Source organism: Pseudomonas entomophila (assembly GCF_013523125.1).
Lineage (GTDB): Bacteria > Pseudomonadota > Gammaproteobacteria > Pseudomonadales > Pseudomonadaceae > Aquipseudomonas > Aquipseudomonas entomophila_B.
Genome location: NZ_JAAMQJ010000015.1, coordinates 1 through 57,671, shown reverse-complemented (window position 1 = coordinate 57,671; position 57,671 = coordinate 1). Strand labels below are relative to the sequence as shown.

Sequence of the window (57,671 nt, the reverse complement as noted above, 5' to 3'; positions counted from 1 at the left end):
CTGGCTGCGTGCTTCGCCCAGGTCGAAGGCCACGCGCACGTTGGAGAAGTACACCTGGTTCATCGCCAGTTCATTGGAGTCCACCAGGGTCAGGTCGATCTGCCCTTCGTCCACCATGCGCAGCAGGTCGACGACCTCGACCGCATCGGATTCTTCGTACTCGAGCGCTGGGTACTGTTTCTTCAGGGCGGCCAGCTGCTCGGCGTGGCTGCTGCCCTTGAGCACCATGATCTTCTTGCCGACCAGCCCCTGGGGATCGGTCGGTCGCGACCGGCCGTTGCGGTAGATGACCTGGGGCGAGACCTCGAGGTAGGGGTGCGAAAAGCGCACCTGGGCGCTGCGCTGTTCACTGCTGACCAGCCCGGCCGCCGCCAGGACCGGCCCCGAGGGCGCACTCAGCTGGGCAAAGATGTCGTCGAGGTTGTCGGCGGTCTGGATCTCCAGTTTGACCCCGAGCTCGTCGGCGAAGCGCTTGACCAGCTCGTACTCGAAGCCGGTTTCGCCATTGCGGTCCTGGAAATAGGTCGCCGGACTGTTGCGGGTGACCACGCGCAGCACGCCGTCCTCCTTGATGCGCTCGAGGGTGCTGGGTTTTTCAACGCAGGCACCGAGCATGAGGAAGAGGGCGGTTGCGAGGAGCCATCTGGCGCAACGCTGGCGCAAAGCAATGGTGGCGGACATAGGGTGCAGTATACGCAAAGCATTGGCTGCGCCATATCTCGACAATCGACTAGGGCTCTGGTAGCGGCTGCGAGCTACAAGCTACAAGCGGGCGGCAGGGCGGACGGTCAGGTGTTCATGCAGCACTCAGGCAGCGCGGTATGCTTTTACTTGCAGCTTGCAGCTTGCAGCTTGCAGCTTGCAGCTCGACCCCACCGCCGACCGCTCGTTCCAACCGGGTGCCGATTCCCCGTGTTTTACGCTAGAATGCCCGGCCTCCAAGCACACCCCTTCTTGAGGCTGTCCCGACGATGTTGATCCTGCGCGGCGCTCCTGCCCTTTCTGCCTTTCGCCACGGTAAATTACTCGAGCAATTGAGCCAGAAAGTCCCTGCTGTTTCTGGTTTGTATGCCGAATTCGCCCACTTCGCCGAAGTCGATGGCGAGCTGACCGCCGAGCAGCAACAGGTGCTGGGTCGCCTGCTCGAGTACGGCCCGAGCGTACCGGTGCAGGAGCCTGCCGGTCGACTGTTCCTGGTCGTGCCGCGTCTGGGTACCATCTCGCCTTGGGCGAGCAAGGCCACCGACATCGCCCACAACTGTGGCCTGGACAACGTGCGCCGCCTCGAGCGCGGCATCGCCTATTCCGTCGCCGGCGACCTGTCCGACGCCGAGGTTGCACTAGTCGCCGCGCACTTGCACGACCGCATGACCCAGCGCGTGCTGAGCCAGCTGGAGCAGGCCGCCGACCTGTTCAGTCACGCCCAGCCACGCCCGATGACCTCCGTGGACATCCTCGGCGGCGGCCGCGCCGCCCTGGCCCAGGCCAACGTCGACCTGGGCCTGGCCCTGGCCGAGGACGAGATCGACTACCTGGTCCAGGCGTTCCAGGGGCTGGCGCGCAACCCGAACGACATCGAGCTGATGATGTTCGCCCAGGCCAACTCCGAGCACTGCCGCCACAAGATCTTCAACGCCAGTTGGGACATCGACGGCCAGGCCCAGGACAAGAGCCTGTTCGGGATGATCAAGAACACCTACCAGATGCACAGTGAAGGCGTGCTCTCGGCCTACAAGGACAACGCCTCGGTGATCGTCGGCCACGTCGCCGGTCGTTTCTACCCCAACCCCGAGACGCGCCAGTACGGTGCGGTGCGCGAGCCCGTGCACATCCTGATGAAGGTCGAGACCCACAACCACCCGACCGCCATCTCGCCGTTCTCCGGCGCCTCCACCGGCTCCGGTGGCGAGATCCGTGACGAAGGCGCCACCGGTCGCGGCGCCAAGCCCAAGGCAGGCCTGACCGGTTTCACCGTGTCGAACCTGCGCATCCCCGGCTTCGAGCAACCCTGGGAGCAGGCCTACGGCAAGCCCGAGCGCATCGTCGACGCCCTCGACATCATGATCGACGGCCCGCTCGGCGGCGCGGCGTTCAACAACGAGTTCGGGCGTCCGGCGCTGACCGGCTATTTCCGCACCTTCGAGCAGTCGATCCAGACCCCCCATGGCGAAGAAGTGCGCGGCTATCACAAGCCGATCATGCTCGCGGGCGGCCTGGGCAACATCCGCGAAGACCATGTGCAGAAGGGCGAGATCACCGTCGGCGCCAAGCTGATCGTGCTCGGCGGCCCGGCCATGCTGATCGGCCTGGGCGGCGGCGCGGCCTCGTCGGTCGACACCGGCGCCAGCTCCGCGGACCTGGACTTCGCCTCGGTCCAGCGCGAGAACCCGGAGATGGAGCGCCGTTGCCAGGAGGTCATCGACCGCTGCTGGCAGCTGGGCGAGCAGAACCCCATCGCCTTCATCCACGACGTGGGCGCCGGTGGCATCTCCAACGCCTTCCCCGAGCTGGTCAACGATGGTGGCCGCGGTGGTCGTTTCGAGCTGCGCAACGTGCCCAACGACGAGCCGGGCATGGCCCCGCACGAGATCTGGAGCAACGAATCCCAGGAGCGCTACGTGCTGGCCGTTGGCGCTGACGACTTCGAACGCTTCAAGGCCATCTGCGAGCGCGAGCGCTGCCCGTTCGCAGTGGTCGGCGAAGCCACCGAAGAGCCGCACCTGACCGTCACCGACAGCCACTTCGACAACACCCCGGTGGACATGCCGCTGGACGTGCTGCTGGGCAAGCCGCCGCGCATGCACCGCTCGGTCGCCCGCGAAGCCGAGCTGGGCGATGACTTCGACCCGAGCGCGCTGGACCTGGACGAAGCCGTGGAGCGCGTATTGCGTCACCCGGCCGTGGCCAGCAAAAGCTTCCTGATCACCATCGGCGACCGTTCCATCACCGGTCTGGTCGCCCGCGACCAGATGGTCGGCCCGTGGCAGGTCCCGGTCGCCGACTGCGCCGTCACCGCCACCAGCTTCGACGTCTACACCGGCGAAGCCATGGCCATGGGCGAGCGCACACCGCTGGCCCTGCTGGATGCACCGGCCTCCGGGCGCATGGCGATCGGCGAGGTGCTGACCAACCTGGCCGGCGCGCGCATCGGGAAGCTGTCCGACATCAAGCTGTCGGCCAACTGGATGTCGGCCGCTGGCCACCCCGGCGAAGACGCGCGCCTGTACGACACGGTCAAGGCCGTCGGTATGGAGCTGTGTCCTGAGCTGGGCCTGACCATTCCGGTGGGCAAGGACTCCATGTCGATGAAGACCCGCTGGAGCGAGGAGGGCGCCGAGAAGAGCGTCACCGCGCCGATGTCGCTGATCGTCAGCGGCTTCGCCCCGGTGGTGGACATCCGTGGCACCCTGACCCCGCGCCTGCGCATGGACAAGGGCGAGACCGACCTGATCCTGATCGACCTGGGCCGTGGCAAGGACCGCATGGGCGCGTCCATTCTCGCCCAGACCTACGGCAAGCTCGGTGCTCAGGCGCCGGACGTCGACGATGCCGAAGACCTCAAGGCCTTCTTCGCCGTGATCCAAGGCCTCAACGCCGACGGCCACCTGTTGGCCTACCACGACCGTTCCGACGGCGGCCTGGTGACCACCGTGCTGGAAATGGCCTTCGCCGGCCATTGCGGCCTGGACCTGCATCTCGACCCGTTGACCGACAGCCGCAGCGAAGTGCCGGGCATTCTGTTCAACGAAGAGCTGGGCGCCGTCATCCAGGTGCGCCAGGACGCCACCCCTGACGTGTTGACCCAGTTCAGCGTCGCGGGCCTGGGCGACTGCGTCGCGGTGATCGGCAAACCGATCAACAACGGCGAAGTGTCCATCAGCCTCAACGGTGAGGTGCTGTTCGACGATCAGCGCCGTCTGTTGCAGCGCCAGTGGGCCGAGACCAGCTACCAGATCCAGCGCCTGCGTGACAACGCCGACTGCGCCGACCAGGAGTACGAGGCGCTGCTCGAAGAGAACAACCCCGGCCTGGACGCCAAGCTGGGCTTCGACGTCAACGAAGACATCGCCGCCCCGTACATCAAGACCGGCGTTCGACCTCAGGTAGCGATCCTGCGCGAGCAAGGCGTCAACGGTCAGGTCGAGATGGCCGCGGCCTTCGACCGAGCGGGCTTCGCTGCGATCGACGTGCACATGAGCGATATCCTCGCTGGCCGTGTCGACTTCGCCGACTTCAAGGGCCTGGTCGCCTGCGGCGGCTTCTCCTACGGCGACGTGCTCGGTGCCGGTGAGGGCTGGGCCAAGTCGGCGCTGTTCAACCGTCGGGCCCGGGATGCCTTCCAAGGCTTCTTCGAGCGCAGCGACAGCTTTGCTCTGGGCGTGTGCAACGGTTGCCAGATGATGTCCAACCTGCACGAGCTGATCCCGGGCACCGAGCATTGGCCGCACTTCGTGCGTAACCGCTCGGAGCAGTTCGAGGCGCGCGTGGCCATGGTCGAGGTGCAGAAATCCAACTCGATCTTCCTCGAGGGCATGGCCGGTTCACGCATGCCGATCGCCATCGCCCACGGCGAGGGCCATGCCGAGTTCGCCAGCGAACAGGCGCTGATCGACGCCGATGCATCGGGTTGCGTGGCGCTGCGCTACGTCGACAACCATGGTCGCGTGACCGAAGCCTACCCGGCCAATCCGAACGGTTCGCCGCGCGGGATCACCGGCCTGACCAACCGTGACGGCCGTGTCACCATCATGATGCCGCACCCGGAACGTGTGTTCCGTGCCGTGCAGAACTCCTGGTGCCCGGACGACTGGCAGGAAGACGGTGCGCTGATGCGCATGTTCCGCAATGCGCGGGTTTGGGTGGACTGAGCGTGTACAAGCTCGCCTTCTTCGTCCCGTCCAGCCACCTGGACGTGGTCAAGGCCGCTGTGTTCGCCGCCGGTGGCGGACGCATCGGCGACTACGACCAGTGTGCCTGGCAGACGCTCGGCCAAGGGCAGTTTCGCCCGCTGGACGGCAGTCGGCCGTTCACCGGGCGGGTTGGCGAGGTCGAGCGTCTGGCGGAATGGAAAGTCGAGCTGGTCGTGGCCGACGAGCTGATCGCTCAGGTCGTCGGCGCGCTCAAGCAGAGCCATCCCTATGAAACGCCAGCGTATGAAGCCTGGCCGCTGGCCGATCTCTGACGCATGTCCTTCTGACCTCCGGCACGGCACGTGCCAGCGGGATCAGAAGGGTATGGAGATGGCCTCCGGTGCCAAGGTGACCTGGATCCAGCTGACCCCGGTCAGCTCTTCGACTTCCTGAATGTATTCGTTGTTCTTCTGGAGCATGTTCACGATACGCTCGCTCAAGGCATCCAGCTCACGGGCGTGCAAGACCCGTAACGTCTCGATGGACGTGCCTTGCTTGACCTTCTCCGGGTTTTCCTTCGCCCATTGAACGACCGTCTCCTCCCACCAGAGGTCGCTCCAGGGGTGCGCCATGAAACCTTTGGCAATGTCGACGGGGTCGTCCGCCCCCTCGACCTTGCCTGACCAGTGATCCCGCATCGCCTGGCCGACCCGCTGCACCGCGATCATGGCCAGCTGTATGGCCAGCGTATGGAACGGATGGGTGTCGTGGTCCTTGGACAGCTGCGAGTGCGTCAAAGGCGCGCTCGCCTCCTGGTTGGGGTCTTCGTGCTGAAGGACCTGCAAGGTGGCGACATGATCACCCGCCCATTTCATCAGGGGCTTCATGATGAAATTGCCGGCATAGTTCAGCGGCTTGAAATGGTGTTGCAAGGTGCTGACGGTCGCGTTATAGATTTTGTAGTAATAATTGTTGGCCAGCTCTCGGCGAGCCTTGACGTACAGCCCGTACAGCTGGATCAGCCAGGGCATGTTCTCTTCCTCCAAGATCGTCAGCACGATCTGGTCGAAGACCTCTTGTTCTTCCTGACTTTGCGACTCGTCGAGGTCGGTGGGGAAGAAATGGCTAGCCAAGGGGTCGATCAGGCTGCCGATCATGTCGAGCTGGCCGAACATGCCCGTCACGACGGGAAAGGCGTGTCCCTTCGGGTGCTTCTTCTCGACCGCTGTCGTCCAGACCAGTACGTCGTCGTGACCCACATGCTTGAGACACAGCTCGACGAAGTTCGAGTGGGCGAAATAGTCCTCCAGGACATGCAACGCCTCGCCCAGGTAACGCATACCGGTCAGTGTCGCACCTTCTCGCTGGGCAGCCCTCAGTTTGGCCTGTACATAGGCGATGGACCGGCGAATGTAGCGCTTGATCGAGCGCTTGGGCAGAAGGCCGAGTCGTACGTCGCCTGGAGAGGCCGGGGGTACGAAGTCAGGGTCGATCTGCCGAGGATCGGACGCGTTCGGATCGAGTTCCAGTGGGTTGTCGATGTGTTCGTGGTGCAAGTACACCCCCAGCATGGCAGGGGTCACTTTGTAGGCTTTACGGCCTTCAGGTGTGTTCTGCAGACTGGCGAACGCCCTCAGGGCCAGCAGGTCGACGATCGTTGCGAGGCGTTCGCGGGAAAATCGGACGTAGGCCGTCCCGACCTGCTTGAGCACATCAGGGTCGACGGTGGATTCATCGACCGGACGGACGAGTTTGGGGTCCACCAGTTGCGAATGGTCGCGCAGCCAGTTGCCGAAGTAGATGGCTTGGCACTGTTCGTCGCTGAAGCCTACCTCGCGCAAGGACTGTGTTATGGAGCCATGGCCGAACGACCCAGGTACATGGGCCTCGCCATAGCCTGCCGCGAAACGCTTGGTGCGGCGACGTGAGGTTCGAGACGGCTCGAGTGTGCCCAGTACGATGCTGACGGGAGGGGCATCGGCCTCGCGCTGGTAAGTCGCGAAGGCGGCGCCAGGCTGGATCGGCTCGGCATAGAACAAGAGCGTCTTGGTGAGGGCGACCGGTGTCTCAGGGGACATGGGGCCGATGGGAGAGGGCGCGTCGTCTTGCGCGAGTGCGTCCGCCCGTGGCAACACTTCACTGGCGACATAGAACGCAAAGGATTCGAGCAGGCTGGTCATCAGGCTGAAGCTCGCTTCCGGCGTCTGCAGCGCGTCGTCGATGATCGCCTGGCTGACATCGATGCTCTGGGTGGCGGCGTTATAGGCCGTTGCGCCTGACAGGCTGGGCACGAGGGTGTAGACCGGCGCGGCGAGCGTGTCCTGAAGAAGGGCACGCCTGAACGCCAGGAAGTCCTTCAACAGGCAATTGCGCCCTATCAAGGGCCTGAGCAACAGCACGAAAGATTGTTCGTCGACGCGCTCGGCCATCTGCTTGAGCAGGTCGAGCGGCAGGCGGCTGGTGAAAGAGGGAGTGGAGGATGAAGAGGTCATGGCGCCTTCTCTGCAATGATCGGGCGTCCAGCATGCCGATTGAACGGGTAGGGTTTAATCCGGGAGCATTACCTGCTGCTGCCATGTAACGGCGCGTTCGAGAGCGGCCATGCGGCAGTCGGTGGCGACAGAGGTCACCACCGACAGACGGCGCATCGCCTTCAGGCCACGCCGATCGGGCCACCGTCGTGGCGCTGGATCACCACGGTCGCCGAGCGAGGCCGTACACGCCGGGAGGCCGGCACGGCCTGGGTCGCATCATCGGTGAAAGGCCAATTGTCCGGATGCTGGATGTTGAGGAACAGTGTGGTGTGGTCCGGCGTGAACGCCAGGCCCGTGACTTCGCAGCCGTTGGGGCCGACGAAGAACCGGCGCAGATCGACCTGGTTGCGTGCATCGACCGGCACTTGCTTGCCACTGGCATCCACCAGTTGCGTGGGAATGACCGCCAGCAACTGATCGTTGGTGTACTCGGTCACCGAGGTCTCGCCATTGTCCGTCTCGAACCAGAGGATCCCGCGGCCATCGAAGCGCATCCCGTCCGGGCTGGCGAACTGGTTGAGTTCGGTGAGGCCCGAGCGATTGAGGTCCGGGCCGCCGCTGGCATTGGCCCCGAACACGAAGATGTCCCAGGTGAAGCGCGCCGGATCGTCACCATCGTGCCAGCGGATGATGTGGCCATGGCGGTTGGGACCGCGCGGGTTGGCCGCGTCGACGTTGGCAGGGGTGCGCACGCTGTTGTTGGTCAAGGTCAGGTAGACGTCGCCATTGAGCGGGTTGACCGCCGTCCATTCCGGCCGGTCCATCGGCGTGGCGCCCAGCGCGTCGGCCGCGCCCCGGGTGTGCAGCAGGATCCCGGCCAGGTCGCCGTACAGGGTACCCAGGGTCGCGCCGGACGGGATGACCGTCTCCGTGGCCAGTGGCAACCAGACGCCGCTGCCGTCGGCATCGAAGCGCGCGACGTAGAGCGTGCCGTTGTCCAGGTATTTGGCGCCGGTGGCCAGGCGATCGGCGGGTGAGGCGTCAGCAGGGTCCCAGGCGGCCGCGGACACGAATTTGTACAGGTACTCGTTGTTGGAATCGTCGCCCATGTACCAGACCAGCGGCTTGCCGGCGATCGGCAGGCCCGGGCAGCAGCCTTCGTGGCGGAAGCGGCCCAGCGCCGTGCGCTTGGTGGCGGGCGCCTGGGCATCGAACGGGTCGATCTCGACGATGTAGCCATAGGTGCTGGCTTCGTTGCGGTAGTCGTCGGTGGGGCTGTCGCCGCGCGGTGTCACGTCGAACCGGCCGAACTCGTCGTCCACTTCGCTGGGGTCGCCCGCAGCGGTTTCCCATCGGTGCTGGCCGCTGGCGGTGCCGATGCCCAGGCGCCGCTGGTCATCCGGCAAGGGAGCCTTGTTGACGAAGATGCCTGGCCAGTTCTCTTCGCAGGTGAGGTACGTTCCCCAGGGGGTGTAGCCATTGCCGCAATTGTTGTTGGTGCCGCGGGCCTGGGTGCCGTCGGGCGAGAAGCGTGTCCGGACGTGCGCCGAACCGCGCAGGGGGCCGGCGATGACCATCGGCGTGGCCGTGGTGAAGCGTCGATTCAGCGGATCGTTCTCGACCACCTGCCAGCGCCCGTTGATCTTGTCCAGGCGTACCACACCGGCGCCATGAGCGTTGATCTCCTTGCGCACTTCCTCGGCCGGGCGCCTGCCTTGGGCATCCTGGGTCGGGCCCGCCGGGTGCAGGGCCTGGGCGTCGATGTATTCGAAGTTGATCGCCAGCAGCCCGGCATCGGAGCGACCGTCGAGCGGGAAGAAATGCATGCCGTCATGGTGCATGCCCATGGCATTGGCCTGATCGGCGGCGCTGTTGCTGCCGTCGGCTTGCCAAGGGCGGGCCCGGTCGTTGAGCGGCGTGCCCCAGGGCGCAAGCACGTAGGCGCTGTAGCCGGCCGCGACGGTACAGGCATCGGTGCGCGAGCCGGGGATCGACTGGAACCCCAAGGCGAGCGGCAAGGACGCGGGCTCACCTGGCGGCGTGAGCGAGGTGGCCTGCGCGTCGTCCAGCCAACTGGCCAGGCCGGTGCCGAGCATCAGGGTGACGGCAGCCCCCAGGCCTCCTCGAAGCACCGTACGACGACTGAGGTAGACGTCCATCACGTGGGCCATCGACGCATGATCGCTCGGGTTGCGGTTCAGGTTGTCGCCAGAAGCTCGACTCATCGGGAAGTCCTTGCGGGTCGTAAGGGAAACGAACGGCGACTGTAGTGCGTCAGTGTGACGGTTGTTTTGCAGAAAGATGAACGCGCCTGCACGGGGCCAGGCTGCGCTTGAGCGAAACCTGCCCTGTGTACCAGGGCAGGCGTATCGGACCAGGCAGGCCGCGAGTGCCCGGCCGGTCTGGGTTCAGGTGTGCGTGTCAGCGATCGCCCTTGCCCTGGACCGTGGAGGTCCACTGCACTGGGGTGCTGTGCCCGCTGGTACGCAACAGCCCAAGGTCGAGGGCATTCTCGCCCGCGGCCGCCCCTACGCCCTGGCTGGCCTGAACGATGGCCGTGCCCAGGTCCACGGGGGCGTTCGAGGCATCCAGGCCAACGTCCCGACGATAGTCGTGCCCGCTGAGGCCCTCTTTGGACAGCGAAGCGGTACGCAGGTCGACGGCGCCATTGACCGATTGCAGGCGCGCGCCGATCAAGGTGGTGTCACCCCCCACGTTCAGGTCGATGCCGTTCTGACCGTTGAGCGAGGTCTGTCGAGCGACCGTGTCACGCTGCTGGTGCGACACCTCGACCTTGAGCGTGGGCGAGAAGCCGGGTTCGACCTTGCTCAAGGCCGGGCCGACCTTGTCCATGACCTTGTCGCTGGCAGGCCCTGTCACGGCGGCGACCGCATTGTTGTAGCCCTGCGGGTTCTTCTCGTGGCTCAGGCGTGCATCGGCCTTGATCGACAGGGTGTCGACGCTGTCCTTGCGGCTGGCCACGTGCAAGTCGCCGCCGACCTCACCTGCAATCTGCCCGGCCTGTACCTGTACGCCCTCCAGGCGGGTATCGCCCTGGCTGAGCAGGGTGAGGCGATCGGCACGCAGCTGGCTGTCGACCTGGACCTGGTTGTCACGCTTGTCCAGTTCGACCTGGACGCGACCGTGCAGCCCGCGGGTCTCGGCGTCCGGTGTCGCGGCCTTGCTCATGGCCAGGCCGGCGCCGCCGGTGACCTCGAGGTTGTCGCGGTGCTCGCGGCTGTCACCGGCTTCTACCCAAAGGCCGCCATTGGGCGCCTGAAGGGCGATCTCACCGGCCGTCATGTGTACGCCACGCAGATGGACCGCCTGATCGTCGCGGGCCTGGCCAGTGACGGCGGCCTTGCCGCGCGCGTGGACCTCGGCCACGACCGCGGTGGCATCGCGTTCGTCGACGCGGCCAGTGCTCAGGTGCCCACCTAGGCCACCGCCTGTGGTCGCACCCTGCTTGTAGGCCATTTCGCCGCCACCGCCCAGCATCGAACCGCTGGCCTCATGGGTATCGACCGCCGCGCCGATCGTGGCCACGCCGCCACTGCTCAGCTCGACGCTCGCCACCGGTCGTTCGCGCGTACCGATACGGAGGCCTTCCAGGCGCAGGTCGCCAGCGCTGGTGAAGCTCACGTCGCCGTCCGCCTGGGCCTGGGCGACCCGGGCTTGGGCGTCGGCGCGCTGCTGCTGCACCCGGTCGAGGTAGCCGCGTGCTTCCGCGCCCATGTGGGTCGGACGATTACCCCCCTTGGCCCAGGCATTGCCGCTGAGCTGATCGATCCGTTCGCTCTGGGTATCGTTGGCCTGCACCACCTCGAGCGTCCCTTCGCTACGTACCGTCACGCCGCCCTGGCCGCCCTCGAAGCCACTGGCTTCGTAGCGGCCGTTGCTGCCCAGCTGAATCTGCACGCCCTTGTGGCCCTGGAACGTGGCGGGGTGCGCCGTGCTTTGTTCGGTACGCTGCTCCAGCGAACCGCCCTTGCCGGCCAGACGCAGGTTGATGTCCTCGCCGGTGCTGCTGTCCACGCGTCCATCGCCTTCGACGGTCAGTTCGCTCACCTGGCGGCTGGCAGTATCCTGCGCTGCACGTGCCAGGTGATGCTGGGCCGCCAGGTCGAGCTGCCCATCCCCGGCCTTGTAGGCCGTGCCCTCGTCCAGCAGCGTGTCGGCCTCGACCGTGACCGTACCGCCCGTGTAACGGGCCACCTGCGCCTGGGTACTGTGCTCGCGGACGTCGCGGCCCAGGTGACCGGCCGTGACGTCGGCGCCCACGCTGGGCGGCGCCATGGCATCTTCCGGACCAGCCTGCTGGAAGCGCGCTGCTTCTTCACCGGTGACCAGGCGCTCGATCGGACGGGTCAGGTCGCGGTATTCCAGGCTGGCGCCCAACGTGCCCTGCCAGTCGTTCTGGCGCTGGGTATGTTCGTGGGTGTCGCTGACCGCCTGGTTGTCGACGGTCGTGGCCACGGCTCGCACCTGCTTGCCTGCGCTCAGGTCTGCCGCCTGGTTGATCAGGTGCGGCGTCTCGATCGTCAGGTCACCGGCCGAGGCGATCGTGGTGCGTGCCACCGTGGTATCGCGCACCTGATCGACCTGCTGCCGGCGGTGCCCTTCGAAGGCACTGTTGACCCGGTCGATGCCGGCGCCCACGGTCAGGCCGCCGCCGGTACGCGTGACCGTGGTTTCGGTGCTGCGCTCATCGTGGCTGGCCGCCAGCGTCACCTTCTGGCCCTTGAGCGTGACAGCCCCGCTGTCGGTGGTGAGCGTGGCGTTGTCGAGACGTACGTCGCGCGCGCTGTCGAGGACGATCTCGGCGCCTTTGAGTGCGCTACCCGTGTGGGTGATCGCTCGCGTCAGGGTGGTGGTGTCGTCGACGTCATAGCCGACGTTGGCCGCGTATTGCTTCGAGCCTGGCTTGCCGTCCTGCGCCCCGCGCGTCTGCCCCGCGCTGGCCGTGAAGCCCCGGTGTTGCGTGTCGTCCTGCTGTTCGTGCCTCTGGCGTTCGGGCGTGATGTCCAGGTCCCCTTTGGCGCTCAGCTCGAGACGCTGCCGGGCGTCGAGGCGGGCACCGCGGACCTGAAGGTCGGCGGCGCTGGCTAGGCGCAGGTTGGTGTCCGAAGAGACGTCGCTGACCAGTACGTCCTGGCGTTCTTCGCGGTTCTGGGTGCGGGTGCCGAGCAGCCCGAAGACCTGGCTGTCCTTCTGTTGCCGTTGCTGGCGCTGCGTATCGACGGCGGCTTCGACCGACAACGCGCCTTGGCGACTGTACAGCAGCGCGTCGCCTCGGCTGCGTACGCGGCTGCCCTGGATCCGGACCTGGTCAGCGGTGACCTCGAGCGTGCCATCGGCCTGGATCGTGCTGCCGAGCGTGCGTTCGCCTTGCGCATCCTCGCTGCCGCGCCCGCCGAAGAAGGTGCCCGACACCAGGTCGCCACGATAGGCGTGCCCGGTGTCGCTCTGGCGTACCTTCTGCCCGTCGACGGTGACCTGCCGGGCAGCGATGTGCATGTCGCCGCGGCTCGTCACCTGGCTGCCGGTCACGCTCAACGCGTCCTGAGCGGTGAGGCTCACGCGTTGGCCGACCAGTGTGGTCGGGTTGCCGGACTCCTGATAGCGATCGGTCTCGGTGTCGCCACGCCACAGGTGCTTGCGGTGCTGGATGCGTTGCTCGAGGCGTTGGCTGTCGAGGGTCGAGCCGAGGGTCAGGTTGCCAGCGCTGTCGGCGCTCACCTCGCCGCCTGCCTCGACGCGCGCGCTGCGCAGAGCGAGATCGCCCCCGGACTTCAACCGCACATTGCCCTGCGCCAGCAGCTCGGTACCCCTGTGCGTGCGTTCGGTGGTGGTCGTGTTGCTGTCGTAGGTTTCGTACGTGACGAACCAGGCCTTGTTCTTCCAGTGTTCCCGTTGCCGCTCGATGTCCTGCCGCATCTTGGCATCCAAGGTCAACGTTCCGCCGGCACTGAGGTCGATGTGCTCGGCGCGCGCCTTGACGTCGCGCAGGTACAGGTCACGGGTCGCCTCCAGCACCAGGTCGCCCCGTTCCGTGAGCAGTTGACCCTGTTCCTTCTGGCGGCCTTCGATCTGCAAGCCGCCGGCGGAACGCACGCTGATCCCATCCTGGGCCTGGATGTCGGTCCTGGCCATGCGTACCCCCGCACCTTCGGTGGTGCTGACGATGCGCACACGCCCGGCGCGCATGGCACCGAACAGCGTGGCGTCCAGTTCGGTGGAGGGCGCGCTGGCGTGTGGTGCGAGGCTGCCATCGACCCCGTCGACCCGGTTGCGACCGGCGATCACGTCCAAGTCAGCCTGGGCCTGCAGGCCGCCGAGGGCTTCGATGCGGGGCGCGATCAGGGCCAGGGCGCCCTCGCGGTTGGCGGCACCTTCCTTGAGCACGGTCAGGCTGCCTTCGGCGCCCAGGGTGTCGAGGTAACGGATCCGCCCGTCCTCGAGGATCGGCGTGCCGACCAGGAAGCCTGCCCGGGTGGTGTTGATGAACTGGCCACCATTGACGGTGATGCCATTGGGGTTGGCCAGCACGTAGTCGGCCGGGCGACCGAAGATCTCCTGCCGGCCTTCGATGAGCGAGGCATTGCGGCTGACCACCTCGTTGAGGATGGTCGACGCTGCCTGGCCCTGGAACTGCGGGTTGGCAGCCAGCGCGCCGGCCAGTTGCGAAGACCCGGCCTCCAGGGCGTTGTTCAGCACCAGGCCGGACGTGCCGACGTTGTACTCGAGAAACTGGTTGTGCGACAGGCCGTTGGCCGTGGGCGCCACGATGTCGATGACGGGCACGCCATGCGCATCGTTGATCAGCGGCGTACCCCCAGGGCCGGGTGTCGCTTGCAGAGGGGCGGCAGCCAGCGCAGGGCCGCTGCCCAGGACGGCCAGGAAGATGGCCCAGCGCAAGGTGTCGGGGCGCCGTGGGGACGTGTGAGCGTGCTGTTTCATGGGGTCTCTCTTCTTGTTGGATGAATCACAGGTCGATGCTCAGCTCGGCGACCCAGAACCCAGGTTCCAGGCGGCCCCGGCGCGGCCCTCGGGCGGACAGCGCACGCTGATGGTCCAGGCGCAGCCGCGCGTGCGGCAGGTCGAGGTGCAGGCCGAGGGCGCCGCCGACCAGGCGTTGCGACGGCTCGCCCTGGGCGTAGCGGCTCCAGCCGACGTCCAGCCCGGCCGAGGCACGCAGCTGCACGCCGTTGAGCGCGGGTTGCCAGAGGGGGTGGCTGAGCGTGTTGCGCCACAGGGCACCCGTGGCGCCGGCGACGTAGTGCTGGCGGAAGCCGCGCACGGCCAGGTCGTCGCTCAGCGCCAACTGTTCGAGGGCAGGCAGGTGATCGGCGCTGTACTGCAGGTTCACGAGGCTCTGCCAGCGCCAGTCAATGGGGTGTTGTCCCTGACGCAGGTGCAGCAGGCTGGCCCGGTACTTGCGAAAGTCCGGGCGTGGTGCCTGGCGTGAGAGCGTCGGGGCGTCGGCACCCAGGGAAGACAGACCTTGGGACATCCCCAGCGACACATTCCACAGGCCATCCTGGAGCCAGAGCATGTCCAGGCCGACGTCGAGCGTGGTCAGGCGCGTGCTCTGCAGCAGGGTCTTGCGTGCATAGAGACGATTGAGGGTGTGCTTCTGGTCGAGCCTCATCGACGCACCGAGCAGACCTTGCTGGTTGCGCCACAGCATCCGGTTCACGCTCAGCCCCTGGAAACGGCTTTCGCCCTCCGGACGCCCAGGTGTCCGTGGCGTGGCGTGATAGGTGATGCGGCTGGCCATGGCGCCGAGCGTCCAAGGTCCGTAAGGCACGCTGTAGTGCAGCGCCACGGCCTGGCTCTGGGCCCCGGTGCCCGGCAACGCGGTCGACAGCGCGACGCTGAGCGCGTCATTCAGGTGAGCGGGCGAATCCAGGCCGAACCGCAGGCCCAGACGGTGGCGCCCCACGGTTTCACTGGCCCGGTTGTCGAGCGTGCCCGACAGGTGCCAGCGCTTGCCGACCTGTTGCGGTTGCAACACCAGCCGTGTGCCTCCCGGTAGATCACCTGGCAGCAGGTCGGCCGACAGGGTGAAGGCCTGGAGACGGTTGAGCTGGTCGAGCCCCTGTTCGAGATCGGGCAGGCGCAGTGGCTCGCCGAGCATGTCCGGAAACGCGCCGCGCAACGACAAGGGCAGGCTGGGGTCGGCCAGGGCGATCGACTCGACGAAGCCTTCGACGATGACGACCTGCAGCGGCTCGCCCTGGCGTGGCGTACTGGCCAGATAGGGGCGCGCGGCAGGGTAGCCGGCCTCGACGTAGCGTTGGGTGATGCTGGCCAGCAGCCGGTTGATGTCGGCCACGCCCATGCAGGGGCGCAGGACCGGCTGGACCGCTCCCTCCAGCTCGGCGTTCGACAGGACCTGGTTGCCGCTCAGGCTCAGGCCAGGAAAGGGCCAGCATGCACGGGTCGCGTCGGCCGGCACCGTGGCTTCAGGCGCCGGCACCTTCTGCTCGCGCCGTTGCCAGCGTTGCAGGCGCTGCTGCTGTTCGAGGGTGCGGAAGTCCGATTGCTGTTCGCGCAACAGTTGGCTGGCCGGGTCGATGCCCAACGCCACCGAAGGCAGGGCCAGGCCGCTGACCAGGCACAGCCGCCGCAGGGCCGTGATAGGAGGGGACGGTGTGAGCAGGAACATGTCGCAGATACCCATCGTGGTGGATCTGCGACGACTGTAAAAAGCAGGGCGCGTGGGCGATGCCGTCCCTGGCCGAGAAGCGTGTCGGCCAGGGGCGAGGGATCAGGTAGGGGGGATCTGGGGACTTTTCCTACATCCTAGGACGTCAGGGGCGAATCTCGATCAGCGTCCCGTCCTTGACCAGGCTCCAGACCTCGCGCATGTCGTCGTTGCGCATGGCGATGCAGCCTTCGGTCCAGTCCAGGGTATGGAAGTACCATTCCGGGTAATGTTCGTCGATCGGCGTGCCGTGGATCATGATCATGCCGCCAGCCGGAACACCTTCGCGCGTGGCCCGGGCCGCGTCGCTGATGTTCGGGTAGGAAATGTGCATGGCCAGGTTGTAGCGGTCGCTGACCTTGCGCCAGTCGATCCAGTACAGCCCCTCGGGCGTGCGTTTGTCGCCTTCTTGCAGCTTGGGCCCGTTGGGCTGCTTGCCCAGCGAGATGCGGTAGGTCTTGAGCGGCTCGCCCCGGCTGATCAGTTGCAGGCGCCGCTCGGACTTGATCACCAGTACCTTGTCCACCACGCGCGGGGCGACCTGCGGGGGCGTGACGGCCGGTGCCGATCCTGGGGCCGACAGGGGTTTGCGGATGATGGTCTCGGTGTAGGCGGCCTGGGACAGGCTGGCGAAACCGAGGCAGAGCAGGGCGAGCAACCAGCGCATGGAGCGATCCTGTGGAACTAGCTATGGGGTGGGGCGAGCTGCATCGGCGGCAGGTATTCGTTGCCGATGGGATAGTGCTGCGCGAGGCGGTCACGATAATAGCATTGCAGGGTGCGTGTCACGGTGCGGAACGCCAGGTGCGACCAAGGGATCTCGTGCTCCTCGAACAGCCTGACGTCCAGGCTCTCCACGCCGATGGCGAAGTCGAGGTCGGCCAGCTCGGCCCGGAAGAACACGTGCACCTGGTTGATGTGCGGCAGGTCGAACAGCTGGTACAGCGTCATCTCGCCGACGCGTGCGCAGGCTTCCTCGACGGTCTCGCGACGCGCGGCCTGCTCAAGGGTCTCGCCGTTTTCCATGAAGCCGGCCGGCAGCGTCCAGTAGCCGTGGCGTGGCTCGATGGCGCGGCGACACAACAGGACGCGGCCTTCGTGGGTCGGCAGGACCCCGGCGACGATGTTCGGATTCTGGTAGTGGATGGTATGGCAATGCTCGCAGACATACCGCAGGCGGGTATCGCCCTCGGGAATGCACTGGATGACCGGTTGACCGCACGCGCTGCAGAAATTCATGTCTGGCTTCCTGATGGATGCCGTTATCTTGGCGTGCCGCAGCCGTGCGCTGCAAGTCGTGGCAGGGCTTGGGTTGCGTCATGGCTTTGGTGCATGATGCAGACAGGCCTTGATGCGAGACTGCGTGATGCTGGACGAGCTTGTTCGCCGGATGAGCACCCACACCCCCGGCACCCTGACCACCGACCGCCGCCTTCCGGAGGCTGCGGTGCTGCTGCCCATCACCCGTGGCGAGGAGCCGGAGCTGGTGCTGACCCTGCGTGCCAAGGGGTTGTCGACCCATGGCGGTGAAGTGGCGTTCCCGGGCGGTCGACGTGACCCCGAAGACCCGGACCTGATCTTCACCGCCCTGCGCGAGGCTCATGAGGAAATCGGACTGCCGCCCGGCCTGGTGGAGGTGCTCGGCCCGCTGAGCCCCTTGATTTCCCTGCACGGCCTGAAGGTGACGCCTTTCGTCGGAGTGATCCCCGACTACGTCGACTACGAGGCCAACGATGCCGAGATCGCGGCGGTGTTCAGCGTGCCGCTGGGGTTCTTCCGCGACCCGCCCCAGGAGCACACGCACCGGGTCGATGCCCAGGGTCGGCATTGGTACGTGCCCAGCTACCGTTTCGGCGAGTACCGGATCTGGGGCCTGACCGCGATCATGATCGTCGAGCTGGTGAACCTGCTCTTCGACGCCGACATCGGCCTGCACCGCCCGCCTGCGCACTTCATCGAGATTTGATCGACGTGTGCTTCCCTGGTCATTGCGAGGATTTTCCATGAACTACCGCCTTGGCGACCTGCGTGTCGACACCCATCCCAGCAGCTGGACCGCCCCAGGTGCCATCCTGATCGGCAAGGTCCGTCTGCAGGCGCAGGCCAGCGTCTGGTTCGGTGCCGTGTTGCGCGGCGACAACGAGCTGATCGACATCGGCGAGGACAGCAACGTCCAGGACGGCGCGGTCCTGCACACCGATCCGGGCTCGCCGCTGACCCTGGGGCGTGGCGTGACCATCGGCCACAAGGCCATGCTGCACGGGTGTCACGTGGACGACTACAGCCTGATCGGCATCAATGCGGTGATTCTCAACGGGGCTCGCATCGGCAAGCATTGCATCATCGGCGCCAATGCCCTGATTCCCGAAGGGCGGGAAATCCCCGACGGTTCGCTGGTGGTCGGCTCGCCGGGCAAGGTCGTGCGTACCCTGAGCGATGCCCAGATGCGCCTGCTCGAAGCCAGCGCCGCGCATTACGTGGCCAATGCCCAACGCTACGCGCGCGACCTCGCGCCCCAGGAGGACTGAGAATGGAGGTCAAGGAACGGCCGGTCGCTTCGCCCTGCGTGAGCATCTGCGCGCTGGACGAGCAGGACATCTGCACCGGCTGCCAGCGCAACGTCGATGAAATCACACGGTGGTCGCGCATGGACAATGCCGAGCGCCGCCAGGTCCTGGCCCTGTGTCACACGCGTGCCCTCGAGGCCGGGCTGATCCTCGGCTAGCCAGGCTTGGCCGAGGGCAGCGACTCACGTACCCTGTGCGACCTGCCCGACGGTCCTGCTCATGTTCTATCTTCTTGCCTATGTCAGCAGCGTGGTGCTGATCAACTACGCCTTCTCCAGTGCGCCGCACCTGGACGTCATCTGGTCCGCCTGGGGCGGGCTGGTATTCGTCCTGCGCGACATGGTCCAGACCCGCTACGGCCATGGTGCACTGCTGGCTATGCTGGCGGCGCTGGTGCTGTCCTACGTTACCTCCGAACCGGCCATCGCCCTGGCCAGCGCCACCGCGTTCTTCGTCTCCGAGCTGATCGACTGGCTGGTGTTCAGCGTCACCCGTCGACCCTTGCGCGACCGGTTGTGGTTGAGTTCGGCGTTGAGCATCCCGGTCGACACGGTCATCTTCTTCGGCATGATCGGCGCCCTGACGCCCGCAGTGGCCGGCACGGCACTGCTGTCGAAGTGCGCGGGCGTGACCGTCGTATGGCTGGCCATGGCCTGGCGAGACCGGCGCAGCGCCCTGTCCGGTGCCTGAGCTACAAGCTACAAGCTACAAGCTACAAGCTACAAGCTACAAGCTACAAGCTAGAAGCCGACCCCGTTCTGCTTTTGCTTGCAGCTTGCAGCTTGCAGCTTGCAGCTTGCAGCTTGCAGCTTGCAGCTTGCAGCTTGCAGCTTGCAGCTCCCCAAGCCCCCAAACTAGAACACCAGGTGTAAACTACCGGTCCTTTTCAGCGGCGGGTCCGAGTGGTCCGCCCCGCACCGTTCGAGGACCTGAGATGACGACCCGTATCGGAACCCCCTTGTCGCCTACCGCGACCCGTGTACTGCTCTGTGGCTGTGGCGAACTGGGCAAGGAGGTGGTCATCGAGCTGCAGCGCCTGGGCGTCGAAGTGATCGGTGTGGACCGCTACGCCGATGCGCCCGCCATGCAGGTCGCCCACCGTAGCCATGTCATCGACATGCTCGACGGCGCCGCGCTGCGCGCAGTCATCGAGGCCGAGAAGCCGCACTACATCGTGCCGGAGATCGAAGCCATCGCCACTGCGACGCTGGTCGAGCTGGAAAGCGAAGGCTTCAACGTGGTGCCCACGGCGCGTGCCACGCAACTGACCATGAACCGTGAAGGCATCCGCCGCCTGGCCGCCGAAGAACTGGACCTGCCTACTTCGCCGTACCATTTCGCCGACACCTTCGAAGACTATGCGCGTGCCGTGGCCGACCTGGGCTACCCGTGCGTGGTCAAGCCGGTGATGAGTTCGTCGGGCAAGGGCCAGAGCCTGCTGCGCAGCGAAGGCGACCTCGAGAAGGCCTGGCAGTACGCCCAGGAAGGCGGCCGTGCAGGCAAGGGGCGGGTGATCGTCGAAGGCTTCATCGACTTCGACTACGAAATCACCCTGCTGACCGTGCGCCACGTGGGCGGCACCACCTTCCTGGCCCCGGTCGGTCACCGTCAGGAAGGCGGCGACTACCAGGAGTCGTGGCAGCCCCAGGCCATGAGCCCCAAGGCCCTGGCCGAGTCCGAGCGGGTGGCCAAGGCGGTCACCGAGGCGTTGGGCGGGCGGGGGCTGTTCGGCGTCGAGCTGTTCGTCAAGGGCGACCAGGTCTGGTTCAGCGAAGTGTCGCCACGGCCCCATGACACCGGCCTGGTCACCCTGATTTCCCAGGACCTGTCCCAGTTCGCCCTGCATGCCCGGGCCATTCTTGGCCTGCCGATTCCGGTGGTTCGCCAGTTCGGCCCGTCGGCCTCGGCGGTGATCCTGGTGGAAGGGCAGTCGAGCCAGACGGCATTCGCCAACCTCGGCGCGGCCCTGGCCGAACCCGATACCGCGATCCGCCTGTTCGGCAAGCCGGAGGTCAAGGGGCAACGGCGTATGGGCGTGTGCCTGGCCCGGGACGAATCGATCGAGGCGGCCCGCGCCAAGGCGACCCGCGCATCGCAGGCGGTGTCCGTGGAGCTTTAAGAAGCGATCAGTGGGTGCCGGACGCATGAGCCGAGCATCCTGGCAGGCGGCACCCGCCGGGTTGGGTGAGCCTGCCCGCGATAGCCTCCCCCGAGTCACCGCCTGCATCGCTGGCAAGCCCGCTCCTATAGGTTGCCATCGTGCGACTGCCTGCTTGAAATGGGCACCTGTGGGAGCTGGCTTGCCAGCGATAGGGCCTGTTCATCCACCTTAGAGCTGACAGGCCAGCGTTCGAGCTGTCGGCCATGGGTCGGCGTTACCACCGCTATCGCGGGCAAGCCCACAGGCGGCTTTGTCATGTGGCTGCCTGCTCGAAATGGATATCTGTGGGAGTCTGCCCGCTTTGGCGCCGCGCTATCGCGCAGAGCACACGACGATAGCTGGCATGGCTCAGAGGCTTTATCTCTGATCGATTTCTGGGGCGGCTTTGCGGCCCATCGCGGCCGGTCCGACGCCCCGGCTGGGGCCTCGCTGCATCGCCAATAGACAGAGCGCCGACCTACTCACCTTGCAGGGACTGAACAGGCCCTATCGCTGGCAAGCCAGCTCCCACCCAGCCCGCATGAAGCCTGCCGGCATGTATCCGCTCGGACACCACCCTGTGGGGCTTGCCCGCGATGCAGGCGGTGATGGGCCGGACGCCATCGCGGGCAAGCCCCACAGGAGGGCTGCGCTTGCCTGCATCGTGCCGATGAACCTGTGGGTGCAACCATGACCCTGTCTCGGGACTTTTTCCAAAGACGTTGAAAGGCATGGCCCGCAGGGCCCACAAAGCAGTCAATGCGGTGGAGTAGAAAAAAACAATGGCTTCGCCCGCACGCCCGCACCCCCATTCATCCTGACAGCCCCTGCGAGAGGCCGCCTGACCCGCCTGCCGCTCAGAGCGCCCGATCCCGCGTTTCCTTCAGGCACATCACCGCCACCAGGCTGATTACCGCCGCGCCCGACACGTACCCGCCGACCCAGCTCAATCCGCCCAGGCTGACCAGCTTCTGCGCGAAGAACGGGGCCGCCGAGGCGCCGACGATGCCGCCCAGGTTGTAGGCGGCAGAGGCACCGGTGTAGCGCACGTGGGTCGGGAACAGCTCGGGCAGCAGGGCGCCCATCGGCGCGAAGGTCATGCCCATCAGGAACAGCTCCAGCGCCAGAAACGCGGCCACGCCCACGCTCGAACCGGAGGTCAGCATCGGCTCCATGGCGAAGCCCGAGGCGACCGCCAGCACGCCGCCGACCATCAACACCGGCTTGCGTCCGTAGCGGTCGCTGAGCCAGGCCGACAGCGGGGTGGCCAACGCCATGAAGACCACCGCGAAGCACAGCATCGCCAGGAAGCCCTCCCGGGTATAGCCCAGGGCCGAGACGCCATAGCTCAGGGAAAACACCGTGGAGATGTAGAACAGCGCATAGCACACCACCATGGCCATGGCGCCCAGCAGCATCGGTTGCCAATAATGGGCGAACAGCTCGACCACCGGCAGCTTCACGCGCTCCTGGCGGGCGACGGCCGTGGCGAACACCGGGCTTTCTTCAAGCTTGAGGCGCACGTACAGGCCCACCAGCACCAGTGCCGCGCTGAGCAGGAACGGGATGCGCCAGCCCCAGTCGCGGAACTGCTCGTCGCTCAGCACCAGGGCCAGCGTCAGGAACAGGCCGTTGGCGGCCAGGAAGCCGATGGACGGGCCCAGTTGCGGGAACATGCCGAACCAGGCGCGCTTGCCTGCCGGGGCGTTCTCGGTCGCCAGCAGGGCCGCACCACCCCATTCGCCGCCCAGGCCCAGGCCTTGGCCGAAGCGCAGCAGGCACAGGATCACCGGGGCCCACAGGCCGATGCTGTCATAGCCCGGCAGCACGCCGATCAGCGTGGTGGAGACGCCCATCAGTAGCAGCGAGGCGACCAGCGTCGATTTGCGTCCGATGCGGTCGCCAAAGTGCCCGAACAGCGCCGAGCCTAGCGGCCTGGCCAGGAAGGCGATACCGAAGGTCATGAACGCCGCCAGCATCTGGGCGGTGCCTGAGCCGGAGGGGAAGAACACCGGCCCGATCACCAGGGCCGCTGCTGTGGCGTAGACGTAGAAGTCGTAGAACTCGATGGCGGTACCGATGAAGCTGGCGGTGGCCACGCGGGCAGGAGAATTCACCGGCGCGGTCGGCGCGGTCGGCGCGGTGGAGGCGAACGTGTCGCTGGAAGTCATGGCATCGATCCCTGGCAGTCTGGTGCTTCATGGCCTGCGCAGGCGCGCAGGCTGGAGCCTGTTCTTGTGATTCGACGTCTCGACGGGCGGGGCCGGATGGGGCCGGGAGGGCAGCGCTCAGGATGGCGAGGCGATGCCGCAGGTGCGTCGAGCCGTGGACTGGCCGCTGGCCCCCAGGCGCGGGTAGCAGGGGATACGGCAGGGCTGGATAAGCGTGACCCGAGTATAGCTAGCGGTTCAGGGTCCAGACCAGCACCTTGCTGGCACGGTTGTCTTCGGTTTCCAGGATTTCCAGACGGTAACGCCCGACCTTCAGGCACACGGCGCTGGCGGGAATGCTTTCCAGTGCCTCGGTGACCAGCCCGTTGAGGGTCTTGGGGCCGCCATCGCAGGGCAGGTGCCAGCCCAGGCTGCGGTTGATCTCGCGCAGCGAGGCCACGCCATCGATCACGTAGCGACCATCGGCCTGGGGATGGACATGGGGGTTGTCCAGCCCTTGCTCGTCCTCGAACTCACCGACGATCTCTTCCAGGATGTCCTCGAGCGTGACCAGGCCCAGCACATCGCCATACTCGTCCACCACCAGGCCCAGGCGGCGTTGCTGCTTGTGGAAATTGAGCAGTTGCTGCTGCAGGGGTGTGCCCTCGGGGATGAAGTAGGGCTCATGGCAGGCCGCCTTCAGCTGCTCGACGGTCAGGCTGTCGGCCTTTAGCAGGTGTTCGAGGGTCTTGCGGTTGAGCACCGCCTGCACCTGGTTGATGTCGGCGTGGTAGACCGGCAGACGCGTATGACGGGTGCCCCGGAGCTGGGCGGTGATCGTCTCGATCGGATCGTCGAGGTTGATGCCATCGACGTCATTGCGCGGAATCAGGATGTCGTTGACGGTGATGCGCTGCAGGGCCCGCACACCTTCGAGCAGATCGGAGCGTGTGGGCGCGCTCCGAGGCGGCTCCTCGAGCGCATCGTGCTGCTCGACCTGCGCGGGATGAGCGACCGGACCCCGCTGGAAGGGGCGCAGCAACAGGCGTGCGCAGCCATCGAGCAGGCAGGCCAGCGGCTGGACGATCAGCAGCGGCGCGTGCAACAGGCTGTCGCCCAGGCTCAGCACGGCGCGGGGGTGGCGATGCGCCAGGCGACGCGGCAGGTAATCGGTCAGCACCAGCAGCACGAGGGTCGCCCCCAGGCCGGCCAGCCAGAAGCCGTGGACCGGTGCCTGGCGCTGGCCGATCAGCAACGCGCTACCCAGCACCAGCAGGCGACCCACCCCAGTGCACAGGATCAGCGCCCGCATGGAAAGCCGCGGCATGTCGGGATGGGCATCCGGCAGGGCCATCGTGATCTGCCGTTGCGCCGCTTCGACCGCACCGAACAGCATCGACCACAACAGGGCCAGGACCAGGAGGGCGATCAACGGATCGAGCGTGGGGGCGTCCATCATGATGAGCGATCAGATATGCAGGATGAATTCACGTACCAGCTTGCTCCCGAAGTACGCCAGCATCAGCAGGCAGAACCCGGCCAGCGTCCAGCGAATCGCCTTGTGCCCGCGCCAGCCCAGCCGGTGGCGCCCCAGCAGCAGGACGCTGAACACCACCCAGGCGATGCACGACAGCGAGGTCTTGTGCACCAGGTGCTGGGCGAACAGGTTGTCCAGAAACAGCCAGCCGGAGATCAGCGACAGTGTGAGCAGGCCCCAGCCGGCCCAGAGGAAGCCGAACAGCAGGCTTTCCATGGTCTGCAGGGGCGGGAAGTTGCGGATCAGTCCCGACGGATGCTTGTGCTTGAGCTGGCGGTCCTGCAACAGCAGCAGCAAGGACTGGAACATCGCCATGGTGAACAGCCCGTAGGCGAGGATCGACAACAGGATGTGCGCCAGGATGCCCGGTTGCTCGTTGATCAGCGGCACGGTGCCGGGCGGCGCGAACTGCGACAACAGCGCGGTGATGGCGCCCAGCGGGAACAAGAGCAGCAGCAGGTTCTCCACCGGAATGCGCAGGCAGGCCAGCAGGGTCAAGGCGATGACGGCGGTGGCGATCAGGCTGGCGGCACTGAAGAAGTCCAGGCTCAGGCCCAGCGGTGTGAGCAGCTGGAAGAACAGGGCGATGCCCTGGGCCACGACGGCGATGCCCCCCAGTGCGCCGAGCAGCCGTTTGTCGGCATGCGTGCCCTGGGCCAGGCGGGTGCCTTGATGGAACGCGGCGATGGCGTACAGGCAGGCGGCGATCAGATTGGGGATGAGGCTGGGTGAGGAGAGCATAAGTCCTGTTAGGCAAGCCCTAAAGGCCGGAGTTTGGCATAGAACGCGCTCGCCTAGGAAGCCTGCCGGCCAGCCGGCACCGGGACAGGCCACAGGGGTTGTTCGGCGGTGGCGGGGTGGCCGGGCAGGTGGGCGGCGGCGCCAGTCTTGGTTATACTCGCCGGCTTGTTGCGCCCCGCGCGTGTCGTCTGCCGCCCCGGCGCCTGAAAATCTCGGCTCGCCAGCCTGAAAGGATCACCATGTTCGAAAACCTGACCGACCGCCTGTCACAGACGCTGCGCCATGTCACCGGCAAGGCCAAGCTGACCGAAGACAACATCAAGGACACGCTGCGCGAAGTGCGCATGGCCCTGCTCGAAGCCGACGTTGCGCTGCCGGTGGTCAAGGATTTCGTCAACAGCGTCAAGGAACGGGCCGTCGGTACCGAGGTGTCGCGCAGCCTGACCCCGGGCCAGGCGTTCGTGAAGATCGTCCAGGCCGAACTCGAGAGTCTGATGGGCGCCGCCAACGAAGAGCTCACGCTCAATGCCGCGCCACCGGCGGTGGTGCTGATGGCCGGCCTGCAGGGCGCGGGCAAGACCACCACGGCGGGCAAGCTGGCCAAGTTGCTCAAGGAGCGCAAGAAGAAGTCGGTCATGGTGGTCTCGGCCGACGTCTACCGCCCGGCGGCGATCAAGCAGCTCGAGACCCTGGCCAACGACATCGGCGTGACCTTCTTCCCGTCCGACATCAGCCAGAAGCCGGTGGCCATCGCCGAGGCGGCGATTCGCGAAGCCAAGCTCAAGTACATCGACGTGGTGATCGTCGACACCGCCGGCCGTCTGCACATCGACGCCGACATGATGGACGAGATCAAGGCATTGCATGCCGCGGTCAAGCCGGTCGAGACCCTGTTCGTGGTTGATGCCATGACCGGCCAGGACGCCGCCAACACCGCCAAGGCCTTCGGCGATGCGCTGCCGCTGACCGGGGTGATCCTCACCAAGGTCGACGGCGACGCCCGCGGTGGTGCCGCGCTGTCGGTGCGGGCCATCACCGGCAAGCCGATCAAGTTCATCGGCATGGGCGAGAAGAGCGATGCGCTCGAGCCGTTCCACCCCGAGCGCATCGCCTCGCGGATCCTCGGCATGGGCGACATGCTCAGCCTGATCGAGCAGGCCGAGCAGACCCTGGACAAGACCAAGGCCGACAAGCTCGCCAAGAAGCTCAAGAAAGGCAAGGGCTTCGACCTGGAAGACTTCCGTGACCAGCTTCAGCAGATGAAGAACATGGGCGGCCTGGGCGGGTTGATGGACAAGCTGCCGAGTATCGGCGGCATGAACCTGTCGCAGATGGGCAATGCCCAGGGCGCGGCCGAGAAGCAGTTCAAGCAGATGGAGGCGATCATCAACTCCATGACCCCGGCCGAGCGCCGCGACCCCGACGTCATCAGCGGCTCGCGCAAGCGCCGCATCGCCTTGGGTTCCGGCACCCAGGTGCAGGACGTCGGGCGTCTGATCAAGCAGCACAAGCAGATGCAGAAGATGATGAAGAAGTTCTCCACCAAGGGCGGCATGTCGAAGATGATGCGCGGCCTGGGTGGGATGCTGCCAGGTGGCGGCAACATGCCTAAGCTCTGATCCCGATTCAGGCCGGTCGCGGGTGCCGCGATTGGCCGGAAACCCCGCCCTGGCGGGGATATTGCCGCCCTTACGAGCGGCGTAACCGGCAGATTCGAACGCAGGCGAACGGCCTTTTTCCAAAAGGCGTTTGCAAAAGCCCGTATATTCCTTGAGAATATGCGGCCTTTTGGGCACCCGTGCCCACTGTGCATTCAGATTTGCAGCACCGACTACAGGAACGATGTTCACATGGTAACCATCCGTCTTGCCCGTGGCGGCTCCAAAAAGCGCCCATTCTACCACCTGACCGTGACCAACAGCCGTAACGCCCGTGATGGCCGTTTCGTCGAGCGTATCGGTTTCTTCAACCCGATCGCAGCTGGCGGCGAAGTTCGTCTGTCGGTCGATCAGGAACGTGTCACCTACTGGCTGAGCCAGGGTGCGCAGCCGTCTGAGCGTGTTGCTCAGCTGCTGAAGGACGCTGCCAAGGCCGCTGCCTGAGCACTATGAACGCGACGCCAGAAAACGCGGACGACCTGATCGTCGTCGGCAAGATCTTTTCGGTTCACGGCGTTCGCGGCGAGGTGAAGGTGTACTCCTTTACCGATCCGATTGAAAACCTGTTGGATTACCCCCGCTGGACGCTTCGGCACGAAGGCGTGGTAAAGCAGGCAGAGCTGGTCAGCGGTCGTCCCTCGCAAAAGGGATTGGTCGTCAAGCTCAAGGGCCTCGACGATCGCGACGAAGCACGGCTTCTGAGCGGTTACGACATCTGTGTCGAGCGAAGCCTTTTGCCCAACCTGACCGACGGCGAGTACTACTGGTACCAGCTGGTGGGTCTGAGCGTCATCAACCAGGACGAACAGCTGTTCGGCAAGGTGGATCACCTGTTGGAGACCGGCGCGAACGATGTACTGGTGGTACGGCCCTGCGCAGGCAGCCTGGACGATCGCGAACGCTTGTTGCCCTACACGGCGCAATGCGTGCAAGCCATCGATCTGGATGCAGGCGTGATGCGGGTCGACTGGGACGCGGACTTCTGACCGATGGGTAACCTTCGCGTCGATGTGGTCACGTTGTTCCCCGAGATGTTTTCGGCCATCACGGCGTACGGCATTACCAGCCGCGCGGTGAAACAGGGGTTGCTCGAGGTGACCTGCTGGAACCCGCGGGACTACACCACGGACCGACACCACACGGTGGACGATCGGCCCTTCGGTGGCGGCCCAGGCATGGTGATGAAGATCAAGCCTCTGGAAGATGCCTTGGCCAGCGCCAGGCAGGCGACCGGAGCACAGGCTAAGGTGATCTACCTGTCGCCGCAAGGCCGCAAGCTGACGCAGCAAGCGGTCAAGGACCTGGCACAAGCAGGATCGTTGATCCTGATCGCCGGTCGTTACGAAGGCATCGACGAGCGTTTCATCGAGACGCATGTCGATGAGGAGTGGTCGGTTGGCGACTATGTTCTGTCCGGTGGCGAGCTGCCGGCCATGGTGCTGATCGATGCGGTTACGCGACTGCTGCCCGGAGCTTTAGGGCATGTGGACTCGGCGGAAGAGGATTCCTTTACCGACGGTCTGCTGGACTGCCCGCACTATACCCGACCTGAGGTGTATGCGGATCGGCGCGTACCCGACGTGTTGCTCAGTGGCAACCATGCACACATCCGGCGTTGGCGAATGAAGCAATCCCTCGGGAGAACCTTCGAGCGACGCGCCGATCTTCTGGAAAGTCGCTCGCTTTCTGGAGAAGAGAACAAGCTGCTCGAGGAATATCTCCGCGAGCGGAACGATAGTTAAACGTATCGATGGTGGATCGAACATCCGCCTTAGGAGCACAGCATGACCAACAAGATCATCCAGCAGCTCGAAGCCGAGCAGATGAGCAAGGAAATCCCGACCTTCGCACCCGGCGACACCGTCGTCGTTCAGGTGAAAGTGAAGGAAGGCGAGCGTTCCCGTCTGCAGGCATTCGAAGGTGTCGTGATCGCCAAGCGTAACCGCGGTCTGAACAGCGCCTTCACCGTGCGCAAGATCTCCAGCGGCGTTGGCGTCGAGCGTACCTTCCAGACCTACAGCCCGCAGATCGACAGCCTGGCCGTGAAACGTCGTGGTGACGTGCGTAAAGCCAAGCTGTACTATCTCCGCGACCTGTCCGGCAAAGCCGCTCGCATCAAGGAAAAACTGTCCTGAGTGCAGTTTGACCGGTGGCCCAGGCCACCTCGCGAGACAAAAAGCAGCCTTCGGGCTGCTTTTTTGCTATGTGCCTTCCCCGTTTTCGTGAAGCGATGCCATGACGACCCGTGACCATGAAATCCAGCGCCGTACCGAATCGTCGGTCACGCGCGTGACCAAGGCGGTATTCCCGTCCACCACCAATCACCACAACACCCTGTTCGGCGGCACGGCCCTGGCCTGGATGGACGAAGTCTCGTTCATCGCCGCGACCCGTTTCTGCCGGCTGCCGTTGGTGACGGTGTCGACCGACCGGATCGACTTCAAGCATCCGATCGCGGCCGGTTCCATCGTCGAGCTGGTCGGGACGGTGGTCAGGGTCGGCACCACCAGTCTGCAGGTGGAGGTCGAGGTCTTCGTCGAGGACATGTACGTGGATGGGCGCGAGCGAGCGATCCATGGCGTGTTCAGCTTCGTGGCGATCGACGAGGACAAGCGGCCCGTGCCGGTGTTGCCGGTGGGGGAGTGAGCTGCAAGCCGTAAGCCGTAAGCCATAAGCTGCAAGCTGGACTGCGGCGCTGTGTGAATGTTGATTGAATGAATAATGTCGGCGCGACTTGCTCTAGCTTGTAGCTTGTAGCTTGTAGCTTGTAGCTTGTAGCTTGTAGCTTGTAGCTTGTAGCTTGTAGCTTGTAGCTTGTAGCTTGTAGCTTGTAGCTTGTAGCTTGTAGCTTGTAGCTTGTAGCTTGTAGCTCGAAGCTCGAAGCTCGAAGCTCGCCGCCCCGCCCAGGTAGCCCATGCCCGCACTCGACCATCCTCTGATCGATCCCTTTCTCGACGCCCTGTGGCTGGAAAAAGGGCTGTCCGATAACACACGTGTGTCCTATCGCAGTGACCTCGTCCTGTTCAACGGGTGGTTGCAGACGCATGGCGTTACGCTAGAAGCGGTAGGGCGCGAGCTGATCCTCGATCACCTGGCCTGGCGCGTGGACCAGGGCTACAAGCCGCGCTCCACGGCGCGCTTCATCTCAGGGCTGCGTGGGTTCTTCCGCTACCTGCTGCGCGAAGGCCATGTGGCGGTCGATCCGACCCTGCTGGTGGACATGCCGCAATTGGGCAAGCCGCTGCCCAAGTCCCTGTCGGAGGCCGATGTCGAGGCGCTGTTGCAGGCGCCGGACCTGGGTGAGCCGATCGGCGAACGCGATCGGGCCATGCTCGAGGTGCTGTATGCCTGCGGGCTACGGGTGACCGAGCTGGTGAGTCTGCGGCTCGACCAGGTCAACCTGCGCCAGGGCGTGCTGCGGGTGATGGGCAAGGGCAGCAAGGAGCGCCTGGTGCCGATGGGGGAGGAGGCGGTGGTCTGGGTCGAACGCTACCTGCGGGGTGGCCGTGCCGACCTGCTCAACGGACGGCCGAGCGATGTGCTGTTTCCCAGCCAACGGGGCGAGCAGATGACTCGGCAGACCTTCTGGCACCGCATCAAGCACCACGCGCAGGTCGCCGGCATCGACAAGAGCCTGTCGCCGCATACCTTGCGTCACGCCTTCGCCACGCACCTGCTCAACCATGGCGCCGACCTGCGCGTGGTGCAGATGTTGCTGGGGCACAGCGACCTGTCCACCACACAGATCTATACCCACGTGGCCAAGGCACGTCTGCAGCAGTTGCATGCCGAGCACCACCCGCGTGGATGAGCGGCGCTCATGTTGCGCCAGACGGCCCGTGAGTGTCGGTCAGTGGCTTCGGGTTGTGGTAGGCTTGGGCGCTTTGTAGCCGGCGCTGCCGGGCCGCCCAAGGGCGTCCGGCAGGCAGCCGTGTCGTTCTTGTCCGCCTCCAGGAGTTTTCATGCGCGTGACCCCGCTCTTCGCCGCCGCCACCCTGGCGCTGGCCAGCACGTTCGCCGTTGCGGCGAGTCCTGATCCGGCCGCCGAGCAGGCCATTCGCAAGACGCTCAAGACCCTTGAACTGGACGTACCAGTGGAGAGCGTGTCGGCCAGCCCGATCAGTGGCCTCTACGAGGTCCAGCTTCAGGGCGGCCGTGTCCTGTACGCCAGCGCCGATGGGCAGTTCGTGATGCAGGGCTACCTGTTCCAGGTCCAGGACGGCAAGCCGGTCAACCTGACCGAGCAGACCGAGCGCACGGGCGTGGCCAAGCTGATCAACAGCATTCCCGTGGGTGAAATGGTAGTTTATCCTGCCCAGGGCAAGGCCAAGTCGCACATCACCGTGTTCACCGACACCACCTGCCCGTACTGCCACAAGCTGCACGCCGAAGTGCCCGAACTCAACCGTCGCGGTATCGAAGTGCGCTACGTCGCCTTCCCGCGCCAGGGGCCCGGCTCGGCGGGCGACGAGCAGTTGCAGGCGGTCTGGTGCTCCAGCGATCGCCGCGCGGCGCTGGACAAGCTGATCGACGGCAAGGACGTCAAGGCCGCCAGCTGCGCCAACCCGGTCACCAAGCAGTTCCACCTCGGCCAGTCGATCGGCGTCAACGGGACGCCTGCGATCGTGCTGGAGAGCGGCCAAGTCATTCCGGGGTATCAGCCCGCGCCACAGCTGGCCAAGCTGGTCCTGGGCGAAGCCAAGTAATCTAATCTGACGCCGTCGCCATGGGGAGACGGCTGTTTTCACGGTCGGCACGTCGTCGGCCGTTCATGGGGAGTTGACAGTGAAACCGGTCAAAGTAGGCATCTGTGGGTTGGGGACCGTCGGTGGCGGTACCTTCAATGTGCTTCAGCGCAACGCCGAGGAAATCGCCCGGCGGGCCGGCCGTGGCATCGAAGTGGCGCAGATCGCCATGCGTTCGCAGAACCCCAACTGTCAGATTGCCGGTACCCCCATTACCGCCGATGTGTTCGAGGTCGCGAGCAACCCCGAGATCGACATCGTCATCGAACTGATCGGCGGCTACACCCTGGCGCGCGATCTGGTGCTCAAGGCCATCGAGAACGGCAAGCACGTGGTCACCGCGAACAAGGCGCTGATCGCCGTGCATGGCAACGAAATCTTCGCCAAGGCCCGCGAGCAGGGCGTGATCGTTGCCTTCGAAGCCGCCGTGGCCGGTGGCATCCCGGTGATCAAGGCCATCCGCGAAGGCCTGTCGGCCAACCGGATCAACTGGCTGGCCGGCATCATCAACGGCACCGGCAACTTCATCCTCACCGAGATGCGCGACAAGGGCCGCACCTTCCCCGATGTGCTCGCCGAAGCGCAGGCCCTGGGCTATGCCGAGGCCGACCCGACCTTCGACGTCGAAGGCATCGACGCGGCCCACAAGCTGACCATCCTGGCCTCGATCGCCTTCGGTATCCCGTTGCAGTTCGACAAGGCGTACACCGAGGGCATCACCCAGTTGACCACGGCTGACGTCAACTACGCCGAGGCCCTGGGCTACCGCATCAAGCACCTGGGCGTGGCCCGCAGCACCGACAGCGGTATCGAGCTGCGCGTGCACCCGACCCTGATCCCGGCCGACCGCTTGATCGCCAACGTCAACGGCGTGATGAACGCGGTCATGGTCAACGGCGATGCCGCCGGTTCGAGCCTCTACTATGGCGCTGGCGCCGGCATGGAGCCGACCGCCTCGTCGGTGGTCGCCGACCTGGTCGACGTGGTCCGCGCCATGACCTCCGATCCGGAAAACCGCGTGCCGCACCTGGCCTTCCAGCCCGACGCGCTGTCGGCCCATCCGATCCTGCCGATCGAGGCCTGCGAGAGTGCCTATTACCTGCGCATCCAGGCCAAGGATCACCCAGGTGTGCTGGCCCAGGTCGCGAGCATCCTGTCCGAGCGCGGCATCAACATCGAGTCGATCATGCAGAAGGAAGCCGAGGAGCAGGATGGCCTGGTGCCGATGATCCTGGTCACCCACCGCGTCATCGAGCAGCGCATCAACGATGCCATCGTCGCGCTGGAAGACCTGCAGGACGTGGTCGGCAAGGTGGTTCGTATTCGGGTCGAGCAGTTGGGCTGAGGGGGTGAGCGGCAAGTGGCAAGCTGCAAGCTGCAAGCCGGAACCCTTCGCTTTCGAGACCCTAGAATTCATTACAGTCGCGCGGGACGACAGAACATAACGCTCAGGCACCACAGGCAAGCTTGAAGCTTGAAGCTCGTCACTTGCAGCTTATGTTCCCACCCCGCGCCCAGAGGTTTGCACACATGCGCTACATCAGCACTCGCGGCCAGGCCCCGGCCCTGAACTTCGAAGACGTCCTGCTGGCGGGCCTTGCCAGCGACGGCGGCCTTTACGTGCCGGAAAACCTGCCGCGCTTCACCCAGGAAGAGATCGCCTCCTGGGCTGGCCTGCCGTACCACGAGCTGGCCTTCCGCGTCATGCGCCCGTTCGTCGAAGGCAGCATTGCCGATGCCGATTTCAAGCGGATCCTCGAAGAGACCTATGGCGAGTTCGCCCATGCTGCCGTGGCGCCGCTGCGCCAGCTCGACAGCAACGAATGGGTCATGGAGCTGTTCCACGGCCCGACCCTGGCGTTCAAGGATTTCGCCCTGCAACTGCTTGGCCGCCTGCTCGATCACGTGCTGCTCAAGCGTGGCGAGCGTGTGGTGATCGTCGGCGCCACCAGTGGCGACACCGGTTCGGCCGCCATCGAAGGCTGCCGCCGGTGCGACAACGTCGACATCTTCATCCTGCACCCGCACCAGCGCGTGTCGGAGGTGCAGCGTCGGCAGATGACCACCATCCTCGGCGAGAACATCCACAACATCGCCATCGAAGGCAACTTTGACGACTGCCAGGAGATGGTCAAGGCCAGCTTCGCCGACCAGTCCTTCCTCAAGGGCACTCGTCTGGTGGCAGTGAACTCCATCAACTGGGCGCGAATCATGGCCCAGATCGTCTACTACTTCCACGCGGCGCTGCAGCTGGGCGGGCCGGCGCGTTCGGTGGCCTTCTCGGTGCCGACCGGCAATTTCGGCGACATCTTCGCCGGTTACCTGGCGCGCAACATGGGGCTGCCGATCAGTCAGCTGGTGGTCGCCACCAACCGCAACGACATCCTTCATCGCTTCATGAGCGGCAATCGCTACGTCAAGGAAACCCTGCACGCCACCCTGTCGCCGTCGATGGACATCATGGTGTCGTCGAACTTCGAGCGCCTGCTGTTCGACCTGCACGGTCGCAGTGGCGCGGCGATCGCCGAGCTGATGGATCGCTTCCGTCAGGGCGGCGGCTTCACGGTGGAAGAAGACCGCTGGACCGAAGCGCGCAAGCTGTTCGATTCCCTGGCCGTCAGTGACGAGCAGACCTGCCAGACCATCGCCGAGGTCTTTGCCCGTACCGGTGAAGTGCTCGACCCGCACACGGCCATCGGCGTCAAGGCCGCGCGCGAGTGCCGTCGCAGCCTGGACACCCCGATGGTGATCCTGGGCACCGCGCATCCGGTCAAGTTCCCCGAGGCCGTGGAGCAGGCGGGCGTGGGCAAGGCCTTGGAACTGCCGAGCCACCTGAGCGACCTGTTCAGTCGAGAAGAGCGTTGTACGGTACTGCCCAACGACCTCAAGGCTGTCCAGGCCTTCGTGGCGCAGCATGGCAATCGCGGCACGCCGCTGTAAGCCAGTCCTGGAAAACGGCGCCACACGGCGCCGTTTTCAATTTGCCGTCACGCCATTTCTTCACGCCCTTCAGCTATTTCCTACAGACCGCTCCAGAAGACCTTCCCTACAGTGGCCGGCCTCATCGTGCTCGTCTATTGCAGGAGAAGCGCATGGACCGTCTGAGTGTTCTGATCCACCAGCACAGCCCCTTTCACCAGATCCATCTGCACCAGGCCCTGAACGCGCAGGGCGTGTTCGACGTCCGTGTGACCGAGGACCCGGCCTTGGCCTGCACCTGGCTGGCGCGTGAGCGTCCGCTCGACCTGCTGGTGGTGGACCATGGCATCCGCCTGGCAGACGGCGTGCGCTTGCTCGAACGGCTGGCCCGCGGGCAAGGTGCGCGTGCCGCGTTGTTCGTCGGGCACCCGCGTGGTGGCGAGTACGACCTGGCGCAACAGGCGCGGGCGTCGGGCCTGTGGGTACTGGGCGAACTGGACTGGCCATTGTCGACCCGTGCGCTGGCGCAGCACCTGCACACCTTGCGTCGAAGCAGCCCGCGCCTGCGCTCGCGGTGTCAGCAAACGGTGATGGCAACGTCGCATGCGCGTTGAGCGGCGCCAGGCAGGGGCGAACTTTCCCTGTCCTGGCACGGTCAGTCTTCCTACCTAACCAGCACAAGCGAGTGAGTCGGATGGAACGAATCTGCAAACTGCTCAATGAAGCCTTGACTCCGTATCACGCCACCCTCGGCGAAGCCGATGCCCGCTCGATGCGTGACCTGTCGCTCTTCGACCGCCAAGGTCGCCTGGTGCTGCAACGCGCCGTGACCCCCTCGCAATTGCAAGACCAGCGTCTGCTGGTGGATTTGGTAGACGGACTGCACCGTGACCTGCAAATCGCCGAAGGGCGCTTGCAGCCCTGCGTGATCGCTGCGCTGCAGCACTGTCAGCAATCGATGGGAACCTTCGCCTGAGGGTATCGTCAGACAGGCAGTGGCAGTCGTGCGGCGCTTTGCTCCGGTGTTGGCTGGCTGCCTCGGAAAGCCCCCAGAGGCTTTCGCTTGACCCCGGGCGTCTTCCCCAACGCCTGGGGTTTCTTTTTTCGGGTGCGCACGCGGTTCCCGTCGGCGGCCCTAGACCACGCCCCGCGCCTTCAACCCTCTGATTGCCTCATCGTCGAATCCCAGGTCCGCCAGGACCGCCCCGGTGTGCTCGCCCAACGCCGGTCCTACCCACTCGGTACTGCCAGGCGTTTCCGACAGCTTCGGCACGATCCCCGGCATGCGGAACGCCTTGCCGTCGGGCAGCGTGGCCGGCAGGAACATTTCCCGGGCCAGAAACTGCGGGTCGCTGAACATGTCTTCGGCCGAGTAGATGCGGCTGGCCGGCACGCCAGCGGCGTTGAGTACCGCCATGACCTCGTCCAGAGGCAACCCGCCTGCCCAGCGATCGATCACTCCATACAGCTCGTCGCGCCGCGCGTCGCGACCGTCGTTGCTCGCCAGCGTCGGGTCGTCGGCCAGGTCGGGGCGATCGATGGCACGCATGAAGCGCTGGAAGATCGCATCGCCATTGGCGCCGATCTGCACATGGCGGCCATCGGCGCAGGTGTGGATGGAGGAGGGCGTGATGCCCGGCATGATGTTGCCGGTGCGCTCGCGGATGAACCCGAACACGTCGAACTCCGGCACCATGCTTTCCATCATCGCGAAGATCGCTTCGTACAGCGCCACGTCCACCACCTGGCCTTGCCCGCCGTTGACCTCGCGATGACGCAGTGCCATGAGCGCGCCGATCACGCCCCACAGCGCCGCGATGGAGTCGCCGATGGAAATGCCGGTGCGTACGGGCGGCCGGTCCTCGAAGCCGGTGATGTAGCGCAGGCCGCCCATGGACTCGCCGACCGCGCCGAAGCCGGGCTGGTCCTTCATCGGTCCGGTCTGGCCGAACCCCGACAGCCGGACCATGACCAGGCGTGGGTTGAGCGCATGCAGCACGTCCCAACCCAGGCCGAGCTTCTCCAGCACCCCGGGGCGAAAATTCTCGATCAGGACATCGGCTTCGGCCAGCAGCCGCTTGAGCACGTCCAGCCCTTCGGGGTGCTTGAGGTTGAGCGTCAGCGAGCGCTTGTTGCGCGCCTGCACGAACCACCACAGGGAGGTGCCCTCGTAAAGCTTGCGCCATTTGCGCAACGGATCACCGCCATCAGGCGATTCGATCTTCACGACCTCGGCACCGAACTCGGCGCAGATCCGTGAGGCGAACGGGCCGGCGATCAAGGTGCCGAGTTCGACGACCTTGAGGCCGGCGAGGGGTTTGCTGGACGTAGTCATGGCGCATCCATGGCGGTGGGAACAGGCGCCTGGTTTTACCACAGGCCCTCGTCAGGCCGATACCGCTGCGGCCCACCCGGCGACAGGATCAGGTAGACTGTGCGCCTTTTCTTGCAGAAGCCCGCGTCCATGGCCCAGCCGTCCACCACCTACAAGTTCGAACTCAACCTGACCGACCTCGACCGAGGTGTCTACGAAAGCGTTCGCCAGACCATCGCCCGCCATCCGTCCGAGACCGAAGAGCGGTTGGCCGTGCGCTTGCTGGCCTATGCGCTGTGGTACAACGAGCAGCTGTCGTTCGGGCGCGGTCTGTCGGACGTCGACGAAGCCGCCTTGTGGGAACGCAGCCTGGACGATCGCATCCTGCACTGGATCGAAGTCGGCCAGCCGGACGCCGAGCGCCTGACCTGGTGCTCGCGCCGCACCGAGCGCACCAGCCTGCTGGCCTACGGCAGTCTGCGTGTCTGGCAGGGCAAGGTGGTCGATGCGGTCAAGGGCTTGAAGAATCTGAACATCGCCGCCGTGCCGCAAGAGGTGCTGGAGGTCCTGGCCAAGGACATGCCGCGCACCATCAAGTGGGACGTGATGATCAGCGAAGGCACCGTGTTCGTCACCGATGACCGTGGTCAGCACGAAGTCCAGCTCGAGTGGCTGCTCGGCGAGCGCGGCTGATTTCCTCCGATTCCGACTGAAGATGGCCATGCGTATCGAACCCCGCCCCCTGCCTGACACCCTGCCGTTCCTCGGGCCACTGCCGCCTTTGCTCACACGCCTGTACGCCGCGCGTGGCGTGCAGTGCGAAGGCGAGCTGGACAAGCGCCTGGCGCGCCTGCTGCCATACCAGCAGCTCAAGGGGATCGACACGGCGGTCGCGCTGCTGGTGCAGGCGATCGAGGCGCGCCAGCGGATCCTCATCGTCGGCGACTTCGATGCCGACGGCGCCACCGCCAGCACCGTCGGTGTGCTCGGCCTGCGCCTGCTGGGTGCCGCCCACGTCGACTACCTGGTGCCCAACCGCTTCGACTACGGTTACGGGTTGACGCCGGAGATCGTCGAAGTCGCCTTGCAGCGCCAGCCAGACCTGCTGCTGACCGTGGACAACGGCATCTCCAGCGTCGAAGGGGTCGCTGCCGCCAAGGCCGCCGGGCTCTCGGTACTGGTCACCGACCACCACCTGCCGGGGCCGCAGTTGCCCGACGCCGACGCCATCGTCAATCCGAATCAGCCCGGCTGTCCGTTCCCGAGCAAGTCGCTGGCCGGGGTCGGGGTCATCTTCTACGTGCTGATGGCCTTGCGCGCGCGCCTGCGCAGCCTGGGCCGCTACGACGCCCAGCCACAGCCGAACATCGGCGAACTGCTGGACCTGGTGGCACTGGGCAGCGTGGCGGACGTGGTACCGCTGGATGCCAACAACCGCATCCTGGTCCACCAAGGCCTCGAGCGCATCCGCGCGGGTCGCGCACGGCCTGGCATCAAGGCCATCCTCGAGGTCGCCCGGCGTGACCACCAGCGCATCAGCTCCACCGACCTGGGTTTCATCCTGGGCCCCCGGCTCAATGCCGCAGGCCGGCTGGACGACATGAGCCTGGGGATCGAATGCCTGCTGTGCGACGACCCGGACCTGGCGCGTGACATGGCCGCCCAGCTCGACGACCTCAACCGCGACCGCAAGTCCATCGAGCAAGGCATGCAGCGCGAGGCGCTGGCGCAGCTCAAGGACCTGCCCCTCGAATCCATGCCCTATGGGCTGTGCCTGTTCGACGCCGACTGGCACCAGGGCGTGATCGGCATCCTGGCCTCGCGCTTGAAGGAGCGCTACCACCGTCCGACCATCGCCTTCGCCGACGCCGGTGACGGCATGCTCAAGGGGTCGGCACGTTCGGTGCCCGGTTTTCACGTGCGCGATGCCCTGGATGCGGTGGCGGCCCGTCACCCTGCGCTGATCAGCAAGTTCGGCGGGCATGCGATGGCCGCCGGGCTGTCGCTGCCGGCCGAGCATTTTCCCGCATTCGCCGAGGCGTTCGACGAGGAGGTGCGACGCCAGTTGTGCGAGGATGACCTGACCGGTCGCCTGCTGTCGGACGGTACCCTGGCCGTGGAGGAGTTCCACTTGGAGCTGGCGCGCGCCCTACGGCATGCCGGCCCCTGGGGCCAGCATTTCCCAGAGCCGCTGTTCCACGGAGTGTTCCAGCTGGTCGAGCAACGCATCGTCGGCGAGCGTCATCTGAAGGTGGTGCTCAAGAGCGAATGCGGCAGCGTGCGCCTGGACGGGATCGCCTTTGGCGTCGATCTCGCCGTCTGGCCCGACCCTGCCGTGCGCTGGGTGGAAGTGGCCTACAAGCTGGACGTCAACGAGTTTCGCGGCCAGGAAAGCGTCCAGTTGCTGATCACGCACCTCGAACCGCGCTGAACCGGGTACGGCAAAACGGGTCTAGGCTCAGAGAAGCCGGCATGCGGCTTGCCCTCCACGGGTGAGCACGGCCGGTCCCCTTGCCGCCTTCGGAGGACCTTCCATGAGCCTGCTGCTCGAGCCGTACACCCTGCGCCAGCTGACCTTGCCCAACCGCATCGCGGTCTCGCCGATGTGCCAGTACTCCAGCGTCGATGGCCTGGCCAACGACTGGCATCTGGTCCACCTGGGCAGCCGTGCCGTCGGGGGCGCCGGCCTGGTCATGACCGAAGCCGTCGCGGTGACGCCGGACGGCCGCATCACCGCCGAAGACCTTGGGCTGTGGCACGACGCGCAGATCGCACCGCTGCAGCGCATCACCCGTTTCATCGTCGCCCAGGGCTCGGTACCGGCCATCCAGCTGGCCCATGCCGGCCGCAAGGCCAGTACCTACCGCCCCTGGTTGGGCAAGCATGGCAGCGTGTCGATCGAGGCAGGCGGCTGGCAACCGGTCGGGCCATCGGCGATCGCTTTCGACCCGGAGCACACCGCGCCCGTGGAACTGAGCGAAGCGCAGATCAAGGGCCTGGTGCAGGCGTTCGTGGCATCGGCCCGACGCGCACTGGACGCAGGCTTCAAGGTGGTCGAGCTGCATGCTGCCCATGGCTACCTGCTGCATCAGTTCCTCTCGCCGCTGAGCAACCAGCGCCGCGACAGTTACGGGGGCAGTTTCGAAAACCGTATCCGCCTGACGCTGGAAGTGACCGAAGCGGTACGCGAGGTCTGGCCCCAGGAGCTGCCGCTGTTCGTGCGCGTCTCGGCCACCGATTGGGTCGAGGATGGCTGGAACCCCGAGGAAACCGTCGAATTGGCCAAGCGCCTGAAAGCCGTGGGCGTGGACGTGATCGACGTGTCCTCGGGCGGCACCTCGGCCAATGCCGAGATCCCGACCGGGCCAGGGTACCAGACGCGCTTCGCCGAAAAGGTGCGCAAGGAGTCGGGGCTGGCTACCGGTACGGTGGGCATGATCACCGAGCCGGCCCAGGCCGAGCACATCCTGCGCACCGGGCAGGCCGACCTGATCTTCCTGGCCAGGGAGCTGCTGCGTGATCCCTACTGGCCGTTGCATGCCGACGACGACCTGGGCGGCAAGCAGGCCGTCTGGCCGGCGCAGTACCAGCGTGCCACGCACCGTGATCAGCCGATTCATGAGTCGGACCTGCGCGACTGACGGCAAGGCCCTGGATCGCATCCGGCCTGTGACGCAGCGAATACCACGCGCCGGATACCTGTCATGCCAGGCACCTTGCTCGCGTAAAGATCTTCAAGGAAGCATTTGCCTGTCTTGTGGCCCCTGCGGGCCCAATCGCGGCCGGTCCGGCGCCCCGGCAGGGGCCGCACGGAAGGCGCACCAGTCTGGCAGATCAGCAATGCGACCCAACGTGTGTGGGCTTGCCCGCGATGCAGGCGGTGATGGGTCGGACGCCAGCGCGGGCAAGCCCGCTCCCACAGGGGGATGAACTGCTCTGCCAGATCGGCGATGTGGTCCACCTCGTTAGGCAAGACCTTGAAAGCCCTGGCCTTTCAGGCCCCATCGCGGCTCAAGGAGCGGCCCCTGCCGGGGCGCCGGACCGGCCGCGATTGGGTCCGTCAGGGCCCACATCTGCACTTGACGGAAACCATGGCATTCCCAAGACCGCAATGGGCTTCGGATCCTGCCAGCCATTGTCCTGTTCCGCCTGCGACAGTGCAGCGGACTCCCACGCAACATCCCGAAGCACAATCTTTTAAGCGCCCATTAAGCCAGCGCCTCTAATCTGCAAGCCACTTCCTTCAGGAGACTGCAGATGAACACCCGTGCCTTGCTCGAAAACCTGTTCAAATCCGGCCAATCGCTGCTTCAGGACCGTGCCTCAGGCAAGGGGGGCGGTCTGAGTGATCTGCTGGGCGCTGCCAAGGGCGGCGGTGGGCTGGGCAGTCTGCTCGGGGGTGGCAAGGGCCAGTCGGGCGGCCTGGGTGACCTACTGTCGGGCGCCGGGGGCGGCGCCATGGCTGCCAGTGCCCTAGGCGTGCTGATGGGCAGCAAGAAGGCCCGCAAGTACGGCGGCAAGGCCCTGACCTATGGCGGGCTGGCCGCTCTGGGTGTGCTGGCCTACAAGGCGCTGGGCAACTGGCAGGCACGCCAGGGGCAGGCTGGCGCCGCCGAGCCACGGACGATCGACCGCCTGCCCGCCGACCAGGCCGAGCAGCACAGCCAGGCCATCCTCACGGCCCTGGTGGCTGCCGCCAAGGCCGACGGGCACGTCGATGAACAGGAGCGGGCGGCCATCGAGGGCGAATTCGTCAAACTGGACAACGACCCGGCCATGCAGCAGTGGCTGCACGAGCAGCTGGAGCGCCCCCTGGACCCGGCCGAGGTTGCACGCGCGGCGCAGACACCGGAAATGGCCGCCGAGATGTACCTGGCCAGCGTCATGGTGGTGGATCAGGAAAGTTTCATGGAACGCGCCTACCTCGACGAACTGGCCCGCCAGCTGAAGCTGGAGCCTGCCCTGCGCCAGGAGCTCGAAAGCCAGGCCAAGGCCGCTGCGGATGCCACGCCTGGCCTGTGATGCCTGACAGGGGCAAGGACGCCCGTTCGCGATCAGATCAGCCGCAACGTGTAGGACGCGTGCGCTATACTTCGGCGATTTTTCCGCTCGTTGTATCGCTGAGGGCTGACCGTGAAGAACTGGACACTGCGCCACCGCATCCTGGCAAGCTTTGCCGTGATCATCGCCATCATGCTGCTGATGATCGTGGCCGCCCATTCCAGGCTGGTGGCCATCGAGGCCAGCGAAGAGGCCGTCGGCTCGGACAGCATTCCTGGCGTGTACTACAGCTCGATGATCCGCAGCGCCTGGGTCGACAGCTACGTCACCAGCCAGCAACTGGTCGGCCTCAGTGGCCATCGCGAAATCACCTCGACGGACCTTGAGCTCTACAAGAACTTCGAGGACCGCCTCAAGCAGCACATGGCCAGTTATCAAGGCACCATCCGCACCCCGGAAGACCAGGCCAGCTTCGATGTCTTCGTCAAGCTGCAGCATGACTACCTGGCGCTGATCGACCAGGTGTTGGCGGCCTACCGGCAGCGCAACTATGCCCAGGCCGAGCGGTTGATCACCGACCAGCTGACACCGGTCTGGATGGAAGGGCGCAAGCACCTCAACACGGTCATCGAACGCAACCGTGAAGCCGCCGACCAGGCCAGCGATGCGATCGTCGCCGCCGTGGCCACGGCCAAGGGCAGCATGATCGTGTCCCTGGCGCTGGCGATCGTCGCCGCCGGGGTCTGCGGCTTGCTCCTGCTGCGCACCATCACCACGCCCATGCGTGCCATGGTCGACGCCCTCGATCGCTTGCGATCCGGGGACCTGAGCATGCGTCTTGACCTCGACCGCAAGGATGAATTCGACGCCGTGCAGACCGGTTTCAACGAGATGGCCGAGTCGTTGGCCGTCCTGGTGTCGCAGGCCCAGCGTTCATCGGTGCAGGTGACCACCTCGGTCACCGAGATCGCGGCCACCTCGCGTCAGCAGCAGGCGACCGCGACCGAAACCGCTGCGACCACGACCGAGATCGGCGCCACCTCGCGGGAAATCGCCGCCACCTCCCGCGATCTGGTACGCACCATGACCGAGGTGACCTCGGCCGCCGACCAGGCTTCGGTACTCGCCGGTTCGGGCCAGCAGGGGCTGGCGCGCATGGAAGAGACCATGCACCAGGTGATGGGCGCGGCCGAGCTGGTCAACGCCAAGCTGGCAATCCTCAACGAGAAGGCCGGTAACATCAATCAGGTCGTGGTGACCATCGTCAAGGTCGCCGACCAGACCAACCTGCTGTCGCTCAACGCGGCCATCGAGGCTGAGAAAGCCGGTGAGTACGGGCGGGGCTTCGCCGTGGTGGCCACGGAGGTGCGTCGCCTGGCCGATCAGACCGCCGTGGCCACCTACGACATCGAGCAGATGGTGCGCGAGATCCAGTCTGCCGTGTCGGCCGGGGTCATGGGCATGGACAAGTTCTCCGAAGAAGTGCGCCGAGGCATGTTCGAGGTGCAGCAGGTGGGTGAGCAACTGACCCAGATCATTCACCAGGTGCAGGCCCTGGCGCCCCGCGTGCTGATGGTCAACGACGGCATGCAGGCCCAGGCCACCGGCGCCGAGCAGATCAACCAGGCCCTGGCCCAGCTCAGCGACGCCAGCACCCAGACCGTCGAGTCGTTGCGCCAGGCCAGCTCGGCCATCGACGAGCTGAGCCAGGTCGCGGTCGGCCTGCGCGGCGGCGTGTCGCGCTTCAAAGTCTGAAGCCGATGAACGTGCCGACGTCCACGCCCTCGTCATCGACGCATGCCAAGGGCACGCTGTACCTGCAGTTCACCCTGGGCGGACAGCGCTTCGCCCTGGACGTGCGCGAGGTGATCGAAGTGCTGCCCCATCGTCCGCTCAAGCCGATCCCCGAGGCGCCGGCCTGGGTGGTCGGCATCCTGGCCCATCGCGCACGGCTGATTCCAGTGCTCGACCTGTCGGCGCGCAGCACTGGGCAACCGGCGCAGCGTCGCACCAATACCCGTCTGGTGCTGGTTCATTACCGGGCTGAGGCGAGCGCCGCACCCCAGCCATTGGGGCTGGTGCTGGAGCGGGCCACCGACACCGTGCGTTGCCTGGCTGAGGCCTTCAAGCCTTATGGGCTGGACACGGGCCAGGCGCGCTACCTGGGGCCGGTGCTCGAGGATGCGCAGGGGCTGTTGCAGCGCATCGACGTCCAGCAGCTGTTGCCCGACGACGTGCGCGCCGTGCTGTTTCCCACGCCGGTCGAGGCGAGGCCATCATGATCGAACAGCGGTTTTTCGAGTTTCTCCACGAGCGGATCGGGCTGGACGTCGCCTCGGTCGGCGAGACCATGATCCAGCGTGCCCTGCGCCAACGCTGCGACGCACTGGGGCTCAGCGGCTTCGATGCCTACTGGTCATGCCTGCAGCAATCGCCCCAGGAACAGCAGGCATTGATCGAGGCGGTCATCGTCCCGGAAACCTGGTTCTTCCGCTACCCAGAGTCGTTCAACGCATTGGCGACGCTGGCACGCACACGTCTGGCCGCACGTCACGACAGCCACCCCTTGCGCATTCTGAGCCTGCCCTGTTCCACAGGCGAGGAGCCGTATTCGATCGCCATGGCCCTGCTCGACGCAGGACTGCCAGGCAGCGCGTTCAGAATCGATGCCATGGACATCAGTCCGGACTCGATCGCCAAGGCCGAGCGCGGCGTGTACGGGCGCAATGCCTTTCGTGGCAGCGACCTGGGGTTTCGCGACCGGTACTTCCAGGGCGAGGCCGACGGCCACCGGCTGGACGAGCGGGTTCGACGCCAGGTCGACCTGCGCCCTGGCAACCTGCTCGACCCGCGCCTCCAAGCCCGCGCCGGGCATTACGATGTCGTGTTCTGCCGCAATCTGCTGATCTATTTCGATACCCCGACGCAGCAGCGTGCCTTCGAGGTGCTGACGTTGATGACGCAGCCCGACGGCGTGCTGTTCATCGGCCCTGCCGAAGGCAGCCTGTTGGCGCGCCTGGGCATGCGGCCGTTGGGCGTTGCGCAGTCGTTCGCCTACGTGCGCCAGACGCCCGGTTACCCGCTGCCGCCACCGACGACCCGCACGCCAGCGAGCAGGCCTCGCGCCTTTTCCGCGCCCTTGGCGAATCGGCCCTTGGTCGCAGCGACGCGCCCCTTGCGTCCGATGACGCCAGCGCCGGCCCCAGGGATCGCTCCGGTTCGCCGTGACAGTGAGGCCGAGTTGTTGGCGCAGATTCGTGCCCAGGCCAACGCTGGCGCCAGCGACGAGGCGCGACGCACGTGCCAGCGTTACCTGCAGCAGTTCGAACCGCGCGCTCAGGTGTACTATTGGCTGGGCCTGCTCAGCGACACCGCGGGCGATACTCGGCAGGCTCAGCAGCTGTACCGCAAGGCGCTGTACCTGGAGCCCCAGCACGCCGAGGCCTTGGCGCAACTGGCCGCGCTGCTGACGGCCAGCGGCGATGCGCCTGGCGCACAGCGCCTGCTGGCTCGCGCGGCACGTGCACGTGGGGAGGCTGAATGATGGAGGCGCCACGGATCCCCCTGATCGCCGAAGACGCCGACCGCATCGACGATTGCTGGAACCGCATCGGGGTACAGGGCGACCGCAGTTGCGTGCGCCTGGTCGAGCACGTGCATTGCCGCAATTGCGAGGTCCATGCCGAAGCGGCGACCCACTTGCTCGACCGCTACGCGTTGGTGCGCCAGGAGCCGGAGGCAGGGCAGGCGGACGTGGCGGTTTCGTCAGCGCCTGCCAGCGGTCGCCTGCTGTTGCTGTTCCGCCTGGGCCAGGAATGGTTGGCCCTGGCCACCGCCTGCCTGGCCGAGATCGCGCCGATGCAGACCATTCATTCGTTGCCCCATCAACGTTCGCAAGCCTTGCAGGGCGTAGCCAACGTGCGTGGTGTCCTGGTGCCTTGCCTGTCGTTGAGCGCACTGTTGCAGATCGATCCCGGTCCATCGCCTGCCACAACCCGGCGCTGCGTGCCGCGCATGCTGACGCTGACCACCCCCCAAGGGGCGGTGGTGTTGCCCGTCGACGAGGTCGATGGCATCCATCGGCTGGGGGACGATGCGCAGCCGAACGAAGGGCAGGCCGTGCCCTTCACCACGGCGCTGGTGCACTGGCGCGACCGCACCGTGCGTGTGCTCGACCCGCAGCAGGTGGTGGCCGCCGTGAACCGGAGCCTGTCATGACACCCGACCAGATGCGCGATGCCTCATTGCTGGAACTGTTCGCCCTGGAGGCCGAGGCCCAGACGCAGGTGCTCAACGTCGGCCTGCTGTCGCTGGAGCGCGACCCACGCCAGGCTGAGCAACTCGAGGCCTGCATGCGCGCGGCGCATTCGCTCAAGGGCGCGGCGCGGATCGTCGGTCTCGACGCCGGGGTGCAGGTCGCCCACGTCATGGAAGACTGCCTGGTCGCTGCCCAGCAGGGGCAGTTGCACCTGCGCCCCGAGCACATCGATGCGCTGCTGCAGGGCGCCGATCTGTTGATGCGCATCGCCACGCCGAGCGATGCCCAGGCCCAACAGGATGTCCCTGTCTTTCTGGCGCGCGTCGCTGCACTGCTGGCGCCGTCTGCCCGTCCAGGACGCACGGGCGAGCCAGCGGTGCCGGAGCCACCGCCTGCACCGTCGAGGCTGCCCCCGGTTGTAGCGGAGCCGGTCGTCAACCCGACGCCCAAGCGCGCCGGGGAGGGCACCGAGCGGGTACTGCGCGTCACCGCCGACCGGCTCGACAGCCTGCTGGACCTGTCCAGCAAGGCCCTGGTCGAGACCCAACGGCTCAAGCCGTTGCTGACCACCTTGCAGCGCCTCAGGCGCCTGCATGACCAAGGCATGCGCGCGCTCGACGATCTGCGCACCCAGATCGAGGGCAAGCCCCACGATGTCGAGGTGATCGACGCGCTGGCGCAGACCCAGCGTTTGCTCGTCCAGACCCGCGAGGTGCTGCAGCAGCAGGCGGCCGAGCTGGACACGTTCGGCTGGCAGGCCGGCCAGCGTGCGCAGTCGCTCTACGACACCGCGCTGGCCTGTCGCATGCGGCCGATCGCCGACGTGCTGACCGGGCAGGGGCGCATGGTGCGCGACCTGGGACGGTCACTGGGCAAGCAGGCCCGGCTGCACATCGAGGGCGACAAGACCCAGGTCGATCGCGACGTGCTGGAAAAGCTCGACGCGCCCTTGACCCACCTGCTGCGCAATGCGGTGGACCATGGGCTCGAACTGCCGGCGCAACGGGCGCTGGCCGGCAAGCCCGAACAGGGCACGATTCGCCTGCGCGCCTCGCACCAGGCCGGCCTGCTGGTGCTCGAACTGAGCGACGATGGGGCCGGTGTCGACCTGCGCGCCTTGAGCCGCAGCATCGTCCAGCGCGGCCTGTCGCCGGCCGAGACGGTGGCCGACATGAGCGAAGAGGAACTGCTCAGCTTCCTGTTCCTGCCAGGCTTCAGCCTGCGCGACACGGTGACCGAGGTCTCCGGGCGTGGCGTCGGGCTCGACGCGGTGCAGCACATGGTGCGCGAGCTGCACGGGGCGATTCGCCTGACCCAGGTGGCCGGCCAGGGTTGTCGCTTTCACCTCGAAGTGCCCCTGACCCTGTCGGTGGTGCGCAGCCTGGTGGTCGAGGTCAGCGGCGAGGCCTATGCCTTCCCCTTGGCGCACATCGAGCGCACGGTGCGGGTGGCGAGCACATCGGTGGTGCAGGCCGAGGGGCGCCAGCATTTCTGGTACGAGGGGCAACTGGTCGGCCTGGTCGCTGTCAGCCAGTTGCTCGACCGGCCCCGGGACACCGGGCAGGCCCAGGACCTGCCCGTGGTGATCATCCGCGAGCAGGAGCGCTTGTATGGCGTGGCGGTCGACCGCTTGCTCGGCGAGCGCGTGCTGGTGGTCATCCCGCTCGATCCACGGCTGGGCAAGGTGCAGGACATTTCGGCCGGCGCGTTGCTGGACGATGGCCGCGTGGTGCTGATCGTGGACGTCGAAGACCTGTTGCGCTCGGTGGACAAGCTGCTCGGCACCGGCCGCCTGGAACGCATCGAGCCTGGCGTCGGCGCAGTGGCAGGCCTGCCCCGCAAGCGTATCCTGGTGGTCGACGACTCGCTCACCGTACGCGAGCTGCAGCGCAAGCTCCTGACCCACCAGGGCTACGAAGTGGCCGTGGCGGTGGATGGCATGGATGGCTGGAATGCCCTGCGCGGCGAGGCTTTCGACCTGCTGATCACCGACATCGACATGCCGCGCATGGACGGCATCGAACTGGTCACGCAGGTGCGGCGTGACCAGCGGTTGCAGTCGTTGCCGGTGATGGTGGTGTCCTACAAGGATCGCGAAGAAGACCGACGGCGCGGTCTGGACGCCGGGGCCGACTATTATCTGGCCAAGGCCAGCTTCCATGACGATGCGTTGGTGGAGGCCGTAGTCGACCTGATCGGAGTGGCGCAAGGATGAAGATTGCTCTTGTCAACGATATGCCCATGGCGCTGGAAGCCCTGCGTCGTGCCTTGGCGTTCGAACCGGCCCATCAAGTGATCTGGGTGGCCAGCAACGGCGCCGAAGCCGTTCGGCGCTGCACCGAGCAGACGCCCGACCTGATCCTGATGGACCTGATCATGCCCGTGATGGACGGTGTCGAGGCCACGCGCCAGATCATGGCCACGACCCCCTGTGCCATCGTTATCGTCACTGTCGATCGCAAGCAGAACGTGCACCGGGTCTTCGAGGCCATGGGGCACGGCGCGCTGGACGTGGTGGACACCCCGGCGCTGGGTGCAGGCGATCCACGCGAGGCGGCGGCACCCTTGTTGCGCAAGATCTTCAACATTGGCTGGCTGATCGGCCAGCAGCGCAGCGACGCCGTGCGCAGCGCGCCTGCAGCGCCACGGCCGATCGTGCAACGGCAGAAGCTGGTGGCCATCGGTGCGTCCGCGGGCGGGCCGGCTGCCCTGGAAGTGGTGTTGCGCGCACTGCCCAGGCACTTTCCTGCCGCGATCGTGCTGGTGCAGCACGTCGACCAGGTCTTCGCCGGCGGCATGGCCGACTGGCTGAACAGCGTCTCTACCTTGCCGGTCCGGCTGGCCCGCGAAGGCGAGCCGCCTCAGCCAGGCCAGGTGTTGCTGGCCGGTACCAATCATCATCTGCGCTTGCTCAGTAGTGGCCAATTGGCTTATACAGCCGACCCGGTGGATGAGATCTATCGTCCTTCCATCGATGTGTTCTTCGACAGCGTCGCGCGGTTCTGGACCGGCGACGCGGTCGGGGTCTTGCTCACCGGCATGGGGCGCGATGGTGCTCAGGGGTTGAAGGCCATGCGCCAGCGCGACTTTCTGACCATTGCCCAAGACCAGCGCAGCTGTGCAGTGTATGGCATGCCCAAGGCTGCCGCCGCCATCGATGCCGCCGTGGAGATTCGTCCACTGGACGGCATCGCTCAACGTTTGACGGACAGTTTCCCGACATGAAAACCTGCAACGACATGCCTCTCGCCTTGCCCGGCAGCCGAGTGACCCTTCGATGAGCGAACTTTCGCTGGAGGGCTTGATGCACACCGACGCACAGTCGGCGATGGTCCTGCTGGTCGACGACCAGGCCATGATCGGTGAAGCAGTGCGACGTAGTCTGTCCCATGAGGACAACATCGACTTCCATTTCTGCGCCGACCCACGGCAGGCGCTGGAGCAGGCCATCCAGCTCAAGCCGACGGTCATCCTCCAGGACCTGGTCATGCCCGGGCTCGATGGCCTGAGCCTGGTCCGCGAGTACCGTGCCCACCCTGCCACGCAGGATATTCCGATCATCGTGCTATCGAGCAAGGAGGATGCCCTGGTCAAGAGCGCGGCCTTCGCTGCCGGGGCCAACGACTACCTGGTCAAGCTGCCCGACACCATCGAGCTGGTGGCGCGCATCCGCTATCACTCGCGCTCCTACCTGACCTTGCTGCAGCGCGACGAAGCTTACCGGGCGCTGCGGGTCAGCCAGCAGCAACTGCTCGACACCAACCTGATGCTGCAGCGGCTGATGAACTCCGACGGCCTGACCGGACTGTCCAACCGTCGCCACTTCGACGAGTACCTGGAGCTGGAATGGCGCCGCGCCATGCGCGAGCAGCAGCAGTTGTCGCTGCTGATGATCGACGTGGACTACTTCAAGGCGTTCAACGACACCTTCGGGCACCTGGCAGGCGACGAAGCCCTGCGCAAGGTCGCCGACGCCATCCGCGGCTCGTGTGGCCGGCCCAGCGACCTGCCGGCGCGCTACGGCGGTGAGGAATTCGCCCTGGTCCTGCCCAACACCTCGCCCGGCGGTGCCCGCCTGGTGGCCGAGAAACTGCGCCAGGGCGTCGTGGCGCTGAACATCCCGCACACCTCGCCTCACGCCGAGGCATGCCTGACCGTGAGCATCGGCCTGGCCACCCACGTCCCGACCATCGGCAGCCAGTGCCGGCAGTTGATCCTGGCGGCGGACAAGGGGCTGTATCAGGCCAAGGCGTCAGGGCGCAATCGGGTGTGTGTCATCTAGGGCCGAGACAGGGGTGAGTGGCAAGCGGCAAGTAAAAGCAGGACAGGGGAGGGCCGCTGCGCGGCCCAATCGCGGGCAAGCCCGCTTCCACAAACTGGTGATCGTCACGCCGAAGCATGGGTGGAATCGGGACCTGTGGGAGCTGGCTTGCCAGCGATCAGGGCTTGCAGGACCTGAGCACGCTCATGCTTGCTGCCTACCCGCCAGCGACCGGCGTTCGCTTGTCGCTCGACACACGCCGCAAGCCACCCAGCGTCTCATCGCTTCCCGGTTGCCGCGCCCCGCAGGGCTTGAGGTATACTCCTCGGCTTTTCACTGTTTACCGACGAGAGCCGCCCGCCATGGAAATCCAACCGATCCTGAACACCATCAAGGACCTCACCGAGCGCTCCCAGTCCATTCGGGGGTATCTTTGACTACGATCACAAGCATGATCGTCTGACCGAAGTCAACCGCGAGCTGGAAGACCCCAACGTCTGGAACAAGCCTGAGTACGCCCAGGCCCTCGGTCGCGAGCGCGCCATGCTGGCCCAGGTGGTCGAGACCCTCGACACGCTGGCCAACGGCCTGGCCGACTGCAAGGACCTGCTCGACATGGCCGTCGAGGAGGACGACGAAGGCACCGTGGGCGACGTCGAGACCGAACTGCAGGCCCTGGACGAATCCCTGGCCCAACTCGAGTTCCGTCGCATGTTCAGCGGCGAGATGGACATGAACAACGCCTACCTGGACATCCAGGCCGGCTCCGGCGGTACCGAGGCCCAGGACTGGGCCAACATCCTGCTGCGCATGTACCTGCGCTGGGCCGACAAGCGCGGCTTCGACGCCACCATCATCGAGCTGTCCGAGGGTGAGGTCGCCGGCATCAAGGGCGCCACCGTGCACATCAAGGGCGAGTACGCCTTCGGCTGGCTGCGCACCGAGATCGGTGTCCACCGCCTGGTGCGCAAGAGTCCGTTCGACTCCGGCGCCCGTCGCCACACGTCGTTCTCCGCGGTGTTCGTCTCGCCCGAGATCGACGACAAGGTCGAGATCGAGATCAACCCGTCCGACCTGCGCATCGACACCTACCGTTCCTCCGGGGCCGGTGGTCAGCACGTCAACACCACCGACTCGGCGGTGCGGATCACCCACGTGCCGACCAACACGGTCGTGGCCTGCCAGAACGAACGTTCCCAGCACGCCAACAAGGACACCGCCATGAAGATGCTGCGGGCCAAGTTGTACGAGCTGGAGATGCAGAAGCGCAACGCCGCCTCCCAGGCGCTGGAAGACAGCAAGTCGGACATCGGCTGGGGTCACCAGATCCGCTCCTACGTGCTCGACGACTCGCGCATCAAGGACCTGCGGACCGGCGTCGAGCGCAGCGACTGCAACAAGGTGCTGGACGGCGATATCGACCAGTACCTGGAAGCCAGCCTCAAGCAGGGCCTGTAACCCTCCCGTGCATGGCAGGCACGTGTCGGCGTGCCTGCCCGCGCGATCCCTCACCCGCGAGGGCAATGAATACCTGATGGAAACGATGACGACATGAGCGACCTGAAGACCGAATCGCAAGACCTGCAACAGGAAGAGAACACCCTGATCGCCCTGCGCAAGGAAAAGCTCGCCGCCGAGCGGGCCAAGGGCCAGGCCTTCCCCAATGACTTCCGCCGCGACAGCTACTGCAACGACCTGCAGAAGCAATATGTCGACAAGACCAAGGAAGAACTGGAAGCCGCAGCGATTCCGGTCAAGGTCGCAGGCCGCATCATGCTCAACCGTGGCGCGTTCATGGTCCTCCAGGACATGACCGGCCGCATCCAGGTCTACGTCAACCGCAAGACCCTGCCGGCCGAAACCCTGGCAGCGGTCAAAACCTGGGACCTGGGCGACATCATCAGCGCCGAGGGCACCCTGGCTCGTTCGGGCAAGGGCGACCTGTACGTCGAGATGACCGACGTGCGCCTGCTGACCAAGTCGTTGCGTCCATTGCCGGACAAGCACCACGGCCTGACCGACACCGAGCAGCGCTACCGCCAGCGTTACGTCGACCTGATGGTCAACGAAGACACGCGCCACACCTTCCGCGTGCGCTCGCAGGTCATCTCGCACATCCGTAAGTTCCTCATCGAGCGTGACTTCCTCGAAGTCGAGACGCCGATGCTGCAGACCATCCCTGGCGGCGCTGCGGCCAAGCCGTTCGAAACCCACCACAATGCCCTGGACATGGCCATGTTCCTGCGCATTGCCCCGGAGCTCTACCTCAAGCGCCTGGTGGTCGGCGGCTTCGAGAAGGTCTTCGAGATCAACCGCAACTTCCGTAACGAAGGCGTCTCGACCCGGCATAACCCCGAGTTCACCATGCTCGAGTTCTACCAGGCCTACGCCGACTACCGTGACAACATGGACCTGACCGAGGAACTGTTCCGCGAGCTGGCGCAGTTGGTCCTGGGCAGCACCGACGTGCCGTATGGCGACAAGGTGTTCCACTTCGGCGAGCCGTTCGTGCGCCTGTCGGTGTTCGATTCGATCCTCAAGTACAACCCTGAACTGACTGCCGCCGACCTGCAGGACGTGGACCGTGCGCGCGACATCGCCAAGCGGGCCGGGGCCAAGGTGCTGGGCCACGAAGGCCTGGGCAAGCTGCAGGTGATGATTTTCGAAGAGCTGGTCGAGCACAAGCTGGAACAGCCGCACTTCATCACCGAGTACCCGTTCGAGGTCTCGCCGCTGGCCCGTCGCAACGACGAGAACCCGAGCGTCACCGACCGCTTCGAGCTGTTCATCGGCGGCCGCGAGATCGCCAACGCCTACTCCGAGCTCAACGATGCCGAGGACCAGGCCGAGCGTTTCCTGGCCCAGGTGGCCGAGAAGGATGCCGGTGACGACGAAGCCATGCATTACGACGCCGACTTCGTCCGCGCGCTGGAATACGGCATGCCGCCCACGGCGGGTGAAGGCATCGGCATCGACCGTCTGGTGATGCTGCTGACCAACTCGCCGTCGATCCGCGACGTGATCCTGTTCCCGCACATGCGTCCGCAGGCGTAAAAGGCGGCTGGAGCCTACAGAGCGATCACACATCAGCGCCACGATCAAAGCTGGGCAAACAGCTGGCTTGGATCGTGGCCGGTCCGGTGCCCCGGCAGGGGCCGCTCACCCGTAGCCGCATCGAAGTGTTGCAGATTATCGCGATCCCCTGTGGGCGGCCCCTGTGCCACGATCGGGCCCACAGGGCCCGTAAAATCCGCCACCCCTCCCTATCAGATCAGCACTACAGACACGCTCTCACCTACACAGTCTCGACGCTTCTCGCGACACCCACCCTCTTTCATGTTGACGCCCCCCAACAGCTCAGCTAGAAGATCGGAACCTGCCAGGGCTGCACGCCTGCACCCGTGCCAGGCCAAGGCTCGCGGTCTCGGCCACTGACCTTTCCTGCTCAGACGCCCCGACCGGCCACCGCACCTTCCAAGGAGTGCTTCATGAGTGTCTGGCGCAAGCTGTTGATCCTGTCCTTCCTGCTGCTGGGCGGCTGCCTGGCGACGTTCGACGAACCTCTGCCGGGCACCCAGCCCGCGCCTAAAGGATTGCTAGGCCACTGGAGCAGCAAGGACGGCTGGGGCGAGCCGCTCGATCTGGTGATCAGCGCCCTCCCGAACGGCGCCTACCGAGCCAAGCTTCGCCTGAACGGCAAGCCTGCGCGCCGCTACACCTTCACCGTTTCTCACCAGGGTGGGCGCTGGTACGCGTCGAGCGTGCAGCCCGATGCCCGTGGAGCGCTGATCGGTGGATTCGAATTGATCGAAAACCGGCAGCTGGTGATCTACACCCTGGACGTCGAACCGTTGCGCCAGGCGATCGCCCAGCAGGCGCTATCCGGCCGCATCACCAGCGTCGGGCCGGACGAAGCCCCTGGCGTCCACATCGACAGCCCGGCCGAACGCGTCATGGCCTACCTCGACGACCCGGCCAATTCGGACGTGTTCGTCGAAACCGCACGGCTGCAGCGCGTCGCCCGCTGACGCCCCAACCCAAGGAGTACAGGGTGGACGATTACCAACAGACCATACGCGCGTTGTCCGACCGCATCGTGGCCGCGCAGACGCCGATCCGTGTGCTCGATGCGGTGAAGTGGGATGACAGCATTCGCCAGGGCTTCCTCGAGGGCAAGGGCCGCGAGCCGCCTGCCATCGACAAGGCCTACTACCAATCGCGGCCGCTGTCGTTCGACGCCAGTACGGTCAAGGCCGAGTTCCAGAGCATCGAGCGCGACGTGACCCGTCGGCTCGGTCAGTTCAGCCCGGTCGGGCAGATCATGCGACGCATGTGCCGCGAGTACCGCATGGTGGTGCGCATGCTCGAGGCGCGTGGCACCGAGGATTTCGGGCTGATTTCCCAGGAACTGTACGGCGCCGCCTCCGATGCGTTCCATGCCGGCGATCCGACGCTTGCCGACCTGGGCCTGATGCTCTCGGACTACCTGAACAACATCGACGGCCGTGGCGACCTCAAGGACGAACCGAAGAACCTCACCGCCACCCAGGCGGTGGAGATCCTCCAGGCACGTCTGAACAAGGTGTTCGGCGAAACCGAAGGCACCATCCGTGTGTTCGAGTCCGATGGCATCGTCGCCGACGCCGCAGCCGGTGCCGACTACATCAAGGTGCGCGCCGACGCCATGTTCAATACCCGCGATGTGCGCGCATTGGAAGTACACGAGGGGCTGGTGCACGTCGGCACCACCCTGAATGGCCTGAACCAGCCCATCTGCACGTTCCTGTCGAAAGGACCACCGTCGTCGACCGTGACCCAGGAAGGGCTGGCCATCCTCATGGAAGTCATCGCCTTCGCGTCCTACCCCAGCCGCCTGCGCAAGCTGACCAATCGCACGCGCGCCATCCACATGGTGGAGGAGGGCGCGGACTTCATGCAGGTATATGGCTTCTTCCGCGACCAGGGCTTCGAGATGGCGGACAGCTACGGCAACGCCAGCCGGGTGTTCCGCGGATCGGTGCCGGACGGCCTGCCGTTCACCAAGGATCTGTCCTACCTCAAGGGCTTCATCATGGTCTACAACTACATCCAGCTCGCCGTGCGCAAAGGCAAGCTGGAGCAAATTCCCTTGCTGTTCTGCGGCAAGACCACCTTGGAGGACATGCGCACCCTGCGCCAGCTGGTCGACGAAGGCCTGGTGGAGCCGCCGCGCTACCTGCCCGAGCAGTTCCGCGACCTGAATGCGCTGTCGGCGTGGATGTGCTTTTCCAACTTCCTCAACCACCTGAGCCTCGATCGCATTGAAGCCGATTACTCGAACATTCTCTAGGCGCACCTGCCATTGGCTGCTGGGGCTCACGCTGGTGGGCCTCAGCGGATGCAGCAGCCTGCTGTTCTATCCTGAGCCCGGTCAACCGTTCACCCCCGCCTACGCGAAACTGGCGTTTCGCGAGCTGACCCTGACGGCCAAGGACGGCACGCGTCTACACGGTTGGTGGCTGTCGGCCAAGCCCGGCGTACCGGTCAAGGGGACGGTGCTGCACCTGCATGGCAACGGCGGCAACATGGCCTGGCACCTGGGAGGAAGTTATTGGCTGCCCGAGCACGGCTATCAGGTGTTGATGATCGACTACCGAGGGTATGGCCTGTCCCAGGGCACGCCACGCTTGCCCGAGGTGTACCAGGACCTGCAGGCGGCCATGGACTGGCTGGGGCGGGCGCCGGAGGTGAACGGCAAACCGCTGGTATTGCTGGGCCAGAGCCTGGGTGGGGCGCTGGCGATCCATTACCTGACCGCACACCCCGAGCAAGCCGGGCGCTTCACTGCTCTGGTGTTCGACAGCGTGCCGGCCAGCTACCGGCAGGTGGGGCAGTATGCGTTGAGCACGTCCTGGCTGACCTGGCCGCTGCAGGTACCGCTGTCCTGGGCGGTGCCCGACGGCGATAGCCCGATCCGCTCCATGGAGCGTTTGCAGGGGCCGCCCAAGCTGTTCTTCCACAGCCTCGACGATACCTTGGTGCCGCTGGACAACGGCCTGGCGCTGTACAAACAGGCTCCGCCGCCGCGGGTCTTCCAACTGACGCGCGGTGCCCACGTGCAGACGTTCGCCGACCCGACCTGGCGGGAGGTGATGCTGCGGTTTCTCGACGATCCGACCCGGTTCGACGGATTGCGTCGATTGGGCGAGGTGCCGAACTACCCTGAAAAGCCGCGGAGGACGAAAGGGGTGGGGGATTGATTCATGGGGCGTCTAGCGATGGCGAGTGAACGCTGATGGTGGGCGGCGTACCTTGCAGACAACGCGATTCTGCATGGGAGCCGCAGGCGCACGTGGTTTTTCCACTCCTGATTCATTCATGACCACCTGGGCGGATTTTATGAGCCCTGCGGGCTCAATCGCGGCACAGGGGCCGCTTGTATGGTAGGACTTGAAGGGAGGAGGAGGGACTAGATCCGCTTCTGACTGTTCGCGCAGTACAGACCGTGGGAGATTTCGCCCCTCCTCCCTTCACCCAAGCGCCGATAAGGAATGCTTCCGGTTTTGACCGACGAAAGTACAAGCCTGCGCCTCTGGGTGGCCCTTCAAGCCCTTAGACCTTACCCCTGGAGACGCGCCCATGGCAATGCCAGCATCCGAACACAGCACGATCATAGGCGTCGACGTTGCTAAGGCTGAGCTCGTCATTTACGAAGACAGCTCCGGACAGTTGAGCACCATTGCCAACAATAAGACGGCCATTAAACAATGGATCAAGGCATTGCACGGCAAGGTCTCGATTGCAATCGAGGCCACCAATGTCTATCACCTGCTGTTTACCGATATGGTCCATGAAGCAGGACATACCCTTTACTTGATGGATGGCTATGCCCTGAGTCACTACCGAAAAGGTATTGGCTCACGCGCCAAGACTGACCCGATCGATGCAAGGGTACTGGCCCGGTACCTCAAGAACGAAGGCGCCAACCTTAGCCCCTGGATCCCACCTTCGACGCTCTATCGCGACCTTGTCAGCCTGTTTCGCAGGCGCGCGATGCTCGTCCAGACGCGTACAGCTCTGAGACTGAGCTGGGAAGGTGAGCCGCTGCTCAAGAACCTTTTGAAGTCTCAGCTCACCTCGATGAAGCGCATTGAAGACCTCATCGAAAACATGATCAAGAAACTGCTGGAGCAGGCAGGACTGATGCCGCTAGTTAGGCGGTGCATGAAAGTTGAAGGTGTTGGTTTTCTCACCGCTGCGCGTTTGGTCGCCACCTACCAACGAGGTGAGTTCAAGAGTGCTGATGCCTTCATCGCTTTTCTAGGAATGGACTTGCGGGTAGCTCAGTCGGGCAAGAAAAAAGAACG

At 65.6% G+C, this 57,671-nt stretch carries 47 protein-coding genes (1 of these 47 running past the window's edge); 36 read left to right on the top strand and 11 right to left on the bottom strand.

Annotated features, from left to right (window positions below):
* A protein-coding gene (gene mltF, locus G7007_RS10320; RefSeq protein ID WP_181101464.1) for a membrane-bound lytic murein transglycosylase MltF crosses the window boundary here: on the bottom strand, positions 1-681 show its 5' end (the start). 777 nt of this gene lie to the left of the window's left edge; the window shows 681 of its 1,458 coding nt (coding positions 1-681); it begins with the start codon at positions 679-681; its stop codon lies beyond the left edge, outside the window.
* A 290-nt stretch (positions 682-971) separates the two neighbouring features.
* Between mltF and purL the strand changes: the two genes are divergently transcribed.
* Positions 972-4,868 (top strand): phosphoribosylformylglycinamidine synthase, encoded by a 3,897-nt coding sequence (gene purL, locus G7007_RS10315; RefSeq protein ID WP_181101463.1) that lies wholly within the window; start codon positions 972-974, stop codon positions 4,866-4,868.
* A gap of 2 nt (positions 4,869-4,870) precedes the next feature.
* Entirely contained in the window at positions 4,871-5,182 is a 312-nt protein-coding gene (locus G7007_RS10310; RefSeq protein WP_181101462.1) for a Nif3-like dinuclear metal center hexameric protein, read from the top strand.
* A 42-nt stretch (positions 5,183-5,224) separates the two neighbouring features.
* On the opposite strand, the gene G7007_RS10305 is transcribed toward G7007_RS10310, so the two are convergent.
* The 6 genes from G7007_RS10305 to G7007_RS10280 form a co-directional block, all read right to left on the bottom strand.
* Positions 5,225-7,342, bottom strand: coding sequence for an HET-C-related protein (locus tag G7007_RS10305; RefSeq protein WP_181101460.1), 2,118 nt, complete (start codon positions 7,340-7,342; stop codon positions 5,225-5,227).
* A gap of 161 nt (positions 7,343-7,503) precedes the next feature.
* Positions 7,504-9,549 carry a PhoX family protein gene (locus tag G7007_RS10300; protein WP_181101458.1) on the bottom strand — a complete coding sequence of 682 codons (2,046 nt, stop codon included), beginning with the start codon at positions 9,547-9,549 and terminating at the stop codon, positions 7,504-7,506.
* Between the two features lie 196 nt (positions 9,550-9,745).
* Positions 9,746-14,284, bottom strand: a complete 4,539-nt coding sequence (locus tag G7007_RS10295; RefSeq protein ID WP_181101456.1) for a hemagglutinin repeat-containing protein — start codon at positions 14,282-14,284, stop codon at positions 9,746-9,748.
* A 25-nt stretch (positions 14,285-14,309) separates the two neighbouring features.
* Positions 14,310-15,995, bottom strand: a complete 1,686-nt coding sequence (locus tag G7007_RS10290) for a ShlB/FhaC/HecB family hemolysin secretion/activation protein (RefSeq protein WP_181101556.1) — start codon at positions 15,993-15,995, stop codon at positions 14,310-14,312.
* A gap of 145 nt (positions 15,996-16,140) precedes the next feature.
* Entirely contained in the window at positions 16,141-16,701 is a 561-nt protein-coding gene (locus G7007_RS10285; RefSeq protein ID WP_181101454.1) for a L,D-transpeptidase family protein, read from the bottom strand.
* A gap of 17 nt (positions 16,702-16,718) precedes the next feature.
* Entirely contained in the window at positions 16,719-17,273 is a 555-nt protein-coding gene (locus tag G7007_RS10280) for an NUDIX hydrolase (RefSeq protein WP_181101452.1), read from the bottom strand.
* A 127-nt stretch (positions 17,274-17,400) separates the two neighbouring features.
* On the opposite strand from G7007_RS10280, the gene G7007_RS10275 reads away from it, so the two are divergent.
* From G7007_RS10275 to purT, 5 genes are all read left to right on the top strand, one after another.
* The gene (locus G7007_RS10275) at positions 17,401-18,000 is read left to right on the top strand and encodes a CoA pyrophosphatase (protein WP_181101450.1); all 600 of its coding nucleotides are present in this window, start codon (positions 17,401-17,403) and stop codon (positions 17,998-18,000) included.
* 37 nt (positions 18,001-18,037) lie between these two features.
* Positions 18,038-18,562, top strand: a complete 525-nt coding sequence (locus tag G7007_RS10270; protein WP_181101448.1) for a gamma carbonic anhydrase family protein — start codon at positions 18,038-18,040, stop codon at positions 18,560-18,562.
* A 2-nt stretch (positions 18,563-18,564) separates the two neighbouring features.
* Positions 18,565-18,759, top strand: coding sequence for a DUF1289 domain-containing protein (locus G7007_RS10265; protein ID WP_060392776.1), 195 nt, complete (start codon positions 18,565-18,567; stop codon positions 18,757-18,759).
* Between the two features lie 61 nt (positions 18,760-18,820).
* Positions 18,821-19,291, top strand: coding sequence for a VUT family protein (locus G7007_RS10260; RefSeq protein ID WP_181101446.1), 471 nt, complete (start codon positions 18,821-18,823; stop codon positions 19,289-19,291).
* Positions 19,292-19,535: 244 nt separating this feature from the next.
* A complete protein-coding gene (purT, locus tag G7007_RS10255; RefSeq protein ID WP_181101444.1) occupies positions 19,536-20,720 on the top strand; it encodes a formate-dependent phosphoribosylglycinamide formyltransferase in 1,185 nt (394 codons plus the stop codon).
* Between the two features lie 878 nt (positions 20,721-21,598).
* On the opposite strand, the gene G7007_RS10250 is transcribed toward purT, so the two are convergent.
* From G7007_RS10250 to G7007_RS10240, 3 genes are all read right to left on the bottom strand, one after another.
* Positions 21,599-22,912, bottom strand: a complete 1,314-nt coding sequence (locus G7007_RS10250) for an MFS transporter (protein ID WP_181101443.1) — start codon at positions 22,910-22,912, stop codon at positions 21,599-21,601.
* Between the two features lie 229 nt (positions 22,913-23,141).
* Complete coding sequence (locus G7007_RS10245; protein WP_181101534.1) at positions 23,142-24,347, bottom strand: transporter associated domain-containing protein; 1,206 nt, start codon at positions 24,345-24,347, stop codon at positions 23,142-23,144.
* A gap of 12 nt (positions 24,348-24,359) precedes the next feature.
* Positions 24,360-25,169 carry a cytochrome C assembly family protein gene (locus G7007_RS10240; protein WP_181101441.1) on the bottom strand — a complete coding sequence of 270 codons (810 nt, stop codon included), beginning with the start codon at positions 25,167-25,169 and terminating at the stop codon, positions 24,360-24,362.
* Between the two features lie 239 nt (positions 25,170-25,408).
* Between G7007_RS10240 and ffh the strand changes: the two genes are divergently transcribed.
* The 12 genes from ffh (at position 25,409) to G7007_RS10180 (ending at position 35,467) form a co-directional block, all read left to right on the top strand.
* A complete protein-coding gene (gene ffh, locus G7007_RS10235; RefSeq protein ID WP_181101431.1) occupies positions 25,409-26,788 on the top strand; it encodes a signal recognition particle protein in 1,380 nt (459 codons plus the stop codon).
* Positions 26,789-27,019: 231 nt separating this feature from the next.
* Complete coding sequence (gene rpsP, locus G7007_RS10230; protein WP_181101429.1) at positions 27,020-27,271, top strand: 30S ribosomal protein S16; 252 nt, start codon at positions 27,020-27,022, stop codon at positions 27,269-27,271.
* A gap of 5 nt (positions 27,272-27,276) precedes the next feature.
* A complete protein-coding gene (gene rimM, locus G7007_RS10225; protein WP_181101427.1) occupies positions 27,277-27,813 on the top strand; it encodes a ribosome maturation factor RimM in 537 nt (178 codons plus the stop codon).
* Between the two features lie 3 nt (positions 27,814-27,816).
* Positions 27,817-28,569 (top strand): tRNA (guanosine(37)-N1)-methyltransferase TrmD, encoded by a 753-nt coding sequence (gene trmD, locus G7007_RS10220; protein ID WP_181101425.1) that lies wholly within the window; start codon positions 27,817-27,819, stop codon positions 28,567-28,569.
* A 42-nt stretch (positions 28,570-28,611) separates the two neighbouring features.
* Positions 28,612-28,962, top strand: a complete 351-nt coding sequence (gene rplS, locus G7007_RS10215) for a 50S ribosomal protein L19 (RefSeq protein WP_003252148.1) — start codon at positions 28,612-28,614, stop codon at positions 28,960-28,962.
* Between the two features lie 100 nt (positions 28,963-29,062).
* Positions 29,063-29,473 (top strand): acyl-CoA thioesterase, encoded by a 411-nt coding sequence (locus tag G7007_RS10210; RefSeq protein WP_181101423.1) that lies wholly within the window; start codon positions 29,063-29,065, stop codon positions 29,471-29,473.
* A 268-nt stretch (positions 29,474-29,741) separates the two neighbouring features.
* Positions 29,742-30,638 (top strand): site-specific tyrosine recombinase XerD, encoded by an 897-nt coding sequence (gene xerD, locus G7007_RS10205; protein ID WP_181101421.1) that lies wholly within the window; start codon positions 29,742-29,744, stop codon positions 30,636-30,638.
* Positions 30,639-30,789: 151 nt separating this feature from the next.
* Entirely contained in the window at positions 30,790-31,533 is a 744-nt protein-coding gene (locus tag G7007_RS10200) for a DsbC family protein (RefSeq protein ID WP_181101419.1), read from the top strand.
* Between the two features lie 79 nt (positions 31,534-31,612).
* Complete coding sequence (locus G7007_RS10195; protein ID WP_144936744.1) at positions 31,613-32,917, top strand: homoserine dehydrogenase; 1,305 nt, start codon at positions 31,613-31,615, stop codon at positions 32,915-32,917.
* Positions 32,918-33,102: 185 nt separating this feature from the next.
* Positions 33,103-34,512: a threonine synthase gene (thrC, locus tag G7007_RS10190; RefSeq protein WP_181101417.1), complete on the top strand. Its 1,410-nt coding sequence runs from the start codon at positions 33,103-33,105 to the stop codon at positions 34,510-34,512.
* 152 nt (positions 34,513-34,664) lie between these two features.
* Entirely contained in the window at positions 34,665-35,105 is a 441-nt protein-coding gene (locus G7007_RS10185) for a histidine kinase (RefSeq protein WP_181101415.1), read from the top strand.
* Between the two features lie 80 nt (positions 35,106-35,185).
* Positions 35,186-35,467 carry a DUF3509 domain-containing protein gene (locus G7007_RS10180; protein ID WP_181101413.1) on the top strand — a complete coding sequence of 94 codons (282 nt, stop codon included), beginning with the start codon at positions 35,186-35,188 and terminating at the stop codon, positions 35,465-35,467.
* Between the two features lie 159 nt (positions 35,468-35,626).
* Here G7007_RS10180 and G7007_RS10175 read toward each other — a convergent pair whose 3' ends face one another.
* The gene (locus G7007_RS10175) at positions 35,627-36,826 is read right to left on the bottom strand and encodes a CaiB/BaiF CoA transferase family protein (protein WP_181101411.1); all 1,200 of its coding nucleotides are present in this window, start codon (positions 36,824-36,826) and stop codon (positions 35,627-35,629) included.
* A 129-nt stretch (positions 36,827-36,955) separates the two neighbouring features.
* Between G7007_RS10175 and G7007_RS10170 the strand changes: the two genes are divergently transcribed.
* The 17 genes from G7007_RS10170 to G7007_RS10090 all read left to right on the top strand — a co-directional run.
* Positions 36,956-37,498, top strand: a complete 543-nt coding sequence (locus G7007_RS10170; protein ID WP_181101410.1) for a YaeQ family protein — start codon at positions 36,956-36,958, stop codon at positions 37,496-37,498.
* A 28-nt stretch (positions 37,499-37,526) separates the two neighbouring features.
* The gene (recJ, locus tag G7007_RS10165; RefSeq protein ID WP_181101408.1) at positions 37,527-39,236 is read left to right on the top strand and encodes a single-stranded-DNA-specific exonuclease RecJ; all 1,710 of its coding nucleotides are present in this window, start codon (positions 37,527-37,529) and stop codon (positions 39,234-39,236) included.
* A 103-nt stretch (positions 39,237-39,339) separates the two neighbouring features.
* On the top strand, positions 39,340-40,446 hold the full coding sequence (locus G7007_RS10160) for an NADH:flavin oxidoreductase/NADH oxidase (protein ID WP_181101406.1): 1,107 nt from the start codon (positions 39,340-39,342) through the stop codon (positions 40,444-40,446).
* A 616-nt stretch (positions 40,447-41,062) separates the two neighbouring features.
* Positions 41,063-41,827, top strand: a complete 765-nt coding sequence (locus G7007_RS10155) for a tellurite resistance TerB family protein (RefSeq protein ID WP_181101404.1) — start codon at positions 41,063-41,065, stop codon at positions 41,825-41,827.
* Between the two features lie 171 nt (positions 41,828-41,998).
* Complete coding sequence (locus tag G7007_RS10150) at positions 41,999-43,561, top strand: methyl-accepting chemotaxis protein (protein ID WP_445675778.1); 1,563 nt, start codon at positions 41,999-42,001, stop codon at positions 43,559-43,561.
* 5 nt (positions 43,562-43,566) lie between these two features.
* A complete protein-coding gene (locus G7007_RS10145; protein WP_181101400.1) occupies positions 43,567-44,088 on the top strand; it encodes a chemotaxis protein CheW in 522 nt (173 codons plus the stop codon).
* Positions 44,085-45,350, top strand: coding sequence for a CheR family methyltransferase (locus tag G7007_RS10140; RefSeq protein WP_181101398.1), 1,266 nt, complete (start codon positions 44,085-44,087; stop codon positions 45,348-45,350). Before G7007_RS10145 ends, G7007_RS10140 begins: the two co-directional genes overlap by 4 nt.
* Complete coding sequence (locus G7007_RS10135) at positions 45,347-46,024, top strand: chemotaxis protein CheW (protein ID WP_375139489.1); 678 nt, start codon at positions 45,347-45,349, stop codon at positions 46,022-46,024. Before G7007_RS10140 ends, G7007_RS10135 begins: the two co-directional genes overlap by 4 nt.
* Positions 46,021-48,279: a hybrid sensor histidine kinase/response regulator gene (locus G7007_RS10130; RefSeq protein WP_181101396.1), complete on the top strand. Its 2,259-nt coding sequence runs from the start codon at positions 46,021-46,023 to the stop codon at positions 48,277-48,279. The genes G7007_RS10135 and G7007_RS10130 overlap by 4 nt, the downstream gene beginning before the upstream one ends.
* Entirely contained in the window at positions 48,276-49,289 is a 1,014-nt protein-coding gene (locus G7007_RS10125; protein ID WP_181101394.1) for a chemotaxis response regulator protein-glutamate methylesterase, read from the top strand. Before G7007_RS10130 ends, G7007_RS10125 begins: the two co-directional genes overlap by 4 nt.
* Positions 49,290-49,341: 52 nt before the next feature.
* A complete protein-coding gene (locus tag G7007_RS10120) occupies positions 49,342-50,346 on the top strand; it encodes a response regulator (RefSeq protein ID WP_181101392.1) in 1,005 nt (334 codons plus the stop codon).
* A gap of 341 nt (positions 50,347-50,687) precedes the next feature.
* A protein-coding gene (gene prfB / locus G7007_RS10115; RefSeq protein ID WP_181101390.1) for a peptide chain release factor 2 occupies positions 50,688-51,783 on the top strand; the annotation gives its coding sequence in 2 pieces (ribosomal slippage) (positions 50,688-50,759 and positions 50,761-51,783; 1,095 coding nt in all).
* Positions 51,784-51,876: 93 nt separating this feature from the next.
* A complete protein-coding gene (gene lysS, locus G7007_RS10110; protein WP_181101388.1) occupies positions 51,877-53,379 on the top strand; it encodes a lysine--tRNA ligase in 1,503 nt (500 codons plus the stop codon).
* Between the two features lie 434 nt (positions 53,380-53,813).
* Positions 53,814-54,353: a hypothetical protein gene (locus tag G7007_RS10105; RefSeq protein WP_181101386.1), complete on the top strand. Its 540-nt coding sequence runs from the start codon at positions 53,814-53,816 to the stop codon at positions 54,351-54,353.
* 23 nt (positions 54,354-54,376) lie between these two features.
* A complete protein-coding gene (locus G7007_RS10100; RefSeq protein WP_181101384.1) occupies positions 54,377-55,654 on the top strand; it encodes a flavohemoglobin expression-modulating QEGLA motif protein in 1,278 nt (425 codons plus the stop codon).
* Positions 55,626-56,564 carry an alpha/beta hydrolase gene (locus G7007_RS10095; protein WP_181101376.1) on the top strand — a complete coding sequence of 313 codons (939 nt, stop codon included), beginning with the start codon at positions 55,626-55,628 and terminating at the stop codon, positions 56,562-56,564. The genes G7007_RS10100 and G7007_RS10095 overlap by 29 nt, the downstream gene beginning before the upstream one ends.
* Before the next feature lie 379 nt (positions 56,565-56,943).
* A partial coding sequence (locus G7007_RS10090) for an IS110 family transposase (RefSeq protein WP_181101374.1) occupies positions 56,944-57,671 on the top strand: 728 nt, incomplete at its 3' end.

What these genes read in the sequence shown, in the direction of transcription:
- G7007_RS10305 (WP_181101460.1), bottom strand. Translation starts at nt 7,342, where the DNA reads ATGACCTCTTCATCCTCCACTCCCTCTTTCACCAGCCGCCTGCCGCTC.
- rimM (WP_181101427.1), top strand. Translation starts at nt 27,277, where the DNA reads ATGAACGCGACGCCAGAAAACGCGGACGACCTGATCGTCGTCGGCAAG.
- G7007_RS10175 (WP_181101411.1), bottom strand. Translation starts at nt 36,826, where the DNA reads ATGACTACGTCCAGCAAACCCCTCGCCGGCCTCAAGGTCGTCGAACTC.
- G7007_RS10105 (WP_181101386.1), top strand. Translation starts at nt 53,814, where the DNA reads ATGAGTGTCTGGCGCAAGCTGTTGATCCTGTCCTTCCTGCTGCTGGGC.
- G7007_RS10260 (WP_181101446.1), top strand. Translation starts at nt 18,821, where the DNA reads ATGTTCTATCTTCTTGCCTATGTCAGCAGCGTGGTGCTGATCAACTAC.
- G7007_RS10160 (WP_181101406.1), top strand. Translation starts at nt 39,340, where the DNA reads ATGAGCCTGCTGCTCGAGCCGTACACCCTGCGCCAGCTGACCTTGCCC.
- rplS (WP_003252148.1), top strand. Translation starts at nt 28,612, where the DNA reads ATGACCAACAAGATCATCCAGCAGCTCGAAGCCGAGCAGATGAGCAAG.
- G7007_RS10245 (WP_181101534.1), bottom strand. Translation starts at nt 24,347, where the DNA reads ATGGACGCCCCCACGCTCGATCCGTTGATCGCCCTCCTGGTCCTGGCC.
- G7007_RS10250 (WP_181101443.1), bottom strand. Translation starts at nt 22,912, where the DNA reads ATGACTTCCAGCGACACGTTCGCCTCCACCGCGCCGACCGCGCCGACC.
- G7007_RS10140 (WP_181101398.1), top strand. Translation starts at nt 44,085, where the DNA reads ATGATCGAACAGCGGTTTTTCGAGTTTCTCCACGAGCGGATCGGGCTG.
- G7007_RS10130 (WP_181101396.1), top strand. Translation starts at nt 46,021, where the DNA reads ATGACACCCGACCAGATGCGCGATGCCTCATTGCTGGAACTGTTCGCC.
- G7007_RS10125 (WP_181101394.1), top strand. Translation starts at nt 48,276, where the DNA reads ATGAAGATTGCTCTTGTCAACGATATGCCCATGGCGCTGGAAGCCCTG.
- G7007_RS10135 (WP_375139489.1), top strand. Translation starts at nt 45,347, where the DNA reads ATGATGGAGGCGCCACGGATCCCCCTGATCGCCGAAGACGCCGACCGC.
- rpsP (WP_181101429.1), top strand. Translation starts at nt 27,020, where the DNA reads ATGGTAACCATCCGTCTTGCCCGTGGCGGCTCCAAAAAGCGCCCATTC.
- lysS (WP_181101388.1), top strand. Translation starts at nt 51,877, where the DNA reads ATGAGCGACCTGAAGACCGAATCGCAAGACCTGCAACAGGAAGAGAAC.
- G7007_RS10275 (WP_181101450.1), top strand. Translation starts at nt 17,401, where the DNA reads ATGCTGGACGAGCTTGTTCGCCGGATGAGCACCCACACCCCCGGCACC.
- G7007_RS10155 (WP_181101404.1), top strand. Translation starts at nt 41,063, where the DNA reads ATGAACACCCGTGCCTTGCTCGAAAACCTGTTCAAATCCGGCCAATCG.
- G7007_RS10120 (WP_181101392.1), top strand. Translation starts at nt 49,342, where the DNA reads ATGAGCGAACTTTCGCTGGAGGGCTTGATGCACACCGACGCACAGTCG.
- trmD (WP_181101425.1), top strand. Translation starts at nt 27,817, where the DNA reads ATGGGTAACCTTCGCGTCGATGTGGTCACGTTGTTCCCCGAGATGTTT.
- thrC (WP_181101417.1), top strand. Translation starts at nt 33,103, where the DNA reads ATGCGCTACATCAGCACTCGCGGCCAGGCCCCGGCCCTGAACTTCGAA.
- G7007_RS10290 (WP_181101556.1), bottom strand. Translation starts at nt 15,995, where the DNA reads ATGTTCCTGCTCACACCGTCCCCTCCTATCACGGCCCTGCGGCGGCTG.
- purT (WP_181101444.1), top strand. Translation starts at nt 19,536, where the DNA reads ATGACGACCCGTATCGGAACCCCCTTGTCGCCTACCGCGACCCGTGTA.
- recJ (WP_181101408.1), top strand. Translation starts at nt 37,527, where the DNA reads ATGCGTATCGAACCCCGCCCCCTGCCTGACACCCTGCCGTTCCTCGGG.
- G7007_RS10240 (WP_181101441.1), bottom strand. Translation starts at nt 25,169, where the DNA reads ATGCTCTCCTCACCCAGCCTCATCCCCAATCTGATCGCCGCCTGCCTG.
- G7007_RS10295 (WP_181101456.1), bottom strand. Translation starts at nt 14,284, where the DNA reads ATGAAACAGCACGCTCACACGTCCCCACGGCGCCCCGACACCTTGCGC.
- G7007_RS10170 (WP_181101410.1), top strand. Translation starts at nt 36,956, where the DNA reads ATGGCCCAGCCGTCCACCACCTACAAGTTCGAACTCAACCTGACCGAC.
- G7007_RS10150 (WP_445675778.1), top strand. Translation starts at nt 41,999, where the DNA reads ATGCTGCTGATGATCGTGGCCGCCCATTCCAGGCTGGTGGCCATCGAG.
- G7007_RS10280 (WP_181101452.1), bottom strand. Translation starts at nt 17,273, where the DNA reads ATGAATTTCTGCAGCGCGTGCGGTCAACCGGTCATCCAGTGCATTCCC.
- G7007_RS10265 (WP_060392776.1), top strand. Translation starts at nt 18,565, where the DNA reads ATGGAGGTCAAGGAACGGCCGGTCGCTTCGCCCTGCGTGAGCATCTGC.
- G7007_RS10180 (WP_181101413.1), top strand. Translation starts at nt 35,186, where the DNA reads ATGGAACGAATCTGCAAACTGCTCAATGAAGCCTTGACTCCGTATCAC.
- G7007_RS10145 (WP_181101400.1), top strand. Translation starts at nt 43,567, where the DNA reads ATGAACGTGCCGACGTCCACGCCCTCGTCATCGACGCATGCCAAGGGC.
- xerD (WP_181101421.1), top strand. Translation starts at nt 29,742, where the DNA reads ATGCCCGCACTCGACCATCCTCTGATCGATCCCTTTCTCGACGCCCTG.
- G7007_RS10210 (WP_181101423.1), top strand. Translation starts at nt 29,063, where the DNA reads ATGACGACCCGTGACCATGAAATCCAGCGCCGTACCGAATCGTCGGTC.
- G7007_RS10200 (WP_181101419.1), top strand. Translation starts at nt 30,790, where the DNA reads ATGCGCGTGACCCCGCTCTTCGCCGCCGCCACCCTGGCGCTGGCCAGC.
- G7007_RS10285 (WP_181101454.1), bottom strand. Translation starts at nt 16,701, where the DNA reads ATGCGCTGGTTGCTCGCCCTGCTCTGCCTCGGTTTCGCCAGCCTGTCC.
- G7007_RS10300 (WP_181101458.1), bottom strand. Translation starts at nt 9,549, where the DNA reads ATGAGTCGAGCTTCTGGCGACAACCTGAACCGCAACCCGAGCGATCAT.
- G7007_RS10185 (WP_181101415.1), top strand. Translation starts at nt 34,665, where the DNA reads ATGGACCGTCTGAGTGTTCTGATCCACCAGCACAGCCCCTTTCACCAG.
- G7007_RS10270 (WP_181101448.1), top strand. Translation starts at nt 18,038, where the DNA reads ATGAACTACCGCCTTGGCGACCTGCGTGTCGACACCCATCCCAGCAGC.
- ffh (WP_181101431.1), top strand. Translation starts at nt 25,409, where the DNA reads ATGTTCGAAAACCTGACCGACCGCCTGTCACAGACGCTGCGCCATGTC.
- purL (WP_181101463.1), top strand. Translation starts at nt 972, where the DNA reads ATGTTGATCCTGCGCGGCGCTCCTGCCCTTTCTGCCTTTCGCCACGGT.